General features: G+C 38.2%; 46 protein-coding genes, 3 pseudogenes and 1 other annotated feature. Of the genes and pseudogenes, 35 read left to right on the top strand and 14 right to left on the bottom strand.

Annotated elements, in window-relative coordinates; all coding sequences use genetic code 11:
- From V7024_RS05830 to V7024_RS05790, 9 genes and pseudogenes are all read left to right on the top strand, one after another.
- Window positions 1-2,279, top strand: a 2,279-nt coding sequence (locus V7024_RS05830) for a DNA translocase FtsK (RefSeq protein ID WP_335516911.1), incomplete at its 5' end; no start/stop codon positions are given.
- 61 nt (window positions 2,280-2,340) lie between these two features.
- Window positions 2,341-3,462 carry a nicotinate phosphoribosyltransferase gene (locus tag V7024_RS05825; protein WP_335516908.1) on the top strand — a complete coding sequence of 374 codons (1,122 nt, stop codon included), beginning with the start codon at window positions 2,341-2,343 and terminating at the stop codon, window positions 3,460-3,462.
- A gap of 314 nt (window positions 3,463-3,776) precedes the next feature.
- Window positions 3,777-5,090 carry a UDP-N-acetylmuramate--L-alanine ligase gene (murC, locus tag V7024_RS05820; protein WP_335516905.1) on the top strand — a complete coding sequence of 438 codons (1,314 nt, stop codon included), beginning with the start codon at window positions 3,777-3,779 and terminating at the stop codon, window positions 5,088-5,090.
- A gap of 191 nt (window positions 5,091-5,281) precedes the next feature.
- Window positions 5,282-5,672, top strand: a pseudogene (locus V7024_RS05815) (Rpn family recombination-promoting nuclease/putative transposase); the annotation flags it as partial.
- A gap of 140 nt (window positions 5,673-5,812) precedes the next feature.
- On the top strand, window positions 5,813-6,166 hold the full coding sequence (locus V7024_RS05810; RefSeq protein WP_335516901.1) for a MerR family transcriptional regulator: 354 nt from the start codon (window positions 5,813-5,815) through the stop codon (window positions 6,164-6,166).
- Window positions 6,167-6,243: 77 nt separating this feature from the next.
- A complete protein-coding gene (locus V7024_RS05805) occupies window positions 6,244-6,795 on the top strand; it encodes a GNAT family N-acetyltransferase (RefSeq protein WP_098918490.1) in 552 nt (183 codons plus the stop codon).
- A gap of 67 nt (window positions 6,796-6,862) precedes the next feature.
- Window positions 6,863-7,045, top strand: coding sequence for a hypothetical protein (locus tag V7024_RS05800; protein ID WP_335516898.1), 183 nt, complete (start codon window positions 6,863-6,865; stop codon window positions 7,043-7,045).
- Complete coding sequence (locus V7024_RS05795; protein ID WP_335516895.1) at window positions 7,038-7,487, top strand: histidine phosphatase family protein; 450 nt, start codon at window positions 7,038-7,040, stop codon at window positions 7,485-7,487. The genes V7024_RS05800 and V7024_RS05795 overlap by 8 nt, the downstream gene beginning before the upstream one ends.
- A 508-nt stretch (window positions 7,488-7,995) precedes the next feature.
- Window positions 7,996-9,117 carry a PepSY-associated TM helix domain-containing protein gene (locus tag V7024_RS05790; protein WP_335516892.1) on the top strand — a complete coding sequence of 374 codons (1,122 nt, stop codon included), beginning with the start codon at window positions 7,996-7,998 and terminating at the stop codon, window positions 9,115-9,117.
- Window positions 9,118-9,177: 60 nt separating this feature from the next.
- On the opposite strand, the gene V7024_RS05785 is transcribed toward V7024_RS05790, so the two are convergent.
- The 4 genes from V7024_RS05785 to V7024_RS05770 all read right to left on the bottom strand — a co-directional run bounded on the left by V7024_RS05785 (window position 9,178) and on the right by V7024_RS05770 (window position 12,757).
- The gene (locus tag V7024_RS05785; RefSeq protein WP_335516890.1) at window positions 9,178-10,413 is read right to left on the bottom strand and encodes an NAD(P)/FAD-dependent oxidoreductase; all 1,236 of its coding nucleotides are present in this window, start codon (window positions 10,411-10,413) and stop codon (window positions 9,178-9,180) included.
- Window positions 10,410-10,742, bottom strand: a complete 333-nt coding sequence (locus V7024_RS05780) for a (2Fe-2S)-binding protein (protein WP_335516888.1) — start codon at window positions 10,740-10,742, stop codon at window positions 10,410-10,412. Before V7024_RS05780 ends, V7024_RS05785 begins: the two co-directional genes overlap by 4 nt.
- Entirely contained in the window at window positions 10,739-11,011 is a 273-nt protein-coding gene (locus V7024_RS05775) for a (2Fe-2S)-binding protein (RefSeq protein WP_335516884.1), read from the bottom strand. The genes V7024_RS05780 and V7024_RS05775 overlap by 4 nt, the downstream gene beginning before the upstream one ends.
- Window positions 11,012-11,083: 72 nt before the next feature.
- A complete protein-coding gene (locus V7024_RS05770; RefSeq protein ID WP_335516997.1) occupies window positions 11,084-12,757 on the bottom strand; it encodes a sigma-54 interaction domain-containing protein in 1,674 nt (557 codons plus the stop codon).
- Between the two features lie 357 nt (window positions 12,758-13,114).
- On the opposite strand from V7024_RS05770, the gene V7024_RS05765 reads away from it, so the two are divergent.
- From V7024_RS05765 to V7024_RS05715, 11 genes are all read left to right on the top strand, one after another.
- Window positions 13,115-14,290 carry an NAD(P)/FAD-dependent oxidoreductase gene (locus V7024_RS05765; protein ID WP_335516882.1) on the top strand — a complete coding sequence of 392 codons (1,176 nt, stop codon included), beginning with the start codon at window positions 13,115-13,117 and terminating at the stop codon, window positions 14,288-14,290.
- Window positions 14,287-15,324 carry a proline racemase family protein gene (locus V7024_RS05760; RefSeq protein WP_335516880.1) on the top strand — a complete coding sequence of 346 codons (1,038 nt, stop codon included), beginning with the start codon at window positions 14,287-14,289 and terminating at the stop codon, window positions 15,322-15,324. Before V7024_RS05765 ends, V7024_RS05760 begins: the two co-directional genes overlap by 4 nt.
- Window positions 15,321-16,274 (top strand): proline racemase family protein, encoded by a 954-nt coding sequence (locus V7024_RS05755; protein ID WP_335516877.1) that lies wholly within the window; start codon window positions 15,321-15,323, stop codon window positions 16,272-16,274. The genes V7024_RS05760 and V7024_RS05755 overlap by 4 nt, the downstream gene beginning before the upstream one ends.
- Window positions 16,275-16,573: 299 nt before the next feature.
- Entirely contained in the window at window positions 16,574-17,467 is an 894-nt protein-coding gene (gene dapA, locus V7024_RS05750; protein WP_335516873.1) for a 4-hydroxy-tetrahydrodipicolinate synthase, read from the top strand.
- 114 nt (window positions 17,468-17,581) lie between these two features.
- Window positions 17,582-19,066 carry an aldehyde dehydrogenase family protein gene (locus tag V7024_RS05745; protein WP_335516869.1) on the top strand — a complete coding sequence of 495 codons (1,485 nt, stop codon included), beginning with the start codon at window positions 17,582-17,584 and terminating at the stop codon, window positions 19,064-19,066.
- A 259-nt stretch (window positions 19,067-19,325) separates the two neighbouring features.
- Window positions 19,326-20,939: an APC family permease gene (locus tag V7024_RS05740; protein WP_335516866.1), complete on the top strand. Its 1,614-nt coding sequence runs from the start codon at window positions 19,326-19,328 to the stop codon at window positions 20,937-20,939.
- Window positions 20,940-21,199: 260 nt separating this feature from the next.
- A complete protein-coding gene (locus tag V7024_RS05735; RefSeq protein ID WP_335516863.1) occupies window positions 21,200-21,754 on the top strand; it encodes a hypothetical protein in 555 nt (184 codons plus the stop codon).
- A gap of 62 nt (window positions 21,755-21,816) precedes the next feature.
- A complete protein-coding gene (locus V7024_RS05730; RefSeq protein ID WP_335516994.1) occupies window positions 21,817-22,635 on the top strand; it encodes a M3 family metallopeptidase in 819 nt (272 codons plus the stop codon).
- An 11-nt stretch (window positions 22,636-22,646) separates the two neighbouring features.
- Complete coding sequence (locus tag V7024_RS05725; RefSeq protein WP_335516859.1) at window positions 22,647-23,030, top strand: hypothetical protein; 384 nt, start codon at window positions 22,647-22,649, stop codon at window positions 23,028-23,030.
- The gene (locus tag V7024_RS05720) at window positions 23,024-23,938 is read left to right on the top strand and encodes a phosphotransferase family protein (protein WP_335516856.1); all 915 of its coding nucleotides are present in this window, start codon (window positions 23,024-23,026) and stop codon (window positions 23,936-23,938) included. The genes V7024_RS05725 and V7024_RS05720 overlap by 7 nt, the downstream gene beginning before the upstream one ends.
- 17 nt (window positions 23,939-23,955) lie before the next feature.
- Window positions 23,956-24,453 carry a GNAT family N-acetyltransferase gene (locus V7024_RS05715; protein ID WP_335516853.1) on the top strand — a complete coding sequence of 166 codons (498 nt, stop codon included), beginning with the start codon at window positions 23,956-23,958 and terminating at the stop codon, window positions 24,451-24,453.
- 54 nt (window positions 24,454-24,507) lie between these two features.
- Here V7024_RS05715 and V7024_RS05710 read toward each other — a convergent pair whose 3' ends face one another.
- Window positions 24,508-25,623, bottom strand: coding sequence for an aminopeptidase (locus V7024_RS05710; protein ID WP_335516851.1), 1,116 nt, complete (start codon window positions 25,621-25,623; stop codon window positions 24,508-24,510).
- A gap of 547 nt (window positions 25,624-26,170) precedes the next feature.
- Between V7024_RS05710 and V7024_RS05705 the strand changes: the two genes are divergently transcribed.
- The 4 genes from V7024_RS05705 to ccpA all read left to right on the top strand — a co-directional run bounded on the left by V7024_RS05705 (window position 26,171) and on the right by ccpA (window position 29,589).
- On the top strand, window positions 26,171-26,674 hold the full coding sequence (locus V7024_RS05705) for a DUF948 domain-containing protein (RefSeq protein WP_335516849.1): 504 nt from the start codon (window positions 26,171-26,173) through the stop codon (window positions 26,672-26,674).
- Between the two features lies 1 nt (window position 26,675).
- A complete protein-coding gene (gene ytxJ / locus V7024_RS05700) occupies window positions 26,676-27,002 on the top strand; it encodes a bacillithiol system redox-active protein YtxJ (protein ID WP_335516846.1) in 327 nt (108 codons plus the stop codon).
- Between the two features lie 222 nt (window positions 27,003-27,224).
- Window positions 27,225-28,295 (top strand): bifunctional 3-deoxy-7-phosphoheptulonate synthase/chorismate mutase, encoded by a 1,071-nt coding sequence (locus tag V7024_RS05695; RefSeq protein WP_335516843.1) that lies wholly within the window; start codon window positions 27,225-27,227, stop codon window positions 28,293-28,295.
- A gap of 295 nt (window positions 28,296-28,590) precedes the next feature.
- On the top strand, window positions 28,591-29,589 hold the full coding sequence (ccpA, locus tag V7024_RS05690) for a catabolite control protein A (RefSeq protein ID WP_335516840.1): 999 nt from the start codon (window positions 28,591-28,593) through the stop codon (window positions 29,587-29,589).
- Between the two features lie 86 nt (window positions 29,590-29,675).
- On the opposite strand, the gene V7024_RS05685 is transcribed toward ccpA, so the two are convergent.
- The gene (locus V7024_RS05685) at window positions 29,676-30,266 is read right to left on the bottom strand and encodes a GNAT family N-acetyltransferase (RefSeq protein ID WP_335516837.1); all 591 of its coding nucleotides are present in this window, start codon (window positions 30,264-30,266) and stop codon (window positions 29,676-29,678) included.
- A 151-nt stretch (window positions 30,267-30,417) separates the two neighbouring features.
- On the opposite strand from V7024_RS05685, the gene V7024_RS05680 reads away from it, so the two are divergent.
- Window positions 30,418-30,690 (top strand): DUF3917 domain-containing protein, encoded by a 273-nt coding sequence (locus V7024_RS05680; RefSeq protein ID WP_335516833.1) that lies wholly within the window; start codon window positions 30,418-30,420, stop codon window positions 30,688-30,690.
- Between the two features lie 44 nt (window positions 30,691-30,734).
- Here the strand turns inward: V7024_RS05680 and mscL are convergent, their stop codons facing one another.
- The 5 genes from mscL to V7024_RS05655 form a co-directional block, all read right to left on the bottom strand.
- Complete coding sequence (mscL, locus tag V7024_RS05675; protein ID WP_335516830.1) at window positions 30,735-31,133, bottom strand: large conductance mechanosensitive channel protein MscL; 399 nt, start codon at window positions 31,131-31,133, stop codon at window positions 30,735-30,737.
- Window positions 31,134-31,342: 209 nt separating this feature from the next.
- Window positions 31,343-32,200, bottom strand: coding sequence for an alpha/beta fold hydrolase (locus V7024_RS05670; RefSeq protein WP_335516827.1), 858 nt, complete (start codon window positions 32,198-32,200; stop codon window positions 31,343-31,345).
- A gap of 107 nt (window positions 32,201-32,307) precedes the next feature.
- On the bottom strand, window positions 32,308-33,474 hold the full coding sequence (locus V7024_RS05665) for an acetoin utilization protein AcuC (RefSeq protein ID WP_335516824.1): 1,167 nt from the start codon (window positions 33,472-33,474) through the stop codon (window positions 32,308-32,310).
- The gene (locus tag V7024_RS05660) at window positions 33,471-34,115 is read right to left on the bottom strand and encodes an acetoin utilization AcuB family protein (RefSeq protein ID WP_335516821.1); all 645 of its coding nucleotides are present in this window, start codon (window positions 34,113-34,115) and stop codon (window positions 33,471-33,473) included. The genes V7024_RS05665 and V7024_RS05660 overlap by 4 nt, the downstream gene beginning before the upstream one ends.
- Window positions 34,116-34,130: 15 nt before the next feature.
- A complete protein-coding gene (locus V7024_RS05655) occupies window positions 34,131-34,763 on the bottom strand; it encodes a GNAT family N-acetyltransferase (RefSeq protein ID WP_335516818.1) in 633 nt (210 codons plus the stop codon).
- Between the two features lie 185 nt (window positions 34,764-34,948).
- On the opposite strand from V7024_RS05655, the gene acsA reads away from it, so the two are divergent.
- From acsA to V7024_RS05620, 7 genes and pseudogenes are all read left to right on the top strand, one after another.
- Entirely contained in the window at window positions 34,949-36,667 is a 1,719-nt protein-coding gene (acsA, locus tag V7024_RS05650; RefSeq protein WP_335516814.1) for an acetate--CoA ligase, read from the top strand.
- 172 nt (window positions 36,668-36,839) lie between these two features.
- Window positions 36,840-37,052 (top strand): annotated as a pseudogene (locus tag V7024_RS05645) (LysE family transporter); the annotation flags it as partial.
- Between the two features lie 149 nt (window positions 37,053-37,201).
- Window positions 37,202-37,639, top strand: a complete 438-nt coding sequence (locus tag V7024_RS05640) for a hypothetical protein (RefSeq protein ID WP_335516811.1) — start codon at window positions 37,202-37,204, stop codon at window positions 37,637-37,639.
- A gap of 37 nt (window positions 37,640-37,676) precedes the next feature.
- On the top strand, window positions 37,677-38,531 hold the full coding sequence (locus V7024_RS05635; RefSeq protein WP_335516808.1) for an IS200/IS605 family accessory protein TnpB-related protein: 855 nt from the start codon (window positions 37,677-37,679) through the stop codon (window positions 38,529-38,531).
- Between the two features lie 204 nt (window positions 38,532-38,735).
- Window positions 38,736-38,964, top strand: a binding site (T-box leader).
- A gap of 63 nt (window positions 38,965-39,027) precedes the next feature.
- Entirely contained in the window at window positions 39,028-40,284 is a 1,257-nt protein-coding gene (gene tyrS, locus V7024_RS05630) for a tyrosine--tRNA ligase (protein ID WP_098918526.1), read from the top strand.
- A 61-nt stretch (window positions 40,285-40,345) separates the two neighbouring features.
- A complete protein-coding gene (locus V7024_RS05625; protein ID WP_335516804.1) occupies window positions 40,346-40,912 on the top strand; it encodes a mechanosensitive ion channel family protein in 567 nt (188 codons plus the stop codon).
- Window positions 40,913-41,240: 328 nt separating this feature from the next.
- A complete protein-coding gene (locus V7024_RS05620) occupies window positions 41,241-41,393 on the top strand; it encodes a transporter (protein ID WP_335516801.1) in 153 nt (50 codons plus the stop codon).
- A gap of 481 nt (window positions 41,394-41,874) precedes the next feature.
- Here the strand turns inward: V7024_RS05620 and V7024_RS05615 are convergent.
- Window positions 41,875-42,036, bottom strand: a pseudogene (locus V7024_RS05615) (N-acetyltransferase); the annotation flags it as partial.
- Between the two features lie 205 nt (window positions 42,037-42,241).
- On the bottom strand, window positions 42,242-42,844 hold the full coding sequence (gene rpsD / locus V7024_RS05610; protein WP_335516798.1) for a 30S ribosomal protein S4: 603 nt from the start codon (window positions 42,842-42,844) through the stop codon (window positions 42,242-42,244).
- Between the two features lie 351 nt (window positions 42,845-43,195).
- On the opposite strand from rpsD, the gene megL reads away from it, so the two are divergent.
- Window positions 43,196-44,371, top strand: a complete 1,176-nt coding sequence (gene megL / locus V7024_RS05605; RefSeq protein WP_335516795.1) for a methionine gamma-lyase — start codon at window positions 43,196-43,198, stop codon at window positions 44,369-44,371.
- 218 nt (window positions 44,372-44,589) lie between these two features.
- Here the strand turns inward: megL and V7024_RS05600 are convergent, their stop codons facing one another.
- The gene (locus V7024_RS05600; RefSeq protein WP_335516793.1) at window positions 44,590-45,069 is read right to left on the bottom strand and encodes a GAF domain-containing protein; all 480 of its coding nucleotides are present in this window, start codon (window positions 45,067-45,069) and stop codon (window positions 44,590-44,592) included.
- A gap of 171 nt (window positions 45,070-45,240) precedes the next feature.
- On the opposite strand from V7024_RS05600, the gene refZ reads away from it, so the two are divergent.
- Together refZ and ezrA are read left to right on the top strand one after the other, a co-directional pair.
- Window positions 45,241-45,879: a forespore capture DNA-binding protein RefZ gene (refZ, locus tag V7024_RS05595; RefSeq protein ID WP_335516790.1), complete on the top strand. Its 639-nt coding sequence runs from the start codon at window positions 45,241-45,243 to the stop codon at window positions 45,877-45,879.
- Window positions 45,880-46,264: 385 nt separating this feature from the next.
- Entirely contained in the window at window positions 46,265-47,974 is a 1,710-nt protein-coding gene (gene ezrA, locus V7024_RS05590) for a septation ring formation regulator EzrA (protein ID WP_335516787.1), read from the top strand.
- The last annotated feature ends 291 nt before the right edge of the window (window positions 47,975-48,265 follow it).

Below are 48,265 nucleotides of genomic sequence, written 5' to 3'. Positions count from 1 at the left end.
CGGAGCTGGAAGAGTCACTAGAAGAACATACGGAAGAAGTAATAAGTGAAGTAGCAGAAGAATTAGCCATGGAAGAAGTGACAGAAGAAGCAGAGGAATCTGTGGAGATAGAAAAACCTACTACAGAAGAATTACTAGAAGGTGAAACAATCGAAGAAGTAGCAGAATTCGTTACTGCCGAGGAACATCTGGAGATAGAGGCAGCTGTCGAGCTGGAAGAATCAACTGTAGAAGGTAAAGAGTTTGAGATAGTGGTAGAAACATCTTCAACAATGGAAGACTCCGATATGCAAGAAGAAACTTCAATCGTAGAAGAATCTGTTATTCAAGTGGAAACACCTGTAGCAGAGCTAGAAGAATCATTTGAAGCTGAAGTATCCGAGAAAACAGAAGTGGAGGATGAATCACTAGACATAGAAGAGTCGGTTGCCGCAGAATTTGATGAAGTATCAGAAGCAGAAAGTTTCACGCAAGAACAAACGGAAGAATTTGTGCAAGCTGATGAGCAAACACAGCAAGCTGTACATAGTTTTGCAAATGTACTAATAGAAGAAAAAGAAACGCAAGTTAGGAAACAGCCGGAAGTGAAAGCGGAGCAAAAAGAAAAGGTGATTGAAGAGCCAAAACGTGAGAAGAAACGTTTCGTTCCGTTTAATGTAGTGATGTTGAAGCAAGATAAACAGATGTTAGAAGAAAAACGTCGTGTAGCAATGACGTCACAACTTGCTCATACAGGGCCTAAGCAAATACAACATACTGAGCCGCCGGTAGAAAAGCAGCAAGTGCAAGAAGAAATGACGCACCGAGTTGTTGTAGAAACAGTGCAAGACGTTCGTAATGTTTTACAAGCGCCGCCAACATACGAGTTTCCGCCATTAACACTTTTAAATATTCCAAGTCATCCCGCGACAAATGATGCTGAGTGGTTAGAGGAACAAAAAGAGCTGTTAAATACGACATTCCATAATTTCCATATTGGTGCAAAGGTTGTGAATGTGACGCAAGGACCAGCTGTTACTCGTTTTGAAGTACAGCCAGAACCTGGTGTGAAAGTAAACAAAATTACGAACTTAAGTGATGATATTAAACTGAATTTAGCGGCTCGTGATATTCGAATTGAAGCGCCAATTCCGGGCAAAAGTGCGGTTGGAATTGAAGTGCCAAATAAAGAAAGCAAAGCTGTATTCCTTCGAGAAATTTTACGAAGCCCAGTGTTTACGAAAAGTGAGTCACCGCTTACAGTTGCACTTGGTCTTGATATTTCAGGAACACCGATTGTTACGGATATTCGAAAAATGCCGCACGGTTTAATTGCCGGATCGACAGGATCAGGAAAAAGCGTATGTATTAATGCAATTTTAACAAGTATTTTATATAAGGCGAAGCCGCATGAAGTAAAGCTAATGTTAATTGATCCGAAGATGGTGGAACTTGCGCCGTATAATTCTGTACCGCACCTTGTTGCACCGGTTATTACGGATGTAAAAGCTGCAACGGCAGCCTTAAAATGGGCAGTAGATGAAATGGAACGCCGTTATGAATTGTTTGCGCATGCAGGTGCGCGTGATTTACCACGTTATAATACAATTATGAATGAACAAGAAATTCCAGGCGAAACGTTGCCGTATATCGTCATTGTGATTGATGAGTTAGCTGATTTAATGATGGTTGCACCGGGGGATGTAGAAGAAGCGATTTGCCGCATTGCTCAAAAAGCAAGAGCTTGTGGAATTCATTTATTAGTAGCAACGCAGCGTCCATCTGTAGATGTAATTACAGGATTAATTAAATCAAATATTCCAACGCGAATTGCGTTTACAGTGTCATCGCAAGTAGACTCTCGTACAATCATTGATATTGGCGGAGCTGAGAAGTTACTTGGACGCGGAGATATGCTACTTTTAGAGAATGGAACGTCAAAACCGGTTCGTGTGCAAGGGGTATACGTCTCAGATGAAGAAATTGAAAAGTCTGTTGCGCATGCGAAACGTCAAATGAAGCCAAATTATTTATTCCAGCAAGAAGACTTATTGGCAAAAACAGAACAACAAGAATCTGAGGATGAGCTGTTCTTTGAGGCATGTCAATTTGTTGTAGAACAAGGGGGAGCGTCCACGTCTTCTGTACAGAGAAGGTTCCGCATTGGTTATAACCGTGCCGCTCGTCTTATTGAAGAAATGGAAGCGCAAGGGATTATCTCAGAAGCACGCGGAACAAAACCAAGAGATGTCCTTATTACAGAAGATGAATTTGCTGCGATGCAGGATATACATGTATAAGAAAAAGTTTTGCTGTATACTAAGAGAAAACGTTGGATAGTAAAGTAGGGAGTATAGCGACATGAAAGAAATCGAACTAAAATTACAAGGTGAAATAAATCGACTGACAAATAAGACGTTCAAGTTTGATGAGCGCGTTGGTGAAGGATGGTTTTCGGCGGTTTATTTCTTAAAAACTCGTGATATTATTAAAGAATTTCGAGCGGAAAGTGTTGTGACAATGCAATTTTTCCAAAAGGAACATGCTGTATTATGTGGAACAGATGAAGTGCTTGCTTTATTACAAACATTTGCGGAGCATCCTGAAGAGCTTGAAATTCATTCTTTAAAAGATGGGGATAAAGTAAGTCCGTTTGAAACGGTATTAACGATTCGCGGACCGTATGAGTATTTCGGCTATTTAGAAGGTGTCATTGATGGTATTTTAGGACGACGCACTTCTGTGGCAACAAATGTGTATAATGTTGTACAAGCTGCGCGCAGCGGTCAGAAAGAGAAGCCTGTTATTTTCATGGGCGATCGTGATGATCATTATACACAACAAGCCGGTGATGGTTATGCTGCTTATATCGGCGGTATGAGCGCACAAGCAACGCACGCGATGAATGAATGGTGGGGCAAAAGCGGAATGGGAACAATGCCTCACGCTTTAATTCAAATGTTTAATGGTGATGTTGTAGAAGCGGCAAAAGCATATCATAAAAAGTTTCCAGAAGATGAGCTAGTCGTACTAATCGATTACAATAACGATGTAATTACAGATGCACTTCGTGTTGCTCGTGAGTTCGGGTCAGAACTAAAAGGAGTACGTGTAGATACATCACGCACGATGATTGACCAATACTTCATTCGTCATCCAGAAGTACTTGGCACATTTGATCCGCGCGGTGTGAATCCATCTCTAATCTTTGCACTTCGCAAAGCATTAGATGACGAAGGATTCCAGCACGTGAATATCGTAGTAAGCGGCGGCTTTGATGAAAAACGAATTCGTGAGTTTGAAGAACAAAATGTTCCAGTTGATATTTATGGTGTCGGCAGCAGCCTATTAAAAATGAACATTGGCTTCACAGGTGATAACGTAGAATTAAACGGAAAACCAGAAGCGAAAGCAGGACGTAAATATCGTCCAAACCCGCGTTTAGAACGAGTTCAATTACAAGCAAGAGAAGATGCGGAATAAAGTGAAACTTCCATCAGTGCGGGGACTTTTCACCCCGCAAATTTTCTTTATTTCTCTCTGAATATTAAATGGGAAACAGTTAATTTCAAATAGTGGAATAAATGGATAAACTGGTAGGGAATTGACCCTATCAGTTTTTCTGTTATCATAGTATAACGGATTGTTTTTTGCTATAATAAGTTTGTTATGGACTTATACGGAAGCTTAGACGTGATTATAAGAAATTCGAGATGATTACCAAAATAAGAAGAAAATCATATACTGTCTTATAGATAGACCGTTGGAATAGTTCGAAATGTTGGAGGTTCTTTAAGATGACAGTTTACCATTTTGTAGGAATTAAAGGGACAGGGATGAGTGCTTTAGCGCAAATTTTACATGACATGAAGCATACTGTTCAAGGTTCTGATGTAGACAAACGTTTTTTTACGCAAACAGCGTTGGAAAAGCGTGGGATTTCTATCCTACCTTTTGATAAGAAGAATGTTGAAGAAGGACAAGTGATTATTGCAGGAAATGCATTTCCAGATACTCATGAGGAAATTGAATATGCAAAAGAATTAAATTTACCTATTTATCGTTACCATCACTTTTTAGGTGATTTTATGAGTAAGTATACGAGTGTCGCTGTAACGGGTGCTCACGGAAAAACGTCAACGACAGGTTTGTTATCTCACGTGATGCAAGGGGCGAGCCCTACATCTTGTTTAATTGGTGATGGAACAGGACTTGGAGTAGAGGATAGTAAGTATTTTGTATTTGAAGCGTGTGAATATCGCCGTCATTTCTTGTCTTATCATCCAGATTACGCAATTATGACAAATATTGATTTTGACCACCCTGATTATTTTGCAGACATTAATGATGTATTTAGTGCGTTCCAAGAGATGGCGCTGCAAGTGAAGAAAGGTATTATTGCGTGCGGTGATGATGAAGAACTTCAAAAGATTCATGCGAAAGTACCAGTTATTTTCTATGGATTTGGCGAAGATAATGATTTCCAAGCACGTAACATTCAAAAAAGAACAGATGGCACTGGATTTGATGTCTTTGTTCGTAATACGTATTATGGAACGTTCGATATTACAGGTTACGGCAATCATAGTGTGCTAAATGCATTGGCAGTTATTGCTCTTTGTCATTACGAAAACATTGATGTTGAAGTTGTGAAACAGCAGTTAACAACATTTGGCGGTGTAAAGCGTCGTTTCAACGAAAAGATAGTAGGTGAGCAAGTAATTATTGACGATTACGCACATCACCCAACGGAAATTACCGTGACAATTGAAGCGGCTCGTCAAAAACACCCAGAACGTGAAATCGTAGCAGTATTTCAGCCGCATACATTCTCTAGAACGCAAAAATTCTTAGATGAATTTGCAGAAAGCTTACGTAAAGCAGATCAAGTATATTTATGTGATATTTTTGGTTCTGTACGTGAAAATAAAGGCGAATTAACAATTCAAGATTTGCAGCAACGCATTGATGGTGCAGAGCTGGTTACAGTTATGACGACAGAAGTATTAAAGAAACATAAAAACGGCGTACTTATTTTTATGGGCGCTGGTGATATTCAAAAATTTGAAGCTGCTTATGTAAAGGAAGTACAAGTGGCGGAGAAGAAGTAAGGAAATGAAAAAGACGTGTAGAGATGCACGTCTTTTTTGTATGTGAAAAATAAAAATTTTTATACGTATTTTGCGTAATACGTGATTTGTAGATGAGGGAATAGTTTTATAAAATTAGGTTGCACAGTAAGAAAAGTGGGAGGGAAGAAATGTGCAGCAAAGGCTAGTTAATTTAAAAATTGACTTCGCATGTCAAACAGTGGAAAGAAGAGAAAATCAACCCTTGGGAAGATGCGTTTGTTCGCTGGATGTTATTACTATCTGCACATGAAGATGAATATTTAACACAAACATTGGAGGGAATTGCGATGAACCAAGATCCTATCTTACGAAAAACAATTGATAAATGGGAGAATATGAGTCATGATTCGTCCTTCCGTCTTGCCTACGAAGCTCGTGAAAAGCTATTACTGGATGAACAGGCTAAGCTTGCTCACGCTCGTGAAGAAGGATTGGAAAAGGGACGAGAGAAAGAAAGAAAGAAAAGAGTTAATTCGAGGAATGCATAAAAACGGAATGCCTATAGAAGATATTTCAAAATTCACAGGTTTAAGCGTAGAGGAAGTGCAACGGTTATTATAGCTTTGATAGGTTTGAGCTCACATATGAATAATAAAAAAGGTTGTTCTAAAAATGAAACTTTTAGACAGCCTTTTTTATTATTGACCTAGAGTCAACTCTAGATTGTAAAATGAAATTATGGAAATTAAGGAGGAAATATGATGTATACAATTGGCAAAGTTGCAGAGTTAACAGGAATGAGCATTCATACACTTCGTTATTATGAAAAATTAGGATTAGTGCCGCCGCCAAAACGAAATAGCGGTATTCGGCAATATACAGATGGGGATGTGCAGTTTTTACAATTTCTATATTCTTTAAAACAAACGGGAATGTCATTAGAGGAAATTGCGGAGTTTGCGAGTGACGGTTGTATTTTAGAAGAAATTAAGCAAAGAAAAGAAGAAGTGCAAAAGAAACAATTAGAACGTGTAATTCAACTTACAGAACAAAAATTAGAGATTTATCATGATTTTTTAGGGGAAAAGCACTTGGAGGACGATGATGAAAAATAAAGTGTAAATCTTTAATTTTTATTAACAATTTCTAACAAAAAAATGTTAGAATAGTTAGAAAAAAAGGAGAGGGAGAAATGTTTACACTAAGAGTCGATGAAGAAATCCAATTACAATTGCTAGAAAAGCATCATAAAGATGAGCTGTACGAATTAGTGGACAGCAACCGAGAGTATTTACGAGAGTGGCTTCCATGGGTCGACCGCACGAAAACGGCGGAAGCATATAATGAAATCTTTCCAATGTGGCTGCATCAATTCGCAGATGGAAATGGTTTTGAAGCAGGGATACGCTATAAAGAGAAGCTCGTTGGGATGGTTGGTATTCATCCGGTGAATTGGGGAAAGAAAGCGGCAAGTCTTGGGTATTACCTTGCGGAAGAAGCAAGCGGAAAAGGAATTATGACGCGAAGCGTAGAGGCTGCGCTCCGTTATGCTTTTGAAGAGTTAAATTTAAATAAAGTTGAAATTCATTGCGGAGCAGAAAATGTAAAGAGCCGTGCCATTCCGGAACGACTCGGCTTTCACTTAGATGGAATGATGCGTGATGGAGAATGGTTATATGATCATTTTCATGACATTGCGGTGTATAGTATGTTAGCGAGAGAATGGAAGGAAAGAAGCGTATAGTAGGGCGCTTCTTTTTTTCTGAATTCACCAATAATTAATGGCATAATATGGTTAAGAGGTGATGGAAATGGAATTTCACATAAAAAAGAATCCGAGTATGATACTGCTTACTGTTATTATGCTGCTACTGGTTGCATTTTCTCCTATAATATCATTCACGCTAAATGGAAAAGGATTGTTAACGGGACTTGTGGTAGGAATATTATTTCTAGCTGCCAACAGTATTTCTATTTCTGAAATGTTTGTGTAAAGAGAATTGGGATTTCATATATACTAGTGATCTATTAAGAGCAAAGCAAACTGCTGAGATTATTGGAGAAAAACTTCCGAATATCCCCCTTTATTTGGAACCTAGACTGCGTGAAGCAGGCGGAGGACAGATTGAAGGGACAACGGAAGAAGAAAGAATTGTAAAGTGGGGCAAGAATTGGAGAGAGCTGGATTTAGGAATTGAAAGTGCTGATAATGTTATAGCGAGAGGTCTTTCAGTCATTGAAGAAGTTGTATCTAAACATGGAAATAAGAATATATTAATTGTTAGTCATGGCGCATTTATTAGACATCTTCTAAAAGAATTAGTGCCTCATTTACATATGGCGGAATCTCCAAAAAATACGTCTTTAACGAAACTGATTAAATTAGAGAATGCTTGGGATTCAGAATTATATAATTGCACCGTACATTTAGATTAGAGTGTTATATTTTATTCAGGAATAATAAAACAAAGTATATATTTCTACATACAACTTATAGGGAGAAGACTAAGCATGATGGCTGCTTAGTCTTTTTATATTGAAGACGGTGAGGACATTTTATCCCGCTTTTCTAAAGAGGATAGGTGGGGGACAACTGCCCGTAAAAGCCCGATTGATGAGAGCTTTTCATCAGTGGGGATGAAGAAGAACCCCACTGATGGAAGTTTCACTTTATATGAATCCATTTTAATTTTTCGACATATAGATTGCTGCTATGCAGAAAAAAAGATTCTGCACTCGCTTTCTCCCTTTGTTTGAGCTTCGCATGTGGCAGAAAAAGGCCCTGACCGCTTCTACGCATGGCCAGACGCTCTCGCCCACCTAAAAAAGGGTTGTTATGTCGGTTTTTTAACTAGGATTTATATATATTCCCTCAATGTATTGACATTGATAATCATTATCTTTAATATTAATTTGATTTTTCATTTCATTAAGGGGGACTTGTATGAAGGTTCGTAGTTTGGTTAGGAAGGTTCATTTATACCTTAGTATGATAGCGGGGATATTTATTGTGCTAATTGGATTGACTGGCAGTTTGCTTGTTTTTGATAACGAATTAAATCGTATGATTTATCCTGATTTATACAAAATAACTGAGGGACAACCGGTTACATATCAGAAAGCTTTGCAAACGGTAACAAGTGCATACCCAAAGGGAGAAATTCAGCGTGTGTATACGCCAGATGATCCACATTCTCAAGGTATTTATTTGTTTAATCTGAAAGAAGGTAAAGGGACGAAATCTGTATACGTTGATCCAGGCACTGGTAACATAAATGGAGATTTAGGGGAAAAGTCGTTTTTTAATCAAGTAAAAGAACTTCATTATCATTTACTTTTTAAAGATTTTAACGGTAAAGAAATTGTCGGTATTATTGGATTTATTTTCTTTTTTATTAGTTTATCTGGATTGTATTTATGGTGGCCTGGAATTAAAAAATGGGCACGTGGTTTTGTTATACGGCGCAATAAGAATACATATGTAAAACAGTATGATATACATAAAGTCATTGGAATCATTGCTATGCCATTTTTATTAGTGGTTTCATTAACAGGTGCACTTTTTGCATACGATAAGACAATTTTTGGGTGGATCGGAGCGAAAACTAGTGTAATGCCATCGAAGGAGAAACTTATTTCTAAGCCTCTTTCAGGAGAAAAACTCCCTCTTGATCACTTGTTAAGTGAAGCTGAAAAGACGGTTCCTCAAGGGACTATTACGCAAGTAAGGATGCCAGCGAAAGCGAAAAAAGGAAAAGTAGAGGGTGCTGTGGAAATTCGTTTGAGTCGTCCATATGATCCAGGGAATGGGAATGTGAAAATATGGATTGACCAGTATAGCGGGAAAGTGTTGGCTAAACTAGATCCAAAGGTGGATGATGGACTGACGTATCAGACATGGCTTAAACCTTTACATACAGGAACGTTTGGTGGTTTATTTACAAAAGTTTTATATGTTATTGCTGGTCTTACACCATCAATCTTAATGTTCACGGGTACATATATGTGGTTGCACAAGAAAAAGAATAAGCGAAAGTTAAAACATTCTTCAGTAACTGCAGCGTAACGATAGAAGCATAAATAAGAAATCCCGTCAGAACAAAGTCTGGCGGGATTTCTTATTGTATTACACAATTTTTTTAGAGGCTTTGTTATTTGAATAGAGACGATCCCAGAGTTCGTACATTTTGTTTCTGCCATTATCAATTTCAGGATTGAATTGAATCGCAGCTTGTTTGCGAACAGTGCGGACATACTGCACTGCTTGTTGTAGTTTCTGATCAATTGTGCCGAGTCCCTTTCCAGCATGTTTGGCAATTGATACTCCTGCGGTTGTTCCTTGGGCCATGGCAATTTTTCCGCTTTCGATGCCGGTAATATTACCAGCGATAAATAGCCCATCAAGAGGCGTTTCCATCGTCTCTGCATGGTGAGGAACGTGGCCGCCAAGTTCAGGAATGTATTGAAACGGGCATCCGGCAACAGCAGCAAGCTCTGCTAGCGGATATAAGCCGCCTGCAATGCAGACGAAATCTGCATTGTAAATCGTTTCAGATCCCTGAATAATATTGCCGTTTGCATCAATATCAGCGATACGTACCCCTTCCACTTGATCCTTACCGATAATTTCAAGTGCTGCTTTCCGAAGTTGGAGAGGCGTACCATTTACTTTCATGCCGTTTTTCGGATAAAAGTTTAAGCCGATTTTTCTCATCCAGTCACTTTTCATGAAACGGCTTCCCATGCGTAACAGCGACGATGGAGCGAGATGTGATGCATGTAAGAGTGATTTCATGACAGCTTCAGGGTCACCAGCTTGTTTACTAAGGACACTTTTTTCCGGAAGGACAATCCGATCAACTGTTATACCAGCTAGTTGTAATTCATTTAAAATCGCAAATGATAAAATATTCGCTCCGATAATAACTCCTTTTTTGCCGACTTGGACGCGGTGAACATTTGTCATGACTTGCGCTGCGCCGATTGACATGACACCAGGAAGGGTCCAGCCCGGCAGCGGGATAGGGTACTCAGCGGCTCCGGTAGCTACTAGTACAAATGGTGCTTCTAGTGTACCGATACTCGTATGCACATTCCATAGGTTATGTTCTTTCGTTAAGTTGTAAACACATACGCCGCAACGAATATCGACCGCTAATTGCTGTGCTTTTTGATAAAGGCGTTTCGATTCTTCAATTCCATTCCACCACTCACCAGAAGGCTCTTGATGAAGTTGTCCGAGTAATCTGCCGCCTGGCTTTATAAATTCATCAATAACGGTCACTTTGAGACCAAATTCTGCACAAGCAATAGCTCCTGCTAATCCGGCTGGACCTGCTCCAATTACAATTACATCAATCATCGCTTTTCCACCATCCTTCTTACAATATTCGGATGCTGTTTTCCGCTTTCAACGACCATATCTTTTTCGACGGCTGTTAAGCAAGCTCTTACGTTTGGTTGCTGATTGACAGTTACACGGCATTCTAAGCAGTGACCGATGTTGCAATAAATTCCTCTAGGTGTTCCGGTATCTTCGTGAACGCGTAGTTTTCTTACTCCATTTGCTAAAAGAGCAGCGGCAATCGTTTCATTTTCATACGCTTCATATTCCATTCCATCAAATTGAAAAGAAATGCGTTCTCTAGCATTTAAATTCCCTAAAACGGGATGATTCATAATTCTAGTCATTGTTTTTCACCTACTGTTCCAAATGTTACTGGCCGAATTGGCGGCTGATATTTTAAAGGAATTTCACTAGGTGATATATTAGGAATGACGCTTTCAATAATGTTATCTAATGCAATTCTACAAGTGCGGCCTCCACAAAAGCCCATTCCTGCTCTTGTTCTTAATTTTAATTCTCTTGCTGTGCATTTATGTTGATTTGCTGTTTCATGAAGTTGTCCGTAAGTAACTTCTTCACAACGGCAAATTACAATGTTATCTTTGTTCCCCATTTGAATTCCTCCTCCATAGTTGTTCATCAAAATATTATGCAAAAAATGTGCCAATATAGAGGAGGAAGAGGATTAATTTAAGCCAAGCCGCTTTAAGCGGTTATATAAAGTTGCTCTTGTAATACCAAGTTGTTTTGCACACTCTAATTTATTTCCATCTAAAATATGTAACGCTCTTTCAATTACCATTTTCTCGTGTTGATCCATTTCTTCTTGCAATGGTAAGATGGTGCAATCATTTTCTAGCAGGACATGATTTGCAGACTGCACTGTATCTTCAAAGCTAATATTTTTTGTATGGAAGGGTAAATACTCTCGTTTTATTACACCATCTGTTGCGAATACGATAAGCCGCTCTATGCTATTACGCAGTTCGCGAATATTACCGGGCCAATCATAACGAAGCAGTTCATGCATAACTTCTGGCGGGAATTCATGAATTGGCCGCTGATAACTCGAAGAAAAATCATGTAAAAAATGATGAGTTAATTCAATAATATCTTCTTGCCGCTCTCTTAAAGGAGGAATATGCAAACTAACTACATTTAACCGGTAATATAAATCTTCGCGGAACTGTCCTTGTTTCATTAATTCTTGTAAATCACGATTTGTGGCAGCGATGATACGGAAGTCGATGTTGATTTCTTTTTCTCCGCCAACCCGGTAATATTTCCGCTCCTGCAGCACGCGTAGAAGTTTTACTTGCATTTCGAGCGGCATTTCACCTATTTCATCAAGAAACAATGTCCCACTTTTTGCGAGTTCTATTTTTCCTTTTTTTCCTTTACTATCAGCACCAGAGAAGGCGCCCCGTTCATATCCGAATAGCTCACTTTCAAATAAAGATGCCGGTATCGCACCGCAGTTAATCGAAATAAAAGGAGCTTTCGGTTCCTCGCTTGCTTCATGAATCGCTTTGGCAAACACCTCTTTTCCGACACCACTTTCGCCTAATATGAGAACAGTAGATTTTACAGAACATACTCTTTTGGCTAAATCTACTGTTCTTTGCAGGGCGGCACTTTTTCCTTTAATGGAATGAAAAGGATCGGATGAATCCTTATATTTTGCTACTTCTTGTTCTAGACGGTGTACTTCATTGGACATATTAAATAATTTCTCATTCAGTACAACTTGATTTGTAATATCTGTTTCTGAAACGACTGCACCGATAATCTGATCGTTAAAATAAACCGGATTAGAGTTAATTAAGACAAATAAGTCAGACTGAGGCTGATGGTGCTGTCCTATAATGTGTCTCCCTTTATGTAGAGATTGCAAGATTTCTAGATTTTTGTAATCAAAGAAATCCGTAATTGGTCGGCCGATTATATCTTGCCGTTTGACTGAGAATATTTTTTCTGCTCCTTCTGTCCATGTACAAACACGCTCGTTATTATCAATGACCGTGACAGAAGAATCTGTCGTTTGAATGACAGTTTCATAAAAAGCTTTTAATTGATTGTAAGAGTTATGAAGAAAATGAATGACTTGAGCAGATGTTATACAGCCTACTGGATGTTTGTTTGTATCAAGAATAATAGCTGTAGAATGATGACTAAACGCCTGAAGCAAGGTGAATAATAAATCATTCTCGTATACGACTTTGCATGGAAACTCAGGTGTTTTTGGTGTTGAACGATAATAAAATTCTCCGTTTTTCTGTTCGACCTGCTGTTTATTGAATGATGTATCTATTAGATATTGTTTTATTATTTCTTTTACTGACGGCAATGAAAACATAATGATCCCCTCCCATACTGTAAAAAAATATTAACACTGTAAAGGAAATTATACACTTATTTACAAAAAATTTAAAATGTTTTGCGATAAAGTGAAACTTCCATCAGTGGGGGAGTTTTTTCATCCCCCACTGATGGTTAGCCCGTCCAATCGAACTTTTACGGGGAGTTACCCCATATTATCTTTCGCACTTTTCTTTTCGTCTTGAGGCGGGGTTTTACTGCCCGTTAAAGCGGGATAAAGTGAAATTTCCATCAGCGCGGGAAGAAATAATGATTCATTTTGAAAGTTTTATGCTAATTGGCACACGAATTGCATTTTTAGGTAATGAAGCCATTTCATCGAGAGGAGGAATGTCATGTGAAACATTGTGACGTGTTAGTCATTGGCGGGGGAATTATTGGTTGTTCGATTGCTTATTATGCTTCTAAATATGGAAGAGACGTAACGATAATTGAAAAAGGAGAATTTGTTAGTGGCACGTCTTCACGATGTGACGGCAATATTTTGGCGATTGATAAAGATCCGGGTTTTGATAGTCAAATGTCGTTGTTTAGTCAAAATTTAGTGGATGAACTAAGTAGAGAATTAGAGCATTCATTTGAATATCGTGCTCCGGGAAGCATCCTCGTTTGTGAATCAGATGAGGAGATGGAAGCGGCGCAAAAATGGGTAAATCGTCAAAAAGCCGCTGGTTTACCATTTCGAATGCTTGACCGGCAGGATATTCGGCAGGAGTCTCCCTTTTTTGCAGATGATTTATTAGGGGGGCTAGAATGTGCCACTGATTCCACAGTGAACCCTTATCTTTTAGCTTTTTCCCTTTTGGAGGAAGCGAAAAAACTGGGAGCTAAAGCTTTCAAACATACAGAAGTAAAGCAAATGAAAAAAGAAGAAAGTGGTTCGTTTATTGTAGAAACGACAAACGGAGTTTTTACTGCGGATCATGTCGTCAATGCGGCAGGAGTCTGGGCACCTAGAATAGGAAAGATGCTCGATCTGTCAATACCAATTGAACCGAGAAAAGGACATATTATCGTTGCTTCGAGGCAGCAGCATGTAGGATCTCGGAAAGTAATGGAGTTTGGCTACTTAATTTCTAAGTTTGGCGGAAAGCGCATTGTTGATCCACTAACTGAGAAATACGGAGTCGCTCTTGTCTTTGAACCAACAGAAAGTCAAAACTTTTTAATTGGCAGCAGCAGAGAGTTTGTTGGTTTTCATACGGCAGTAAACAATGAAGTCATTAAATGTATTGCGAACCGGGCAATCCGGTTTTATCCGAAAATGGCGGATATGATGGTAATTCGCTCATATGCAGGGTTGCGTCCATGGACGGAGGACCATTTGCCAATTGTTTCACGCGTGGATACAATTCCAAATTATTATATTGCGGCGGGCCATGAAGGGGACGGCATTAGCCTCGCAGCAGTAACAGGGAAAATAGTAGAAGAACTCATTAACGAAAAAGAAACGTCTATTCCCGTTGATCCGCTTAGCTTTAACCGATTTACAGAAAGGATGTTGAGCAGATGAGGGCACAAAGAGTCTTTACAACAATTGATACACATACAGGCGGGAATCCGACGAGAACATTAATTAGCGGACTTCCAAAACTAGTTGGGGAAACAATGTCAGAAAAAATGCTCCATATGAAAAAAGAATATGATTGGATTCGCAAACTGTTAATGAATGAACCGCGCGGCCATGATGTCATGTCTGGTGCTTTATTGACGGATCCTTGCCATCCAGAAGCAGATATTGGCGTGATTTACATAGAGACAGGTGGATATTTACCGATGTGTGGACATGACACGATTGGTGTTTGTACAGCTCTAGTTGAGTCTGGATTGATTCCTATTCAGGAGCCCGTTACTTCCTTAAAGTTAGATACGCCTGCTGGACTCGTTGAAGTGGATATTTCAATAGAAAATGGAAAAGCAAAAGAAGTATCTTTTTGCAATATCCCATCGTTTCTTTTAAAAAGCATTTCCGTTGATGTCGAGGGAACCGGGCGTATAGATGCCGATATTGCGTATGGAGGGAATTTCTACGCAATCATTGAGGCGAAATCGGTTGGATTGGAGTTAATTCCAGAAAATGCTTCTCACATAATTGAAACAGCAATCAATATTAGGAACATCATTAATGAAAAAGTTGAAATCGTTCATCCGCAATATTCGTTTATTAAAGGGCTAACTCATGTGGAGTTTTTCACGGAACCAACTCATGAGGAAGCGGATGTGAAAAACACAGTGATTGTTCCTCCAGGAGGAATCGACCGTTCTCCATGCGGAACGGGTACCTCTGCGAAATTGGCTGTCCTATATGCGAATCAAGAAATTTCAATTGGCGAAGAATTTGTTCATGAAAGCATTGTCGGTTCCTTATTTAGAGGGCGCGTATTGGAAACGGCGGATGTGGAAGGGGTTGAGGCTGTTGTAACCCAAATTACAGGATCCGCTTGGTTAATGGGAATGCACCGATTCTTCTATAATGAGAAAGATCCACTTAAAGAAGGCTTTCTGCTCATTCCGCCAATGGAACATGAAACGGAGGACGTGAAATGAAAATTCAGAAGACGTATTCAACGACAGATGTACACGTAGCTGGAGAAGCGTTTCGTGTTATTAAAGATGTGCCATTCATTCATTATCAAAATTTGGAGCAGTTAAATGAGCAGTTTATGCATGTATTTGCAGATGACATCTATCTTTTATTGAATGAACCGCGCGGGTTTGCTGGGTTGAATGGCTGTCTTGTTGTACGGGCGATTAGCGAAGAAGCAGATGCCGCAGTACTATTTTTAAATCATGAAGGAACGGTTCCGATTCATTACGGCGGCATTGTTGCTGTCATTACAGCTTTATTGGAGTGCGGTCATTTGCAGCCGAGAGCGTCAAATGAATATAAAATCGAAACGCTCAGAGGTGTGATTTCCGTTACAGCTTTGATAGAGAATGATGAAGTGGTTTCAGTGGTGATAGAAAGTGAACCGTGTCAAGTAGTGGAAACAAACATTCCATTGTCTCATTCGAATGTCAATACACAGTTCTCCCTCGTACAAGCCGATCAATTATATGCAGTGTTTGAAAAAGACGATATTACTGCAGAGATTCGTGTTGAGGAACTGTCTGAATTGAAGAGATGGGGACAAAGGATGTATCAAGCTCTTGAGTCGAAATTTCCAGTGAGAGGTATCATTTTAATGGATGATTCGCATGTAAAAGAGGGGCGAATTAAAACAATCACGTTTCGTGAAGACCAGTATATTGTTCGCTCTCCTGGCTTTGAATCGACAAAGGCGTGCTATACAAGTTTACTTTCTAAAGGAAGATTGTACATGGAACCGCCATTTGTAAATGAAAGTATTTTCGGTAGTACTTTGACAGTACAAGTAGCCAAACAAACAGAGAATGGATACAAATTTACATTAAGAAGCCGTGGTTTTATTACAGGGATGCAAATGTTCGTATTAGATCCGACAGATCCGTTACCTGCTGGATTTTTACTGAAATAATGAAAATGGAACTGTTTATGCGAGATTTGTAGATTACTAAAAAACATTGTCTAATTTATGTAAGGTTATTATGCCTGCTATATATACATTTTTATTTTTCGGCATATAAGTCGCTGCTATGTAAAATACAGCATGACCGCTACGGGCTTTCACTTTTTGTCTTAAATGTTGCATGTGGTAGGCAAAGGCCCTGACCGTTTCTATGCGAGGCCAGATGCTCTCGCCCACCTAAAGAAAGTGCTTTTTATGTCGTTTTTTAACTTGTATATACAGTAAAAAATATTAAGGGGGAAATAGAAATGACAACAATTAGAGGAGCTTATCCAGTATTAATTACACCAATGAATGAGGCGCAGGAGATTGACTGGGGCGGTGTGAAAAATAATGTGAACTACTTCGTCGATCAAGGCGTTGCAGGTATTGTAATTAACGGAAGTACTGGAGAGTTTGTAAGTCTATCAAAAGAAGAAAAGTTCCAAATGGTTGAAACTGTATTAAAAGAAGTGAATGGCCGTATTCCTGTTATTGTAGGAACAGCAGCTGAAACAACAAAAGAAACGATTGAATATACGAAACAGGCGGAAGCACATGGTGCAGATTGTGCGCTCATCATTAATTCTTACTACTGCAAACCGAAAGAAGAGGAGATTTATTTCCACTTTAAAGAAGTATCAAATGCAGTAAATGTACCGATTATGCTGTACAACAATCCGTTTACATCAGGCGTTGATATGAGTACAGAGTTGATGCTGAAAATCGGCAAAGAATGTGAAAGAGTGACTCACATTAAAGAATCAAGTGGTGATATCCGCAAAGCGAGAGATCTTGTTAGACACGGTAAAGGGGACATTGAAGTTTTCTGCGGTTCAGAAGATTTAGTTATGGAGTCTTATTTAGTCGGAGCAACAGGCTGGATTTCTGTTGCAGGGAATATTGTGCCAAAGCTTGTTACACAAATGTTCAATCACTTCCAAAACGGTGAGTTAAAAGAAGCTTGGGAAATTAATGATCGTATTTTACCGCTTTGTACATTCCTTGAAGGATCAGGAAAATACGTGCAAATTGTAAAACGTGCGATGGAATTAAATGGACAGGCAGGAGGGCCTTCTCGCTATCCTCGTTTAGGATTGACACTTGAGGAAGATCAAAAGCTTAAGGACATTTTATCAAGTTTAACTGCACAACGTGTCTGAAGTGAAAAATCCATCCATAAGGGGGAGCCACCCCCATTTATGGTTAATTGCAGATTTTCTTTTGGTTTCTCGTACCGCAAATAGCAGGATATAAAATGTGAAGGGGAGAGGAATATGTTAACTGCACAAATCGAATTAAAGCCGAGGGTAAAAGCTTTTTTAGAAGGAAATATTGAACTATTTATCGATGGGAAATTTGTACCATCGATAAGCGGTAAAAAGTTTGAAACGTATAATCCAGCAATAGAAGAAGTGCTTGCTTTCGTAAGTGAGGCCGGGGAAGAAGATGTTGATTTAGCAGTGAAGGCTGCACGCCGGGCATTTGAAAAAGGGACGTGGCCTGAACTGAGTGCGGCTGAAAGAGCACATTTAATTTACAAGTTGGCTGATTTAATTGACGAGCATAAAGAAGAATTAGCGCAATTAGAAGCGCTTGATAATGGAAAATCATATCAAGTAGCATTAGAGGACGATATTCCAGCAACGGTAGAGCATTACCGTTATTATGCTGGTTGGGCAACGAAAATACTTGGTCAAACAACGCCGATTTCAAAGGACTATTTAAACTATACACGCCACGAACCGATTGGGGTTGTCGGCCAAATTATTCCATGGAACTATCCGTTAGTGATGGCTGCGTGGAAAATGGGGGCAGCACTTGCAACAGGATGTACAATCGTCTTAAAACCTGCTGAGCAAACACCGTTATCTCTGTTATATACAGCACAGCTTTTTAAAGAAGCTGGCTTCCCAGACGGCGTTGTGAATTTCGTTCCTGGATTTGGTCAAACAGCAGGGGCAGCAATTGTGAATCATCATGATATTGAAAAAGTCGCTTTTACAGGTTCGACTGATACTGGTAAGTATATTATGCGCCAAGCAGCTGACACAATTAAACATGTGACGTTAGAGCTTGGAGGAAAATCACCAAATATTATTTTAGAAGATGCAAATATAGAAGAGGCAATTACTGGTGCTTTTAACGGTATTATGTACAATCATGGTCAAAACTGCAGTGCAGGATCCCGCGTGTTCGTCCATCGAAAGCATTATGAAAAAGTGGTGGAAGAATTAGCGAAACTTGCGAACAATGTAAAACTTGGTGCAGGAATGGAAAAAGGTACGGAAATGGGACCGCTTGTTTCGAAAAAGCAACAAGAGCGCGTGTTACGTTATATCGAAAAAGGAAAAGAAGAAGGAGCAAGAATTGCAGCTGGCGGTGCGAAGGCGTTTGAGAAAGGGTACTTCGTCAGGCCAACTATTTTTGCTGATGTTACAGATGATATGACAATCGCTAAAGAAGAAATATTTGGTCCAGTAGTCGCAGTTTTGCCGTTCGATACGGTGGAAGAAGTGATTGAAAGAGCGAATAACACGCCATTTGGACTCGCTGCAGGTGTATGGACAGAAAATGTTAAAACTGCACATAAAGTAGCGAATCGCTTAAAAGCTGGTACAGTATGGATTAATGATTACAACTTAGAAGACGCTGCAGCGCCGTTCGGTGGTTATAAACAATCAGGTATTGGGCGTGAAATGGGCTCTTATGCACTTGACAATTATACAGAAGTGAAGAGCATTTGGGTGAACTTGAAATGAAAATTGGAAGCTGACATAAAACCTCTTTCTTTTTAGGGTGGGCGAGAGCATCTGGCCATGCATAGCAGCGGTCAGTGCTTTTTCCTGCCACATGTAATATTTAAAACAAAGAGAGAAAGTGAGTTAGGGTATTCTATATATTAAACTTTTAAGGGAAATCTATATTGTCCTTCTAGAAAATTATGAAAGAATGGCAATAGTCTCCCTGAAAAAAACTGAATATTATGAAAAAATAAAACAAAAGAGGAGAGGTTAGGGGATGTCTAACAAAGGCAAATTTAAAAGAGAAATATCATTATTGGATTTAGCCTTTATCGGTTTTGGTTCTATGTTTGGATCGGGCTGGTTGTTCGCTGCTAGCCATGTTGCCGGAATAGCAGGTCCGGCCGGAATTATTTCATGGGTCATTGGTGGAATTGCTATTTTCTTATTAGGACTTGTATATTGCGAACTTGGGGCAGCACTTCCGCGAGCTGGAGGAATTGTTCGCTATCCTGCATATTCTCATGGTCCGATACTTGGCTATTTATTAGGATTCATTACTCTTATTGCATTTTCAAGCTTAATCGCAATTGAAGTAGAAGCGGCTAGGCAATATGCAGCAGCTTGGTGGCCGAGTCTGACTCAAGAAAATTCTACTTTGCCGACTATAAGCGGCTGGCTTATGCAATTTGGACTGCTCGTCATTTTCTTTTTATTAAATTATTGGAGTGTAAAAACATTTGCGAAGTCAAATTTAATCATAACTATTTTTAAATTTTTTGTACCAGTGTTAACAATTATTGTATTGTTACTGTATTTAAATGGCGATAATTTTTCAAGTGCTGGTTTCGCGCCATTTGGATTTTCGGGTGTACAAGCAGCGATCTCTGCCGGTGGTGTTATTTTTGCTTATTTAGGACTGACACCTATTGTATCAGTTGCAAGTGAAGTGAAAAACCCGCAAAGAACGATACCAATTGCTCTTGTTTTGTCTGTAATCTCTTCACTGATTGTTTATGTTCTCCTGCAAGTTGCTTTTATTGGAAGTATTCCAACTGAAATGCTTAGCCAAGGCTGGGCGGGAATTAGTAAGGAATTCAGTTTACCATTTAAAGATATTTCCGTTCTATTAGGACTGGGCTGGATGGCCTACTTTATCGTTTCTGATGCCATTATATCACCGAGCGGAGCGGGGAATATTTATATGTCAGCTACTCCTCGCGTTATATATGGCTGGGCTCAAGGCGGAACCTTATTTAAAGTATTTTCTAAAGTTGATGAAAAATCAGGCATACCAAGACCTGCTCTTTGGCTTACTTTTGCTCTTTCTATTTTCTGGACATTACCGTTTCCTTCATGGGAAGCATTAATTAATGTTGTTTCTGCAGCGCTTGTATTAAGTTATGCCCTTGCACCGATTACAGCGGCGGCGCTTAGAAAACGGACTCCTGAGCTAAATCGTCCATTTTTAGTAAAAAGAATGTCAATCGTCGGGCCTCTTTCATTTATCATTGCTTCATTAATCGTGTACTGGTCTGGTTGGCAAACGCTTTCTTGGCTATTATCTTCACAAGTTATCATGTTTGTCATCTATCTATGTTGCAAAAAATGGGTACCAACTTCACAAGTGTCTTTTGCACAGCAAATCAAATCATCATTATGGCTCGTTTTTTATTACATTGCCATAATGGTTGTGTCATACTTCGGTATGTTTGGCGAGGGAAAGGGGTATTTAACTAATTCAACAGATTTGATAGCGGTTAGTATTGTTTCCTTGATTAGCTATTACTGGGCGGTTCATACTGCTTTACCTGTTGTCGACTTGGATGACGAAGACGAAGTGGAAAGCACGGATTATTTACAGGTAGAGAATGCACCGATTAGTAAATGATATTTGTATAAGCACAAATTGAAAACCCGGTTTAAAAACCTTTTTCTTTTTAGGTGGGCGAGAGAATCTGGCCGCGCATAGCAGCAGTCAGGACCTATTTCTGCCACATGCAATGGTTAAAACAATGGAAAACAAAAACATGGAAAAGGAAGAAGCGTATAGAGAGGCGCTTCTTCCTTTTTTCTGAATTTACTAACATTTCACGGTATAATATGGATAACTATGGGTAGAAACGGAATTTTTCTTAGGAGGCGAATGTATTGCGTAAGGTTTTAAAACAGCGTTGGAGCTTGGAGGAGATTTTTTCTGGAGGAAGTGAGTCTTCTGAATTTAAACAATTTCTTCTGAAATTAGAGGGGGATATTTCCAAAGAAGCAGCGATAACAATAGAAATGAAGGAACTGAAATCAATAAGTGGAAACGATGAGTGGATCGAACAAATGAATCGAATCCAAGAGTTATCTGCTCGCTTGCTTGAGGCAACCCACTTTGTGGGATGTTTGGAATCAGAAAATGTTGAAGATGAGAAGGCTATTATCTTAAGTGGAAAAGTAAGGGATATTTCATCACAATTTGAGATCGTCATAAACGATTTTGAACAAACATTGGTACATATACCAGACGATATTTGGGCGCAGCTATTGCAGTTGGAGCAAATAAAACCGATTGCTTATCCACTTCAAGAAAAAAGAGAAAAAGCGAAAGGAACATTACCAGTAGCACAAGAAAAGTTGATCCATGATCTTTCTATTAATGGCTATCATGCATGGGTCAATTTATATAACTCTGTCACCGGAAAAACGAAGATTGTCTAGAGGAAGAAGGACAAAAGAAATACCTTAGTTTTGGACAAGCTTATAATCTATTACATTCATCTATCAATCGGTATACTAGAACGAATCTCGTAAATTCTTTACATCATGCAAGTGAACAAGTAGCTGAGACATGCGCAGCAGCTCTAAATAACATCGCTGGTTTTCGATTACAAGTGTATAAACACCGGGGGTTAGCTTCAGATTCCATTTTAACAGAGCCACTTCGTTACAATAGAATGTCACAAACAACACTCGATTCTATGTGGGAAGCTGTCAATCAAAGTAAGCCTATCATAACTTCATATTTAAAAAGAAAGGCACGTTTATTAGGATTAGAAAAAATGAATTGGTTCGACATATATACGCCTATAGGCAAAGTAACCAAGACTTATACATATGAAGAGGCTGCTGACATAATCCTTACCGGGTTTCACTCTTTTAGCCCTAAATTAGCGGATTATACAGAAAGAGCGTTTCAGGAATGCTGGATTGACTCTGAAAACAGAAATACAAAGGCAAGTAGGGGATTCTCAACTAGATTTCCGCTAACAAAGCAATCGCGCATCTTCATGAATTTCCAAGGAACACATAATAATCTCGCTATACTTGCCCATGAATTAGGGTATTCTTTTCATCAAGGAATTATTTCAAATGATGTTCCGCCATTTGCACAGCAGTATACGATGGCTGTTAGTGAAACAGCTTCTACGTTTGCTGAAACGATTATTTTAAATAAGGTCATTCAAGAGACTTCAAACGAACATGAAAAACTGCTCCTTCTAGAGGCAAAAATACAATCTGCCTTGAGTTATTTAATAGGAGTTCAAGGACATTTTATATTTGAAAAGACTTTTATGAAATCCGAAAAAAGCGGGTTGTAGGAGTCGATGAATTGAACCATTTGATGCAGAAAGCACAGCAGTATGCGTTCAATGATTCTCTTGCTTCTTATCATGATTTTTCGTGGGTTTGGAATCGTCATTTCTATTTCACAGATAAACCTTTTTATAATTTCCCGTACACATTTGGCTTTTTGTTCAGCCAAGGAATCTATGCAAATGCCCTCCAAGAAGGACATTCATTTGAGGAGAAATATATACATTTGCTTCGAGATACTGGCAGAATGACCGCTGAGCAACTAGCTTTTCACCATCTTGGTTTTGATGTAACAAAACAAGAATTCTGGGAGAAAGCAATGCAAATTGTTTTACAAGATATAAAAGATTTTCTTGCCTTAACAGAGAAGTCTCTGAACCAGGAGGACATGAAATGCTGAATATAGCGTTAAGAACAGAAGAGTTAAGAACAAAATTACAAAGCATATTAACGAGAGAATATAAAGAGTTGGGTATTAAAGGCTTAGAGGTAGTAGGAAGCGGCGTCCAAAACGTTGTATTTCGAGGTGATTCGGAAAGAGGTTCTTTCGCTTTTCGTGTACCATGGGAGCGTGAAGTTGTTAATATAAATGAAAATGTATTTAGCAGTCGCCTTTCATTACAAAAGGAAGCAAAGCTTTCTAAGTTTTGTCATTCTCAAGGAATTCCTGTGCCAGCCGTTCATGGATTGCATCTTTCTGAGGAAATTGATTTTTTAATTTCAGATTATATAGCCACTGACCCCACTCGGATTTCTTCTTACGAAATTGGAGAATTAACGAATAAGCTTCACCATATGCAAATTGAAGGTCTACATTATGAAAATGAAAACGGAAAGTCGACAGAAAAGCATATAGCAGAGCGCCTCGTTAAAAGACTGCAATCATTTAACGAAATTACTTCTTTACGTATTCAATTTCCAAAAATAGAAGAAATTGAAGCGATTTTAAAGGAGGGTGAACAGGTAAAGAGGTTGCTTCATATGGATATTCGGTCTGTCAATATAATTGGTCAGAGCGGAGAAATTCAGGCGATCGTTGACTGGGACAATGCTCTCATTGGTCATCCGCTTCTCGAACTGATGAGAGTAGCGGAAGTGAACGAAGTGAATTGGAATGAGTTTAAGGCCGGGTATAAAAATGAGCATATTTTTGGTTCTCTTCCCAAAATTGTTTGCCTGTTTTACAGGCTTGATACGGCAGTGATGCTTGCGAACCTTTTTATTGCTCAGCTCAAAATAAAAGATAAAGGGCTGTTTTATAAAGAACGTGTTGAAACAATTAGTCAAGAAATACATATGTTTTTATAAAATTAGGAGAAACAAACATGAATATAAATTTAGAAATTGAAAAAGTAAAACTAGAGAATAAAACAGTTTTAAAGAATTTAACGGAACTATATAAATACGATTTCAGCGAATTTGATCCTGAAGATGTGAATGAGCATGGTTTATATGAATATATGTACGTAGATCATTATTTTACAGAGGAAGGTCGCTTTCCGTTCTTTATAAAAGTGAATGGAAAGTATGCAGGGTTCGCGCTGATCCGAGAGATTGAGGGGAATTGTCGTACATACTATTCAATGTCAGAATTTTTTGTAATGAAAAAGTATCGGAAAAGTGGTGTAGGAAAACACGCAGCTTTTCAATTGTTTTGTAAATTCCCTGGGGAATGGGAAGTTGCAGAGATGGAAGAAAATATTCCAGCACAAGCGTTTTGGCGAAAAGTCATTTCGGCGTACACGAATAATGAATACCGTGAGATAAGGAAAGACGGTTGGGACGGACCGGTCCAAGTATTTCATTCGAGCGGGAGTATGTAAGTGTTTCTGTAAAAACAAAAGTGAGCACAACAACCTGTGCTCACTTTTTCTATCTTATTTTAAGTTTTCAGGGTTTAACGCTTCTAATTCAGGTACAACGAAGCGGCCGTCTTTACGGATTAATACGTCGTCGAAGTAAATTTCGCCGCCGCCGTATTCAGGGCGTTGGATGCATACTAAATCCCAGTGGATGTTAGAGTTATTGCCATTCCATGCATCGTCGTATGCTTGTCCAGGAGTGAAGTGGAAGCTGCCGTCGATTTTCTCATCGAATAGAATATCGCCCATTGGATGTAAAATGTATGGGTTTACGCCAATTGCGAATTCACCAACGTAGCGTGCGCCTTCATCTGTATCGAAAATTTTGTTAATGCGTTCTGTATCGTTTGCAGTTGCTTCAATAATTTGACCGTCTTTAAATGTAAGTTTTACATTTTCGAACATGTAACCATTGTATGGAGATGGTGTGTTGTAAGAAACTGTACCGTTAACAGAATCGCGAACAGGCGCAGAATATACTTCGCCGTCTGGAATATTTAAGTGACCAGCACATTTAATTGCTGGAATATCTTTAATAGAGAATGCTAAGTCAGTGCCAGGCCCAACAAGACGTACTTTATCTGTTTTGTTCATTAACTCAACAAGATTGTCCATTGCTTTATCCATTTTTGCGTAGTCTAAGTTACATACGTCAAAATAGAAGTCTTCAAAGCCCTCTGTGCTCATTTTTGCAAGCTGTGCCATAGAAGCGTTTGGATAACGAAGCACAACCCATCTTGTTTTTGGAACACGAATGTCTCTATGTACTTTTTTACCTACTGTGTTACCGTAAATTTTCATGCGCTCACTTGGAACGTCAGCTTGTTCATTTACGTTATCACCAGAGCGAAGGCCGATATAAGCATCCATATCTTTCATTACGCTTGCTTCATATGCAGCGATTTGCTCGAAATGTTCTTCTGTAGCGCCCATCATTAAAGAGCGGTCTACTTGATGATCTTTTAACAGTACGAATGGATAACCACCAGCTTCATATGCAGCTTTTACAAGTGCTGTTACTAGCTCTTTTTGTAAGCCGAAGTTTTCGATTAATACTTTTTCGCCTTTTTGTAAACGAATAGAGTAATTAATTAAATTTTTTGCTAATGTTTCAATACGTGGGTCTTTCATATGTAAAGCCTCCCTTATATATGTATCCTTCCTTATTGTAACCTACTTATCTGAATTTGTTTAATAATTTATGTTTCATTTGCCGAATAAATATGAAAATTAGCACGAAATGTCACTTCAAATTGAAAAAGCCAAACCCCACTCTTTTTTAGATGGACGAGAGCATCTGGCCATGCATAGAAGCGGTCAGGGCCTATTTCTGCCACATGCGATGTAAAAACAAAGAGAGAAAGCAAGTGAAGGAGTCATGCTTCTACATAGCAGGGGTTTAAATGTTGAAATATATCACTTCAAACTGAAAAAGCCAAACCCCACTCTTTTTTAGATGGACGAGAGCATCTGGCCATGTATAGAAGCGGTCAGGGCCCTTTTCTGTCACATGCGAAGTTCAAACAAAGTAAGAAAGCAAGTAGCGGTTCCTTTTTTTCTGCATAGCAGCGACTTATATGCTGAAAAATCAAAATGGATTTATATAGAACAATTAGAATGAAACGGGAAATGATTGTATAATAAGAAAAAAGCATAAAAAGATAAAGGAGTGATTCGTATGCAAATTCTTTTATACGTCAGTGTAGCCATTATCGCAATTGCGTTTGCCGTATTAGTTGTATATGTATGTCGAACATTACTATCTGTTCAAAAAACGTTAGAGAATGTAGCGAGTACGATGGAAGGCCTAGAAAAACAAATGCAAGGCATTACAGTGGAAACAGAGCAGCTTCTTCATAAAACAAATGCATTAGCAGAGGATATTCAACAGAAATCGCAGTCGCTAAATAAAGTGATGGAAGGTGTAGAGGGAATCGGAACAACGATTCATTCCTTAAACACACGATTACGCGGCGTTTCTGATTCTGTTGCACATCAAGTAGAAAACAATGCTGATAAAGTAGCACAAGTGGTGCAATGGAGTAATGCGGTTATTGATGTGTACAATCGCTTCCGGGCAAAAAAGAAAGAAGATGAAGTAGAGCAGTTTGAAAGAACAGAGAAAAAGCCGAAAAAAGAAAAGAAATTACCGCGACTTCCGATTCGAATGAGAGGCGAATAATATGAGCATGACAAAGATTGAAACAATGGAACAATTTGAAGAAATCATAGCAAGTAAAGAGCCATATATCGTGTTTAAACATAGTACAACATGTCCGATTAGCCACGGTGGTTTCACAGCGTTTCAAGAATACCTTGGTGAAGAGCAAGCTGTGCCAGCATATTATTTATATGTACAAGATGCACGTCCGGTTTCCAATAGAATTGCGGAGTACTTTGGAATTAGACATGAATCGCCGCAAGTATTATACATAAAAGATGGTAAAGTGCTCTGGCATGCATCGCATTGGAACATTACGAAGCAAGCATTAATAGAAAATATGAAATAAGGAAAAGCAGGCAAATTAGCTTGCTTTTTTTATTTTCTGAAAATAATATTGACGGGCTATATTTTTTACGATTAAATGAAGAGAAAATAACGATCCCACACGCAGTCTTATGCGATGTGTATGAAGTGACATCTGTATATGTATCATATATAATAAATTATCTTATGAATGGTATTTATAATTGTTAGTATACATATAAAACTTGAAAGAGGTGGCTTTATTATGGCATCACAGGAGTTAGATCGGCTACGTTCTCAAATTGATGAAATGAACTTACAAATTTTAAAGTTATTAAATGAGCGCGGTCGTCTTGTACAAGAAGTTGGCAAGTTAAAAGAAGTACAAGGTGTGAAGCGTTTTGATCCAGTACGTGAACGCAAAATGCTCGATTTAATTGCGGAAAATAACGATGGACCATTTGAAACATCAACGCTTCAACATTTGTTTAAACAAATTTTTAAAACAGGTTTAGAATTGCAAGAAGATGATCATCGTAAGGCCCTTCTTGTATCACGTAAGAAAAAGTCAGATGATACAATTGTTGATATTAAAGGTGAAAAAATTGGTGACGGCAATGCTCATTTTATTATGGGGCCATGTGCAGTTGAAAGCTATGAGCAAGTTCGCCAAGTCGCTGAGGCAATGAAAGAACAAGGCTTAAAACTGATGCGCGGCGGAGCGTTTAAACCGCGTACATCACCATATGATTTCCAAGGTCTTGGCGTTGAAGGGTTGAAAATTTTACGCCAAGTAGCAGATGAGTATGATTTAGCTGTCATTAGTGAGATTTTAAATCCAAATGATATTGAAATGGCGCTTGATTATGTAGATGTCATTCAAATTGGTGCTCGCAATATGCAAAACTTCGAGCTGTTAAAAGCAGCTGGTTCTGTGAATAAGCCGGTATTATTAAAACGAGGATTATCCGCAACAATCGAAGAGTTTATGTATGCGGCAGAATATATTATTGCACAAGGAAATGGCGATATTATTTTATGTGAGCGCGGTATTCGTACGTATGAGAAAGCAACGCGGAATACGTTAGATATTTCTGCTGTACCAATTTTAAAGAAAGAAACGCACTTGCCAGTTGTTGTTGATGTAACACATTCAACAGGACGCCGTGATTTATTATTGCCAACTGCAAAAGCGGCAATGGCAATCGGTGCAGATGCGATTATGGCAGAAGTGCACCCAGATCCAGCTGTAGCCCTTTCTGATTCAGCGCAGCAAATGGATATTCCAGAGTTTAATGCATTTATGAATGAATTAAAAGCATTTCGTATGAGATAAGTGGTACTGTCCATAAATAGCGGGATAATGGCTTCGAAAATCTATGTAGCTGTGTGCTGCATAGATTTTTTTCTTGAAAATGGGTATTTTTATATTAAAAATATGAAAATATAAGAAAAGGAACGAATTTTTTCGAAACTTTTTCGGGAAAATATTGTCTCAATCCTTATTTGTATCGTATCATTAGTGAAAGGGCTCGGAAGTGACATCTTTAAGTAGAGTGGATGTCTTTTTTTCATTCAAGTTAACTGATACATATTATATAGATGAATTTTATAAAGGAGTGTGTGAAAAGATGAACGTAACAATATATGATGTAGCGCGCGAAGCAAATGTCTCAATGGCAACAGTATCACGTGTTGTGAATGGCAACCCAAATGTAAAACCAACAACAAGAAAGAAGGTATTAGAGGCAATTGAGCGTCTTGGTTACCGTCCAAATGCAGTAGCACGTGGATTAGCGAGTAAGAAAACAACGACAGTTGGGGTTATTATTCCAGATATTTCGAACACGTTTTATGCAGAACTTGCACGCGGTATTGAAGATATCGCAACAATGTACAAATATAATATTATTTTAAGTAACTCTGACCAAAACAAAGAAAAAGAATTCCATTTATTAAATACAATGCTTGGGAAACAAGTAGATGGTATCGTATTTATGGGAGAGGATATTACAGAGACTCACGTAGAAGAATTTAAAAAATCTCCTGTTCCAATCGTACTTGCGGCATCGTTTGATGACCAAAATATTACACCATCTGTAAATATCGATTACACACAAGCAGCGTATGATGCGATGAAGCATTTCTTAGAGAAAGGTCATACAAGAGTTGGTTTCGTATCTGGACCTTACGTTGATAAAGCAGGCAGTGCGAAAAAATTACAAGGTTACAAACGAGCATTAGAAGAAGCTGGCATTGCTTACGACGAAGAGCTTGTTGTAGATGGTGACTACACATACGATTCTGGTATGGAAGCGTTAGACAAACTATTGGAACTTGCTGAAAAACCAACAGCGGTATTCGTATCTTCTGATGAAATGGCACTAGGTGTCATTCACGCAGCGCAAGATAAAGGTTTAAACATACCAAATGATTTAGAAGTACTTGGTTTTGACAATACACGCCTTGCCCTTATGGTACGCCCGCAGCTTTCAACAGTTGTCCAACCAATGTATGACATCGGAGCAGTTGCGATGCGTTTATTAACAAAATACATGAACAAAGAAACGGTAGAAGATCATACAGTTATTTTACCGCACCGCATTCAATTTAGAAATTCAACGAAGTAATAAGAAACTTGTGGAAATATAGTAACAGCTCACAAAAATGCTCAGAGTATAAAAACTCTGAGCATTTTCGTGAGTTCAATAACAAACTAAATTGCAGATAGCTTTTCTGTTTCTTTATTGCTTTGCCATTCACTTTTATGAAGAGTGTAATGGTAATGCTTTTGATTTTCAATTTCGACTTCCCCTACAAATGTAAATCCGCTTTTTTGAATCACTCTATTTGAGCTTACATTTTGTGTTAGAGCAACGGCATTTAGAAGTTCAACATTTGTTTTCTCAAACAAATAGTTAATCAATCCTTTTGCTGCTTTTGTCGTATATCCTTTATTTCTATAATGTTTTGAAATAGCATAAGCAATCTCTCTATTCGGAGCGGGCAGTTCTTCTTTTATTCCAGTCATACAAAAACCAATGAACTTACCAGTTTCTTTTAAGATGATTCCTAACCTCAAATAAGTTTGCTTGTCGATATTAGGAACCGCTGCTAAAAACTCTTTGTTTGAGGGTATTTCATAATTTGTAACCCAATCTAAACGCTGTTCTCTTGTTGTTTTGAAATCTGGTAAGAACTCATAAACTTCGGGTTGTGAGGTAAGTTCATATATATCATCAACATCGTCAATCCTATATTCTCGTAGCAATATTTCTCCGCAGTCTATTGTAAATAAGTCATTCAAATTGTTTCAGCCCCTATTGTTTTTTCTTTACATATTTCTACTTTTCTATAAATATCCCTTTTTAAAATAAACCGCTTCTCTAATGGAAGTTTCACTTTACCACTATTTCTAATGTATAATGGTACTAAAGGCTATGTGAGGGGGAGATGAAATGATCATTCTTTGGGGAATTACACTTTGCGTGACGGCTCTATTTGCTTATATGACATTAAAACAGAGTGGTATGAGACGATTTATTCCTGGTAGTGCTTTGGCAGGAATATCCCTAATCACATACGTTACTTCCATTTTTTTAGAAAGCGCTGGAGAACAAGTACATGAGAAATTTGTATTTTTTTCTACTACATTATTTGTAGGCGCTATCATTATTTTACTTGTTGCAGGAATTATTTTGTTTATTCATACAAACTCAGAAACATTGTAAAAAAGAGAGCAGGCATACAATACCTGCTCTCTTCATCTATTTTATTATGCATTATCTCTTGATGCAGTTTGTTGTTTCAATAAATCGCGAATTTCTGTAAGAAGTACTTCTTCTTTTGTTGGTGCTGGTACTTCTTCTTTCTTCTCTTCTTCCTTTTTGAATGCTAGCTTATTAAATAGTTTAATAAATAAGAAGATAGAGAATGCGATGATGAAGAAGTCAACTACAGTTTGAATGAAGGCACCATATTTTAAAGTATCTTTACCAAGCGGATAAGCTAGCTTTGAAAAATTAATGCCACCAAGTAATAATCCAAGTAATGGCATAATAATATCATTTACTAATGAAGAAACAATTTTACCAAATGCGCCGCCAATTACAACCCCGACAGCTAAGTCCATAACGTTTCCTTTTAAAGCGAACTTTTTAAACTCGTTCCACATCTATAATTCCACCCTTTCCACGTTCACTATGAAATTTATAATTCCTATCAACATATTCTATACAAAGTTTTGATAGAAATAAAGGGTAGAAGAGAATGAAAATAAATTCAGAAAACTGAACGCGTTTTCCTTTTTTTGTTATAAATTTGTAATTCTTCACAAGCCAAGAAACTCTTTAATTGTTATGTAAGTAGTTCCATGTTGAAGCATTATAAATGTTCACTACCTTCCTTCAAGGAATGATAGAATGCTGTAATCACAGATGAAAATTTCTCTTGCTCTTCTAAAAATGGATAATGATTGCTGTGTTCAAAAGGAATGAATGAAGAGTTTCGTATGCCTTTATGAATTTGTAAGGAAGATGCAATTGGGCATTGTACATCATGTTTTCCACAAATGATTAACGTTTTTGTTGTTACGCTAGCAAGTTGATCTCGTAAATCAAAGCTGCGAAATTCTTTTGAAAAATAGTTCATACGGCTTGCGGCCATCGTTTTATAGATTGCTTTTGAGAAGTATGTTTCATATTGTTCTGGCTTGTATAAGGATAACTTTGTACGCTCGGTTGATAAAGTAGTTCTTTCTTTGTTCGTAAGATGTGGCAATTTCAAATCTTCGATGAGCTGCTGCATATATGCAAACTGCGGATGTTCTGGATGATAAATGCAGTCTTTCATTTTTGAATAATCACTAGCAGCAGCACCGACTACTACTAACGATTGTAAGGACTGTGGATAGCTTATAGCATATAAAAGTCCAAGCATGCCGCCAGTAGAATGCCCTGCAAAATGCCATGATGAAATGTGTAGTGCTTCTCGAATTGCTTCTAAATCTTGAATCGTTTCTTCCATGCTTAATTCATCTTCTTGAGAAGCGGTCACTGAATTTCCTGCATCTTTTAAATTAATTAATATAACTTTATGTAAGGATGTAAAGCTGTCGGCAAAATAGTCGCCCGTTTCATTGAACTGTGAGTAAAGGTGTGTAATGCAGATAGGTTCTCCGTGTCCTTTTGTAAATAGCTCAAAAGTTCCTCGATTTGTATGGATAAATTGTTGTTTCCACATCAACATATCTCCTTTTGTTTTAACCCTCGCATGTGGCAGAAAAAGGCCCTGACCGCTACTATGCGCGGCCAGATGCTCTCGTCCTCCTTTAAAAAGAAAAGGGTTTTTTAATACAATATTTTTTTCATATTATTCCGAATTATTTCTAGGCACTTCGCTACTGTTAATTCGTTTTTCTCTTCAATTTCTTGTTTGCGTGGAATCGGGTTATACATGTTGTCTGGGTCTTCCCAGGTGAGCGGGAGATCTGTCTTAGCTTGTCCTTTCCAAGCTTCAATCCATTCTGGTGGGAGATGTCCTGAGATGTTTTGGATGTTGTTCATTTCGAGCCAAATGAGCGCCCAAGCTCTCGGAACGACGCGCCAAATATCATAGCCGCCGCCACCGACTGCAATCCAGCGGCCATTGCAATATTTATGGGCAATTTCATGGGCGATCTTCGGAATTTCACGGTAAATTTGTATCGTTGAACAAAGGTGTGTGAGAGGATCGTAATAATGAGCATCAGCTCCGTTTTGCGTTAAAATAATATCAGGTTTGAAATAGTCAGCGACTTCTCGAATAACGGTGCGATATGCATGGATAAATGAGTCATCTTCTGTAAAAGCATCAAGAGGAACGTTAAAAGAATAGCTATATCCATTCCCTTGACCACGCTCATTTACAGCCCCTGTTCCTGGAAATAAGTAACGTCCTGTTTCATGCAATGAAATTGTGCATACGTTAGGATCGTCATAAAAGGACCACTGCACGCCATCACCGTGATGAGCGTCTGTATCGATGTATAAAACACGAAGACCGTATTTTTGTTGTATATATTTAATGGCAATCGCACTGTCATTATAAATACAAAATCCAGAGGCTTTCCCGCGAAAGCCGTGATGTAATCCGCCGCCGAGATTTAGAGCATGTTCTGCTTTTCCTTCAAGAATGGCATCGACCGCAGTTAAGGTGCCGCCAACAAGAAGGGCGCTCGCTTCATGCATGTTTGGAAATATGGGTGTATCATCTGTTCCAAGACCATAGGACATGGCAAGTGATTGTTCTAGTGTTCCTTCTCCAGCACGTTTTACCGCATTTATGTACTCCTCTGTATGAATGAAAGCAATTTCTTCATCCGTTGCCATTCGTGGTGGAATAACTTGTGAAGGGTGTATAAATCCGCCTTTTTGCAACAAATCATAGGTCAGTTTTACCCGAAGCTGATTAAAAGGATGATCAGGACTAAAAGAATAGCCCTGATAATCTTCTGAGTAAATGAATACATTTTTCATGTTCCCATCCCCGCAATATTTGGCCATAAAACATGGTAGCCTTTTTGTTCTAGCTCTTCAATTGCTTTAAGAGGATTCATCGTTTGAATACGGAAAACAAGAACTTTGTCGCTCTCTTTTTTTGCTGGATAGACGAGAACGCTCACAATGTTAATTTTTAGTTCACTGAAAACAGCAACAACTTTTCCGAGAATACCAGGTTCGTTTTTTACTTGAATTTCAATTTGTGAACTTGGTTGATGAGCACCTGTTAGTTTGACAAGTGTATGTAATACTGTTGATTCCGAAATAATGCCGACAAGCTTACCGCTTTTTGTAACAGGAAGGCAGCCAATTTTATTTTCAAAAAATAATGTGGCAATTTCTTCAACGAAATCAAGAGGATGACATGTCATAACGGGATGCTTCATAATACGTTCAATCGGCTCTTGAAGAGCATCCTTTGAAACGTGTTCATCAAGAATGGATGGACTTGCATCGCGAACGTCACGGTCGGAAATAATTCCGAGAACTTCATATTGTTCATTTACAACTGGAATGTGCCGAATACTATGTGCTGCTAATGTTCTTAAAGCTGTTTCAATCGTGTCGGTTGGGCGCAGCGTTGTTACATTTTGATTCATGATTTCTTCAACAATCATGATGTAATCCCCCTTTTAGTACATGAAACGATTTTTGAAGCGTAAGCGGTCAAATTGTTGAATGGATGATGCATCAACTCGTTTTCCGTTGCGAACCATTAAGCAGTTTGCTGGATGTGAACAAATTTCCGGATCATCTGTGGCCATCCATTCCAATCCACCAGCATTCATCATTTTTTCCATTACTTTTCGATATTCCCAGACATTGAGTCCAGTTTGTTTTAAATCCCAGTGCCAATAATATTCAGTCGTTAAAATAATGTAGTCTTCCATATGGTCATCCATCATAGAAACTTCTAATAAGTTCTTTCCAACAGCGCAGCCGCGAAAATCAGGAACAACTTCAATTGCGCCAAGCTCAATCAAATTGTTCATTTTTCCTTCAGACCATCGTTCAAGAGGATCTGGATATAAATACGTTGCATAGCCAACAATTGTATGTTCATGACGAGCGATAATAATCCGAGCTTCTGGTAATTTAGAAATCTCGACAATTGCTTTATATTGCTGAGTCGCAGGACGAAAGGCAACTAAGTCAGGATGAAACTCATACGTTTCTAAATTATGTGTCTGGACAGGACCTTCAATAATTAAAGTTCCTTTTGGTGTTTTTAAATTTCTTGCATTGTAAACTTTACTATGAATCAATTTTAGGCTCACCACCTTCAGAGCTTTGTGAATCTACTATCTATTTTCATACTACTGTACTCAGTATGCGATGTGAATCGAAATTTGTCAGTAAAAATTTGTCTGAAATTATTAAAAAATACTGAAAATTATAAAATATATCTTTATAATAGACTTATACGGTACATAGAAGGGGGATGTAAAGAATGAAAGTAGAAACACTTCCAGTTATTCAAGGGGAAAATAATTTGTTAAATTATGATGAAACATATCAAAATTTTAATTGGGAAGAAGTTAATCAAAATTTTTCTTGGCATGAAACTGGGCGAGTAAATATAGCTTATGAGGCCATTGATCGACATGCAAAATCCCACCGGAAAAATAAAGTAGCATTGTATTATCAAGATGGTGCGAGAAAAGAGAAATATACGTTTAAAGAAATGAAAGAATTGTCGAATAAAGCAGGAAATGTTTTGAAAAATTATGGGGATGTCGAAAAAGGCGACCGCGTCTTTATTTTTATGCCTCGTTCACCGGAATTGTATTTTACTTTATTAGGTGCAAACAAGCTTGGGGCAATCGTTGGCCCATTATTTGAAGCTTTCATGGAAGCGGCTGTATGTGACCGCCTGGTGGATAGTGAAGCAAAGGTGCTTGTGACAACACCAGAATTGTTAGAACGTATACCATTTAATGATTTACCAGCATTAAAAACAGTATTTGTTGTTGGGGAAGGTGTAGAAGAGGGCGGCAAAATTGTAGCATTTAATCCGCTTTTTGAACAAGCTTCTAATCAACTAAAAATAGAATGGCTTGGAAGAGAAGATGGGCTTATTTTACATTATACATCTGGTTCAACAGGGAAACCAAAAGGGGTGCTGCATGTTCAAAATGCAATGGTGCAGCATTATCAAACAGCAAAATGGGTGTTGGATTTAAAAGAAGATGATGTGTATTGGTGCACGGCAGATCCAGGCTGGGTAACAGGAACATCCTATGGTATTTTTGCGCCTTGGTTAGTTGGAGCTTCTAACGTCGTTTTAGGCGGACGCTTTAGCCCAGACGCTTGGTATGAAACGCTTCAAGATTACGGTGTAACAGTTTGGTATAGCGCTCCGACAGCATTTCGTATGTTAATGGGTGCTGGTGATGATACGCTGAAAAAATATGATTTATCAGCTCTTCGTCATATTTTAAGTGTTGGGGAACCGTTAAATCCAGAAGTAATTCGCTGGGCGATGAAAGTGTTCCATCTTCGTATTCATGATACGTGGTGGATGACGGAAACAGGAGGACAAGTTATCTGTAACTATCCTTGTATGGAAATTCGTCCAGGGTCAATGGGAAAACCAATTCCAGGCGTGAAGGCAGCGATCGTTGATAATGAAGGTAATGAATTACCGCCATACACAATGGGGAACTTAGCAATTGGAAAAGGATGGCCATCGATGATGCGTGCTGTTTGGAATAACCCGCAAAAATATGAGTCTTATTTTATGCCAGGAGACTGGTATGTGTCAGGTGACTCTGCATATATGGATGAAGATGGCTATTTCTGGTTCCAAGGGCGTATTGACGATGTCATTATGACGTCTGGTGAACGTGTTGGTCCGTTTGAAGTAGAAAGTAAATTAATTGAACATACAGCAGTTGCGGAAGCTGGTGTTATCGGGATTCCAGATCCTGTACGCGGAGAAATTATTAAAGCGTTCATCGCACTGCGCGCAGGGTATGAAGCATCTGAAGAATTAAAAGAAGATATTCGCCAATTTGTGAAAAAAGGACTAGCTGCTCATGCGGCACCGAGACAAATTGAATTCCGAGATAAATTACCGAAAACGAGAAGCGGTAAAATTATGCGCCGTGTATTAAAGGCATGGGAGTTAAACTTACCAACAGGTGACTTGTCTACGATGGAAGATTAAACAAGAAAGGTCTGAACATTCTTCGTTCAGGCCTTTCTTGTTTAGAGTATAGTGAAGTTGTGTTCAAATTGTTCAGCGTTACATATAACTTATATGTAATATTTAAAATACAGCAGAGCATGCAAGAAGGTTAATACAATGGTATAAAGAAAAGATTCAATCTTTTGGAGGGATGTTAGTGACGCAATATTATCTTTTTGTTGCTATGTCAATTTTTCTTATTATTTTGCCAGGACCTGATACGGGATTAGTAACTCAGAATACAATACTGCAGGGGAAACAAGGTGGAATGAAAACTGTTTTTGGTATTTTATGCGGTTTAAGTATTCATACGTTAGCGGCTGTACTTGGGATTTCTGCAATTCTTGTTAAATCGGCATTTTTATCATATTTGGCGAGAAGACCCCTACCTCAAGCGCGTAACGGTAGGTGGGGGATGAATCGCCTTTTTTTTGTTTTTTTAGCATATAAACAGAAACGTATGTTCTTATTTGGCATACTTTGTGTATATAAAACAAGAAAGGAGTGTGTCGAGTGAAAAAAGCATATTTTTCAATTCGTATCTATAAGAATGCACTGAATCCGAAATATGTTGAAGCGATTGGACATGCTCTTTTCTTATTTAACCGTGCGAAGCATTTCGCTTTTCAAACGCAAGTGTTAGAAAAACGTTCTGGTACCTCCAGACGTTCTGATAGTATGCAAATGACTGTGAAATCACGATTTAGTTTGAATGATTATTATGCAAATAGTGCTGTGCAGGAAGCCAATGCACTGTTTTCTTCTCAGACAGAATTGAAGAAATTGTATATCGAAAATAAAAATGAACAAATGAAAGCTGTAAAAAAGAAGATGAAGAAAACCAAGTCAGATTTCAGGTCGAAAAGATGCGAAATCAGGAAACTTTGTATTTACATACAATACGGAATCACAATCTTTACACTTTACAACTCCAAACGGTGTTGCAGTTGAAATTCCTAACCTTACATTTCCGTATGGACAAGAACAAGTGAATGCAGCTGTTCAAAACCAATGGAATTGCAAAGATAAAAAGAATGCAGGAAAACCAATCAGTTGGACAATTGAAGACCACGGGGATTACTACATTTTTAAATGTTTAATAGATATTGAAGAGAACCAAAATAAAAACTTCAGCAAATCTGATGGTGTCATTGGAATAGACTGTAATTTTGACCACTTTGCTTGGTCAAACATCAATAAACAAGGACAACTCATACAAACGGGTGTATTATCCTTTGATATTTTAGGGAAAACATCAGAACAAATTACGAAAATTATGGAAGCAGAAGCCATTGCATTAGTGGATATCGCTGTAAAAGCAAACAAACCGATTGTTGTAGAAAAATTAAACACAACAAAAGCAAAGGTTAAGAACCCTTATGGCAACAGAAAAGCAAACATGATGATGAGCATGTTTGCTTACAAAAAGATGATTTCAGCTATTAAAAGCCGTGCTGAGAAGATGGGTGTAGCAGTATTTGAGGTAAATCCGGCGTACACTTCTCAAATTGGTAAAATCAAATATATGAAACGCTTTGGTATCAGCATTCACCAAACAGCTTCTTATGTCATTGCTAGAAGAGCAATGGGATTGAAAGAAAAACTTCCACCAATTTTGTATTCCCTATTACCGGAGAAGATGGTAGGTCTGCATCATTGGGCGCAATGGAAGTGGTTGTCTGGGATCCTGTCTGATTTGCGTGTTCACACATTCTATCAGATGGAGCTTTCGAACCATAACAAGATTCGTTCTGTGAACGAACTTTTTCCTCCAGGGGCTCTTACTGACTTGGAAGTAAAAGGTTTGTCTAAGTTTGAAAGCAGAAACCCCATACCTTGTTGAATGGGTATGGTCTACTAAGCATTTTGCCTTAGTTGTCCCTTTTGGGAATCCCCTTCCTCAAAAATCTGTTAGGATTTTAGGTGGGGGTAGTTCAATGACGATACTCATTGCCAGCTAGTAAGGATAAAAGAATAGATACAAAGAAATCCCCAGCTACGTTTGACAGGCACATATAAATGATGGTATAAAGAAAAGTATATAAATAATCGAGCGTGGAAAGGGAACAGTAGTGATCATTTCCCTGTTTTAGAGAGCTGATGGCCGGTGAAAATCAGCACATAAATGATCGCGAATTACGACCCTGGAGCATCTTTCTTCGATTGGATTTTATCCGAAAGGGGAAAGACGGTGATGAGCCGTTATGTGAATGAGGTGGCAGGTTTTTTTTACCTGCAACTAGGGTGGTAACGCGATGATTAAAATCGTCCCTTATTGAAGGGGCGATTTTTTTATGTTTTTAATTCCGCGCACAAACTATTTTAAAGGAGTGAATAGGATGGAAATTTTACAAGATCTTGAGTTTCGTGGCCTAATTAACCAGCAAACGGATGCAGAAGGTTTGCAAGAACTATTAGAGAAAGAAAGTGTGAAATTATACTGCGGTTTTGACCCAACAGCTGACAGTTTACATATTGGTCATATGCTGCCAATTTTAATATTACGTCGTTTCCAACAAGCGGGACATCAGCCAATCGCACTTGTTGGAGGGGCTACAGGTTTAATTGGTGACCCAAGTGGTAAGAAGGCAGAGCGTACATTAAATGAAAAAGAAACAGTTGCCTTTTTTAGTGAGCGTATTAAAGAGCAGCTTTCTAACTTCCTAGACTTCAATAAAGAAGGTAATCCAGCAACGATCGCAAACAACTATGATTGGATTGGTTCTTTAGATTTAATTACATTCTTACGCGATATCGGTAAAAACTTTGGTTTAAACTACATGTTAGCGAAAGACACAGTTGCATCTCGTTTAGAAACGGGTATCTCATTCACTGAGTTTAGCTACATGATTTTACAATCATACGATTTCTTAAACTTATACCAAACACACGGTTGTAGATTACAAATCGGTGGTAGTGACCAATGGGGTAACATTACAGCTGGTTTAGAATTAATTCGTAAGTCAGAAGAAGATGCGAAGGCATTTGGCTTAACTGTACCGCTTGTAACGAAATCTGATGGTACGAAGTTTGGTAAAACAGAAGGCGGCGCGATTTGGTTAGACCCAGAAAAAACAACGCCGTATGAGTTCTACCAATTCTGGATTAACACAGATGATCGCGATGTTGTGAAATACTTAAAATACTTCACATTCTTATCTCATGAAGAGATTCTTGAGTTAGAAAAACAAGTTGCAGAAGCACCTGAAAAGCGTGAAGCACAAAAAGCATTAGCTTCTGAAATGACAAAACTTGTTCACGGCGTTGAAGCGTTAGAGCAAGCAATTAAAATTTCAGCAGCATTATTTAGCGGTTCTGTTGCAGAATTAACAGCAGCGGAAATCGAGCAAGGCTTTAAAGATGTACCATCTGTGGAGCGCAGTACAGAAGATGCATTGTTAGTGGATGTACTTGTGGAAAGTAAAATTTCACCGTCAAAACGTCAAGCACGCGAAGATATTACAAATGGTGCGGTTTATGTAAATGGTGAACGTACACAAGAGTTAGACTACACGGTAACAGAAAAAGACCGCATTGAAGGTAAATTTACAATCATTCGCCGCGGTAAGAAAAAATATTTCTTAATTCGTTACTAAAATGCCAAAAAGCGTAAGAGTCCTTACGCTTTTTGTCTGTTAAGAGAGAGGAGTTCATGTTATGGATATTCAGCAAATATTAGAAGAGTATGTATTAAATCCAGAGAAGTTAATGAAATTTGGGGGAATTATTCTTAAAATCATTCTTATTTTTATTGTGGCAAAAGTGATTATTCGCGTCACTAATGTAGGAATTGAACAAATTTTTAAGATGAGCAGCAAAGCGCCTGTGCGTACAAATGAAAGACGTGAGGCGACATTAACGAAGCTTTGTCAAAATATTGTTCATTATGTTGTGTACTTCATGGTTGTTATGACGGTTCTAGAAACAGTAGGAATCGATATTAAAGCGCTTCTTGCTGGTGTGAGTGTTGCCGGTTTAGCAATTGGTTTTGGGGCACAAAACTTAGTAAAAGACATCGTAACAGGATTCTTTATCATTTTTGAAGATCAATTTTCAGTTGGCGATAAAGTGAAAATTAATGATATCGACGGTGTCATCGAAGAAGTAGGGCTTCGTACGACGCAACTAGTCGCAGAAAACGGCGAGATTTACTTCATTTCAAATAGTTCAATTACAAAAGTTGCGAACTACTCTTTAGGTGAAAAACGTAAAGAGATAGCGTAAGAATATATATTAAAAAACCGACATAAAAACCCTTTTCTTTTTAGTGGGAAGACGAGAGCATCTGGCCATGCATAGAAGCGCTCAGTTCCTTTTTCTGCCACGTGCAAAGTTTAAAACAAAGAGAAAAAGCAAGTAGGGGTCATGGTGTATTTTCCATAGCAGCGGTTTATCTGCCGAAAAATTAAAGGATATATATGAAAGTAAACAAAAGACTTCGGTGTCATGCCGAAGTCTTTTGTTTTAAAATTTTCCGTATGTTCACTTCAAGTTCATAACAGGTATGTATGCTGTAAGTATCAAAAGTGATAGAAAAGAGGGAGTTATCTATATGTCACTAGAAGCATTAATTATTTTTTCGTTACTAAATGCAGGCCAACTAGCAGAGAACGAACAAAATCAATTACAAAAAAATTATAGTGAACAACATGTCCATGTAGAGAAACAAGAAGAAAATAAAACGCTGAATATAAAGCTGAAATAAATATGATTATACGACGAAAAAACATCCTAATGTAATGGGTGTTTTTTGTTGTCACATTGTGTTTAAAACTATTAAGGGAGATAACATAAAATACAAGTGACAAATGGTTATTCACTAATTGATGTTGAGGAGTATAGGAAAAGGTTACGAAAACATGAAGAAGAATTAGCACATCCAAATGGTTTGTAACGAAATAGTAAGAAGATAACTTACAGTAAAAAGAGCAACTGATGCATGTTTGCTCTTTTTTTTATTTGTAGAATTTAGTATTTTTTTGTCGAATGAAATAATTAAGAACACGAAAGATATAGGAAATGAGGAATGGTATCATGACATGGTTAAGTTTCTTTATCGGATATATTGTAGGTTCAATTATTTGTTTAATCATTATGATTCAGTTTCTTAAGGCAAAAGAGGTAGACAAGCGGGATAAGGAATTTTAGGTATTGAGTGAGTAAACATGGGAAAAACTCACTTCTATAATGGTCACCTTATATTCTTTAGAAGAAATATGTAAAGTATATTTAGAAAGACTTTCATTCACTTCTATTTCGTCTTGTACTAATTCCTCTAATAATAATTTTAATTGTTGGAAGTCTTGTACATGAAGGGGGATCTTGGTTAATTTTTCTTTGAAAACAATTAACTCCTTTTATCATCTGTTTTTTTGCACTTATACATTTCTATACATACGCCAGCCTTTTATATTTTTTGCCTCAAACTAGTCCCAGGTACGTTCTTTTTAATGTTTTATTTTGCATTATTAATGATAAATAAAAAAAGCCCAGGAACCTTGATTTAACAAGGTTTCTAAGGCTTTTAATACTACTCTTTGCGGAGTATCGAGATTAACGAGAGTAGAACTCTACGATTAACGCTTCGTTGATTTCAGCAGCTAACTCAGCGCGCTCTGGTAAGCGAGTGAAAGTAGCTTCTAATTTGTCAGCATCAAAAGTTAAGTACTCAGGTACGAAGTTGTTAACTTCGATAGCTTCTTTAACTACAACTAGGTTTAGAGATTTTTCGCGAACGCTAATTGTTTGGCCTGGTTTAACGCGGTAAGATGGGATATCTACGCGAGCGCCATCTACCATGATATGGCCGTGGTTTACTAATTGACGAGCAGCGCGACGAGTGCGAGCTAAGCCCATGCGGTAAACTAGGTTGTCAAGGCGAGCTTCAAGAAGGATCATGAAGTTTTCACCGTGTTTACCCATCATTTTACCAGCTTGGTCAAATGTGCGACGGAATTGACGCTCAGTCATGCCGTACATGTGACGAAGTTTTTGTTTTTCTTGTAATTGTAAACCGTATTCTGAAAGTTTCTTACGTTGGTTAGGACCGTGTGGACCTGGTGCGTAAGGGCGTTTTTCTAATTCTTTACCTGTGCCGCTTAGAGAGACTCCAAGACGACGAGAAAGTTTCCAAGATGGACCTGTATAACGAGCCATGAATGACTCCTCCTTTAAAATGTTTTTATTTTTGTAAAATAAAAACAGACGTAATTGACATTTATGCGTATTTCATTTTCATGTATCCTCGCTCCAGCAGCAGGGAGTTACACGATACACCTCATCGTGAGGAACAAAATACAAACAATAAACTCACATTACAAGGCTGCCTTTTTATTTTACACAAAGGCTATTATATCTGTTTATTAGGAGAGAGTCAAGAACATCAAATTTCATTTTATACATTCAAATTTTGGAAAAATGCAAGAAGGAATTTTGTAAATGCTCATGGAAAGGATAGCAACAGATAGAAAACGTTTACATAAGATGAGATATAAGGGGGATGTTTGTATGAAAAAGAAACATATCGAAACGACGTTAATTCATCATGGGTATGATGCGGCGCAGCATAAAGGAAGTTTAACACCGCCGTTATTTCAAACATCTACGTATACATTTGAAACAGCGCAGCAAGGGGAAGAAAGCTTTGCTGGGTATGACTCAGCTTATATTTATTCTAGACTTGGAAATCCGACAGTTGAGTTATTTGAGGAAAGAATGGCAGCGTTAGAAGAAGGAGAAGCGGCACTTGCGTTTGGCTCCGGTATGGCAGCTATTTCAGGAACACTTTTTGCCTTTTTAAAAGCTGGAGACCATATTGTTTGTTCGAATGGCTTATACGGTTGTACGTATGGCTTTTTAGAAGTGTTAGAAGAGAAATTTGCAATTACACATACATTATGCGAAATGGAAACAGCAGAGGAGATTAAAAGTAGTATTGGGCCGAATACAAAAATCATTTTTGTAGAAACACCGATTAATCCAACGATGAAATTAATTGATTTAGAACTTGTCGTCAAAGTAGCTAAGCAGCATGGACTGCTCGTTATTGTGGATAATACATTTTGTTCACCGTACTTGCAAAGACCGCTTACAGTAGGCTGCGATATTGTCTTGCATAGTGCGACAAAATATATTGGCGGTCATGGTGATGTTGTGGCCGGTGTTACAATTTGTAAAACGAACGAGCTTGCCGAAAAAATTCGTCCGATTCGTAAAGATGTTGGCGGGATTATGGCACCGTTTGATGCATGGTTACTTTTGCGAGGTTTAAAAACATTAGCAGTGCGGATGGATCGCCATTCTGATAATGCAGAAAAAATTGCTGCTTTTCTCCGAAATCATGAACTAGTAGAAGATGTTTGGTATCCGGAAAGACTGCTTGCAAATAAACAAATGAAGCGCGGGGGCGGTGTGCTGGCGTTTACGGTAAAAGGAGGAAAAGCAGAGGCGCAAGCTGTAATGGATAACTTAAAATTAATTGCCATTGCAGTGAGTCTTGGTGATACAGAAACGTTAATTCAGCACCCGGCAACGATGACACATGCGGTCATTCCAAAACACGTTCGTGAGCAAATGGGGATTTCTGATAACTTATTACGCCTATCTGCAGGGCTTGAGTCTTGGGAAGATATTGTAAGAGACTTAGCGCAAGCACTGCAAAAAGAAAAAACAGCTTTATCGTAAGAGAATAGTACAAAGGGACTGACTGGAAACGTACATAGATACGTTTCCAGTCAGTCCCTTCTTATGTGCCTACCAATATATCGGCGATTTTTATAATATATCGACCGTTTTTTAGCATATATCGGCGGTTCGACACGATATAAAGACCTTTCGATGACGTTCCAGGCGCATGAGAAGGAGCTGACCAAAAAGTCTACTTTCCAGTCAGCTCCATTGCATTATATATGTTTCAGTAAAACTTGGACAAATTTCTCTAAATAGGTTTGATCGATTTCATCAAAGCGCCCTTTGTTTGGGCTGTCGATGTCTAATACACCGATGACTTCATCGTTTTTGATTAGCGGTACAACGATTTCTGAATTAGAAGCTGCATCGCAGGCGATATGTCCAGGGAACTTGTGGACATCAGCGACAAGTTGTGTCGTTTTCGTTTCTGCTGCTACGCCGCATACACCGCGGCCCAATGGAATACGAACGCAAGCTGGTAATCCTTGAAATGGCCCAAGAACAAGCTGATTTCCTTCTGTTACATAAAAACCTACCCAGTTAATATCTTGTAAAAACACATTGAGTAAAGCAGATGCATTTGCTAAGTTAGCTACTACATTTGACTCGCCTGTTAACAGAGAATCGAGTTGTTTGATTACTGTTCTGTATTGCTCCTCACGTGTACCAGTATAATCTTCTGCTGTGAACATGGAAACGCCGCCCTTTCTGTAGGTAAATGTAAAGTTATTGCAAAATAAGCTATAATTCGCAAGACTTTGTCGATAGAAAATTAAAGGAATTTGTCTTAAAAGTCAAGAAATTTACATCAAGTTCAATTAATCGTGCTTTTATTGCCCACGAATAGCGGGAGGAGTGAGTGTATGACACAGGCGAGACAAAAGATTATTGATGCGGCAATTTCACTATTTTATGCGAAAGGCTATAATGGTACATCAGTGCGTGATATAGCGAAACAAGCAGATGTCAATGCTGCAAATATCTCCTATTATTTTTCTGGAAAACAAGGATTACTGGAACAGTTGGTAACAGACTTTTTAGAGGGCTACTTACGTATTGTTGAAATGAAATTTGAACAACGGAATTTTTTGTCTGCAAAAGAAGTAATATTTCAGATGGTGAGAAATATTTTACAATATCAGTTTGAGCGAAGAGAACTTACTCGTTTTTTCTACAGAGAACTTTCGTTAGATAGCACATTAATTCGCGAAATCATGACGATTTACTATTCAAAAGAGAGATACTATATGGAGCAACTCATTAGACAAGGGCAAGAAAATAAAGAATTTCAAAATGTATCATTTACGATGTTTATGACGCAGTTAAAGGGAATGATCAGTATGCCGTATTTATATCCGCAATATATATCAGAAGTGCTGCATTCCTTTCCGTCAGAAGTCTTTTTTATTGAAATGTATATGAAGGAAGTAGAGCAGTGGATGCAGCAAACTCTTTGTACAGAGCATTTACAATATCCTCTGCCGAGAGCGGCGTATGTATAAAGAAACCAAAAAAACGTAAAGCAGCTTGTTGCCAATATGTATGGGAATAAGCTGTTTTTATTTGCTTTTCATAAAGTGGTATCTTCTTTTTAAAATTCCTATATAGTAGCATAGCTATAATGTGATAATAATGTTTTTGTTTCGAAAGAAAATACAGACTTTTAGTCATTATAATTTTGGAGTCTGAGGTGTGTACGGAATTGACTTGGAAATAGTAAATTCTTTCATGAAATTTTTCGAAAAACTAGGCCAAAAACATAGGATTACATGGTATGATTAATACATTGCTAGTTGTTAAATATGGGGGATTTCCCTTTTCTTACATAACGCCTTCCATTTTAAAAAACGGAACGGACAAAAAACAAATAAATAGGAGGCATTTTGAATGGATTCAATCTTGACGATCGTTGTCATCATCGTGAGTGCTATCTTGCTCTTCCTCATCGTAGAGCTTGTGATGAGAAATCGTTTATATAAAGATATCGAAGCACTAGGGCAATGGCAAAAAGAAATTAAAGATAAGCCTGTAGCGGATGAACTGAAGCGAGTGAAAGAGTTAAAAATGACTGGACAAACAGAAGAGCTGTTTGAAAAATGGCGCAATGAATGGGATGAAATTGTTGCTAATATTCTTCCGAAAGCAGAAAAAGAATTAGAAAGCGCTCAAAAATTTGCCGCGCAATTTTCCTTCCGAAAAGCAAAACATACAATTAATGAATCCATTAGTGGTTTAGATGAAGCAGATCATCGAATTATGGATATTTTAAATGAACTGCAAGAATTGTTGGAAAGCTATGAGAAAAACAATTCAGAAATTGAGCAGTTGCGTGATACATACCGCAATTTGAAAAAGAGCGTGCTTGCTCATCGTCATATGTTTGGCACAGCCGAGAAGAAAATTGAAGGGCTGCTTGATGCTGAGTCAAAGAAATTTCAAATGTTTGAAGAAGCAACACAAAATGGGGATTACTTAAAAGCGCGTGAAATTGTGGTGAGTTTAGAAGAAGGACTAGCACATTTGGAAGTACTTGTGCATGAAGTACCAGAATTATTAGTAGAATGTCAAGCGACACTACCAGTGCAATTAGAAGACTTGTCACAAGGTTACGATGATATGAAAAAACAAGGCTATGTGTTAAATCATTTGGAAATCCCAAGAGAAGTAAGAGAAATGAACAAACAACTGGAAACGTGTCTTGCCGATTTAGAATCGCTGCATGTAGTGGAAGCAACAGAGAAAATCGAAGTTTTAAAAGGGCATCTCGATGCATTATACGAACAGTTAGAGTTAGAAGTAAGAGCGAAACATTATGTTGAACAGCAGACGGTAACTGTATACGAAGATTTAGAGACAATTCGAGAAGAAGCACTGGAAACGAAAGCAGAAACACAATTTGTGAAACAAAGTTATCAATTACAGGATAGAGATATCGAATCTCAAAAAGTGGTTGAAAAACAGATGCACATTTTAATGAAGCGTTTTGAAGTGTTACAGCTTCGTATTGCAGAGCAAGATATCGCATTTTCTGTCATTAGGGAAGAATTAGAAGAAATTTATGAGCAATGTGAAACGTTAAAAGTAATTCATGATGAGTACAAAGACATGTTGCAAATGATGCGTAAAGATGAGTTTGAAGCGCGTGAGGCGTTAAAGGAAATGCGCCATACACTGATGGAATCAAAGCGTATGATGCAAAAATCAAATTTACCAGGTTTGCCAGGTAGTATCGTAGCGGAATTGCAAAACGGACAACAAGCGATGCATAGTGTGTATGAGCAGCTCGAATTAAAACCGCTTGATATGGGCGCAGTGAATCGCACACTAGAAGAAGCGGTTTTAATTGTAAATGGTGTTCACGAAGCAACGCAAGAGTTAATTGAACAAGCATATTTAGTAGAAAAATTAATTCAGTATGGTAATCGTTATCGTAGTCAAGATGATATGCTGGCGAAAAGTTTAGATAACGCTGAGCAATTGTTCCGTGAATATGAATATGATGCAGCTCTAGAACAAGCCGCTTCTGTATTAGAGCAAATTGAACCAGGGATTGTGCAAAAGATTGCTGAATTTGTTGATTTAGAACAAACTCCTTAATTGATTAAGGGGTTTGTTTTTTGTGCAAATAACTTTTGTATGCATTATGGTGTAATATTGCTATAATGAATAGCGGAATATGGAGCGTTTTTTTTCGTTGAAAGCAGAAAAACATACTTCCGCTCTAATGACGGAAACTATGAGCAAGCTTAGCGGAAACGCATGAATATATGATATGATTATCCCGCTACGAAGATCTTTCTCGTAAAGAAGTTTCACTTTATCCCGCTATTTGTGGGCAGTAATACTCCTACCTAAAAATGTGGTGAAAGCATTGTCTAGCTCTAGCGG

Origin of the sequence: Bacillus sp. JJ864 (assembly GCF_036963045.1) — a bacterium.
GTDB classification, from domain to species: Bacteria; Bacillota; Bacilli; order Bacillales; family Bacillaceae_G; genus Bacillus_A; species Bacillus_A pseudomycoides_C.
This window is presented reverse-complemented; position numbering and strand designations above follow the sequence as displayed.

Coding starts and splice junctions, on each gene's coding strand:
- V7024_RS05825 (WP_335516908.1), top strand. CDS start 2,341: ATGAAAGAAATCGAACTAAAATTACAAGGTGAAATAAATCGACTGACA.
- murC (WP_335516905.1), top strand. CDS start 3,777: ATGACAGTTTACCATTTTGTAGGAATTAAAGGGACAGGGATGAGTGCT.
- V7024_RS05810 (WP_335516901.1), top strand. CDS start 5,813: ATGTATACAATTGGCAAAGTTGCAGAGTTAACAGGAATGAGCATTCAT.
- V7024_RS05805 (WP_098918490.1), top strand. CDS start 6,244: ATGTTTACACTAAGAGTCGATGAAGAAATCCAATTACAATTGCTAGAA.
- V7024_RS05800 (WP_335516898.1), top strand. CDS start 6,863: ATGGAATTTCACATAAAAAAGAATCCGAGTATGATACTGCTTACTGTT.
- V7024_RS05790 (WP_335516892.1), top strand. CDS start 7,996: ATGAAGGTTCGTAGTTTGGTTAGGAAGGTTCATTTATACCTTAGTATG.
- V7024_RS05785 (WP_335516890.1), bottom strand. CDS start 10,413: ATGATTGATGTAATTGTAATTGGAGCAGGTCCAGCCGGATTAGCAGGA.
- V7024_RS05780 (WP_335516888.1), bottom strand. CDS start 10,742: ATGACTAGAATTATGAATCATCCCGTTTTAGGGAATTTAAATGCTAGA.
- V7024_RS05775 (WP_335516884.1), bottom strand. CDS start 11,011: ATGGGGAACAAAGATAACATTGTAATTTGCCGTTGTGAAGAAGTTACT.
- V7024_RS05760 (WP_335516880.1), top strand. CDS start 14,287: ATGAGGGCACAAAGAGTCTTTACAACAATTGATACACATACAGGCGGG.
- V7024_RS05755 (WP_335516877.1), top strand. CDS start 15,321: ATGAAAATTCAGAAGACGTATTCAACGACAGATGTACACGTAGCTGGA.
- dapA (WP_335516873.1), top strand. CDS start 16,574: ATGACAACAATTAGAGGAGCTTATCCAGTATTAATTACACCAATGAAT.
- V7024_RS05745 (WP_335516869.1), top strand. CDS start 17,582: ATGTTAACTGCACAAATCGAATTAAAGCCGAGGGTAAAAGCTTTTTTA.
- V7024_RS05740 (WP_335516866.1), top strand. CDS start 19,326: ATGTCTAACAAAGGCAAATTTAAAAGAGAAATATCATTATTGGATTTA.
- V7024_RS05720 (WP_335516856.1), top strand. CDS start 23,024: ATGCTGAATATAGCGTTAAGAACAGAAGAGTTAAGAACAAAATTACAA.
- V7024_RS05715 (WP_335516853.1), top strand. CDS start 23,956: ATGAATATAAATTTAGAAATTGAAAAAGTAAAACTAGAGAATAAAACA.
- V7024_RS05710 (WP_335516851.1), bottom strand. CDS start 25,623: ATGAAAGACCCACGTATTGAAACATTAGCAAAAAATTTAATTAATTAC.
- V7024_RS05705 (WP_335516849.1), top strand. CDS start 26,171: ATGCAAATTCTTTTATACGTCAGTGTAGCCATTATCGCAATTGCGTTT.
- ytxJ (WP_335516846.1), top strand. CDS start 26,676: ATGAGCATGACAAAGATTGAAACAATGGAACAATTTGAAGAAATCATA.
- V7024_RS05695 (WP_335516843.1), top strand. CDS start 27,225: ATGGCATCACAGGAGTTAGATCGGCTACGTTCTCAAATTGATGAAATG.
- ccpA (WP_335516840.1), top strand. CDS start 28,591: ATGAACGTAACAATATATGATGTAGCGCGCGAAGCAAATGTCTCAATG.
- V7024_RS05680 (WP_335516833.1), top strand. CDS start 30,418: ATGATCATTCTTTGGGGAATTACACTTTGCGTGACGGCTCTATTTGCT.
- mscL (WP_335516830.1), bottom strand. CDS start 31,133: ATGTGGAACGAGTTTAAAAAGTTCGCTTTAAAAGGAAACGTTATGGAC.
- V7024_RS05670 (WP_335516827.1), bottom strand. CDS start 32,200: ATGTGGAAACAACAATTTATCCATACAAATCGAGGAACTTTTGAGCTA.
- V7024_RS05665 (WP_335516824.1), bottom strand. CDS start 33,474: ATGAAAAATGTATTCATTTACTCAGAAGATTATCAGGGCTATTCTTTT.
- V7024_RS05660 (WP_335516821.1), bottom strand. CDS start 34,115: ATGATTGTTGAAGAAATCATGAATCAAAATGTAACAACGCTGCGCCCA.
- acsA (WP_335516814.1), top strand. CDS start 34,949: ATGAAAGTAGAAACACTTCCAGTTATTCAAGGGGAAAATAATTTGTTA.
- tyrS (WP_098918526.1), top strand. CDS start 39,028: ATGGAAATTTTACAAGATCTTGAGTTTCGTGGCCTAATTAACCAGCAA.
- V7024_RS05625 (WP_335516804.1), top strand. CDS start 40,346: ATGGATATTCAGCAAATATTAGAAGAGTATGTATTAAATCCAGAGAAG.
- V7024_RS05620 (WP_335516801.1), top strand. CDS start 41,241: ATGTCACTAGAAGCATTAATTATTTTTTCGTTACTAAATGCAGGCCAA.
- rpsD (WP_335516798.1), bottom strand. CDS start 42,844: ATGGCTCGTTATACAGGTCCATCTTGGAAACTTTCTCGTCGTCTTGGA.
- megL (WP_335516795.1), top strand. CDS start 43,196: ATGAAAAAGAAACATATCGAAACGACGTTAATTCATCATGGGTATGAT.
- V7024_RS05600 (WP_335516793.1), bottom strand. CDS start 45,069: ATGTTCACAGCAGAAGATTATACTGGTACACGTGAGGAGCAATACAGA.
- refZ (WP_335516790.1), top strand. CDS start 45,241: ATGACACAGGCGAGACAAAAGATTATTGATGCGGCAATTTCACTATTT.
- ezrA (WP_335516787.1), top strand. CDS start 46,265: ATGGATTCAATCTTGACGATCGTTGTCATCATCGTGAGTGCTATCTTG.